Annotated in this window: 51 protein-coding genes, 2 tRNA genes and 1 pseudogene (1 of these 54 running past the window's edge); 24 read left to right on the top strand and 30 right to left on the bottom strand. The window is 52.8% G+C overall.

Translation table 11 applies throughout. The annotated features are described in order from the left end of the window. Positions 1-85: 85 nt before the first annotated feature. Together rsfS and rlmH are read left to right on the top strand one after the other, a co-directional pair. Entirely contained in the window at positions 86-490 is a 405-nt protein-coding gene (gene rsfS / locus NeNHUV3_RS07315) for a ribosome silencing factor (RefSeq protein ID WP_048598465.1), read from the top strand. A 9-nt stretch (positions 491-499) separates the two neighbouring features. Continuing rightward, positions 500-970: a 23S rRNA (pseudouridine(1915)-N(3))-methyltransferase RlmH gene (gene rlmH, locus NeNHUV3_RS07320; RefSeq protein WP_391480644.1), complete on the top strand. Its 471-nt coding sequence runs from the start codon at positions 500-502 to the stop codon at positions 968-970. Between the two features lie 62 nt (positions 971-1,032). On the opposite strand, the gene NeNHUV3_RS07325 is transcribed toward rlmH, so the two are convergent. Continuing rightward, positions 1,033-2,022, bottom strand: coding sequence for an asparaginase (locus tag NeNHUV3_RS07325; protein WP_391483202.1), 990 nt, complete (start codon positions 2,020-2,022; stop codon positions 1,033-1,035). Between the two features lie 177 nt (positions 2,023-2,199). On the opposite strand from NeNHUV3_RS07325, the gene NeNHUV3_RS07330 reads away from it, so the two are divergent. Both NeNHUV3_RS07330 and rlmN read left to right on the top strand, forming a co-directional pair. Further along, a complete protein-coding gene (locus NeNHUV3_RS07330) occupies positions 2,200-2,721 on the top strand; it encodes an invasion associated locus B family protein (RefSeq protein WP_048598782.1) in 522 nt (173 codons plus the stop codon). A gap of 119 nt (positions 2,722-2,840) precedes the next feature. Continuing rightward, positions 2,841-4,025 carry a 23S rRNA (adenine(2503)-C(2))-methyltransferase RlmN gene (rlmN, locus tag NeNHUV3_RS07335; protein ID WP_391480645.1) on the top strand — a complete coding sequence of 395 codons (1,185 nt, stop codon included), beginning with the start codon at positions 2,841-2,843 and terminating at the stop codon, positions 4,023-4,025. A gap of 1 nt (position 4,026) precedes the next feature. Here the strand turns inward: rlmN and NeNHUV3_RS07340 are convergent, their stop codons facing one another. Beyond that, complete coding sequence (locus NeNHUV3_RS07340) at positions 4,027-7,230, bottom strand: 2Fe-2S iron-sulfur cluster-binding protein (protein ID WP_391480647.1); 3,204 nt, start codon at positions 7,228-7,230, stop codon at positions 4,027-4,029. Between the two features lie 127 nt (positions 7,231-7,357). Beyond that, positions 7,358-7,433 (bottom strand) — tRNA-Lys (locus NeNHUV3_RS07345). 97 nt (positions 7,434-7,530) lie between these two features. On the opposite strand from NeNHUV3_RS07345, the gene dapF reads away from it, so the two are divergent. From dapF to aroC, 7 genes are all read left to right on the top strand, one after another. Beyond that, a complete protein-coding gene (gene dapF, locus NeNHUV3_RS07350) occupies positions 7,531-8,352 on the top strand; it encodes a diaminopimelate epimerase (RefSeq protein WP_391480649.1) in 822 nt (273 codons plus the stop codon). After that, the gene (mtaB, locus tag NeNHUV3_RS07355; RefSeq protein ID WP_391480650.1) at positions 8,349-9,602 is read left to right on the top strand and encodes a tRNA (N(6)-L-threonylcarbamoyladenosine(37)-C(2))-methylthiotransferase MtaB; all 1,254 of its coding nucleotides are present in this window, start codon (positions 8,349-8,351) and stop codon (positions 9,600-9,602) included. The genes dapF and mtaB overlap by 4 nt, the downstream gene beginning before the upstream one ends. After that, positions 9,599-10,228 carry a glutathione S-transferase gene (locus NeNHUV3_RS07360; protein WP_391480652.1) on the top strand — a complete coding sequence of 210 codons (630 nt, stop codon included), beginning with the start codon at positions 9,599-9,601 and terminating at the stop codon, positions 10,226-10,228. The genes mtaB and NeNHUV3_RS07360 overlap by 4 nt, the downstream gene beginning before the upstream one ends. A 197-nt stretch (positions 10,229-10,425) precedes the next feature. Further along, on the top strand, positions 10,426-10,989 hold the full coding sequence (gene petA, locus NeNHUV3_RS07365; RefSeq protein ID WP_048598472.1) for a ubiquinol-cytochrome c reductase iron-sulfur subunit: 564 nt from the start codon (positions 10,426-10,428) through the stop codon (positions 10,987-10,989). A 12-nt stretch (positions 10,990-11,001) separates the two neighbouring features. Then, positions 11,002-12,345 (top strand): cytochrome bc complex cytochrome b subunit, encoded by a 1,344-nt coding sequence (locus NeNHUV3_RS07370; protein ID WP_391480654.1) that lies wholly within the window; start codon positions 11,002-11,004, stop codon positions 12,343-12,345. Positions 12,346-12,359: 14 nt separating this feature from the next. Beyond that, complete coding sequence (locus tag NeNHUV3_RS07375; RefSeq protein ID WP_391480656.1) at positions 12,360-13,154, top strand: cytochrome c1; 795 nt, start codon at positions 12,360-12,362, stop codon at positions 13,152-13,154. Positions 13,155-13,278: 124 nt separating this feature from the next. Next, positions 13,279-14,382: a chorismate synthase gene (gene aroC, locus NeNHUV3_RS07380; RefSeq protein WP_391480657.1), complete on the top strand. Its 1,104-nt coding sequence runs from the start codon at positions 13,279-13,281 to the stop codon at positions 14,380-14,382. A gap of 6 nt (positions 14,383-14,388) precedes the next feature. Here the strand turns inward: aroC and NeNHUV3_RS07385 are convergent, their stop codons facing one another. The 4 genes from NeNHUV3_RS07385 to NeNHUV3_RS07400 all read right to left on the bottom strand — a co-directional run bounded on the left by NeNHUV3_RS07385 (position 14,389) and on the right by NeNHUV3_RS07400 (position 17,627). Further along, the gene (locus NeNHUV3_RS07385; protein WP_391480659.1) at positions 14,389-14,781 is read right to left on the bottom strand and encodes a thioredoxin domain-containing protein; all 393 of its coding nucleotides are present in this window, start codon (positions 14,779-14,781) and stop codon (positions 14,389-14,391) included. Between the two features lie 12 nt (positions 14,782-14,793). Beyond that, entirely contained in the window at positions 14,794-15,660 is an 867-nt protein-coding gene (locus NeNHUV3_RS07390; protein ID WP_391480660.1) for a DMT family transporter, read from the bottom strand. An 89-nt stretch (positions 15,661-15,749) separates the two neighbouring features. Then, positions 15,750-16,037 carry an HU family DNA-binding protein gene (locus tag NeNHUV3_RS07395; RefSeq protein WP_048598478.1) on the bottom strand — a complete coding sequence of 96 codons (288 nt, stop codon included), beginning with the start codon at positions 16,035-16,037 and terminating at the stop codon, positions 15,750-15,752. Positions 16,038-16,160: 123 nt separating this feature from the next. Continuing rightward, positions 16,161-17,627: an AMP nucleosidase gene (locus tag NeNHUV3_RS07400; protein ID WP_391483203.1), complete on the bottom strand. Its 1,467-nt coding sequence runs from the start codon at positions 17,625-17,627 to the stop codon at positions 16,161-16,163. Positions 17,628-17,788: 161 nt separating this feature from the next. Here NeNHUV3_RS07400 and NeNHUV3_RS07405 point away from each other — a divergent pair, with 161 nt between their 5' ends. Further along, positions 17,789-18,658, top strand: a complete 870-nt coding sequence (locus tag NeNHUV3_RS07405; protein ID WP_391480663.1) for an SDR family oxidoreductase — start codon at positions 17,789-17,791, stop codon at positions 18,656-18,658. A gap of 46 nt (positions 18,659-18,704) precedes the next feature. Next, positions 18,705-19,466 carry an ion transporter gene (locus tag NeNHUV3_RS07410; protein ID WP_391480664.1) on the top strand — a complete coding sequence of 254 codons (762 nt, stop codon included), beginning with the start codon at positions 18,705-18,707 and terminating at the stop codon, positions 19,464-19,466. On the opposite strand, the gene dxs is transcribed toward NeNHUV3_RS07410, so the two are convergent. The 6 genes from dxs to NeNHUV3_RS07440 are packed head-to-tail and all read right to left on the bottom strand — an operon-like array spanning position 19,463 to position 24,686. Further along, on the bottom strand, positions 19,463-21,391 hold the full coding sequence (gene dxs, locus NeNHUV3_RS07415) for a 1-deoxy-D-xylulose-5-phosphate synthase (protein ID WP_391480666.1): 1,929 nt from the start codon (positions 21,389-21,391) through the stop codon (positions 19,463-19,465). The genes NeNHUV3_RS07410 and dxs overlap by 4 nt on opposite strands. Before the next feature lie 11 nt (positions 21,392-21,402). Continuing rightward, positions 21,403-22,266: a polyprenyl synthetase family protein gene (locus tag NeNHUV3_RS07420; protein ID WP_391480667.1), complete on the bottom strand. Its 864-nt coding sequence runs from the start codon at positions 22,264-22,266 to the stop codon at positions 21,403-21,405. Beyond that, on the bottom strand, positions 22,267-22,509 hold the full coding sequence (locus tag NeNHUV3_RS07425; RefSeq protein ID WP_048598484.1) for an exodeoxyribonuclease VII small subunit: 243 nt from the start codon (positions 22,507-22,509) through the stop codon (positions 22,267-22,269). It lies immediately after the preceding gene. After that, complete coding sequence (locus NeNHUV3_RS07430) at positions 22,506-23,432, bottom strand: histone deacetylase family protein (protein ID WP_391480669.1); 927 nt, start codon at positions 23,430-23,432, stop codon at positions 22,506-22,508. Before NeNHUV3_RS07430 ends, NeNHUV3_RS07425 begins: the two co-directional genes overlap by 4 nt. A gap of 40 nt (positions 23,433-23,472) precedes the next feature. Further along, positions 23,473-24,183, bottom strand: a complete 711-nt coding sequence (locus NeNHUV3_RS07435; protein WP_391480670.1) for a response regulator — start codon at positions 24,181-24,183, stop codon at positions 23,473-23,475. Then, on the bottom strand, positions 24,183-24,686 hold the full coding sequence (locus NeNHUV3_RS07440; protein WP_341247152.1) for a MarR family transcriptional regulator: 504 nt from the start codon (positions 24,684-24,686) through the stop codon (positions 24,183-24,185). The genes NeNHUV3_RS07435 and NeNHUV3_RS07440 overlap by 1 nt, the downstream gene beginning before the upstream one ends. Before the next feature lie 140 nt (positions 24,687-24,826). On the opposite strand from NeNHUV3_RS07440, the gene NeNHUV3_RS07445 reads away from it, so the two are divergent. After that, positions 24,827-25,693: a branched-chain amino acid aminotransferase gene (locus tag NeNHUV3_RS07445; protein ID WP_391480672.1), complete on the top strand. Its 867-nt coding sequence runs from the start codon at positions 24,827-24,829 to the stop codon at positions 25,691-25,693. Positions 25,694-25,768: 75 nt separating this feature from the next. Here NeNHUV3_RS07445 and NeNHUV3_RS07450 read toward each other — a convergent pair whose 3' ends face one another. The 6 genes from NeNHUV3_RS07450 to NeNHUV3_RS07475 form a co-directional block, all read right to left on the bottom strand. After that, positions 25,769-26,680 (bottom strand): DMT family transporter, encoded by a 912-nt coding sequence (locus tag NeNHUV3_RS07450; RefSeq protein WP_391480673.1) that lies wholly within the window; start codon positions 26,678-26,680, stop codon positions 25,769-25,771. Further along, positions 26,677-27,702, bottom strand: coding sequence for a tRNA epoxyqueuosine(34) reductase QueG (queG, locus tag NeNHUV3_RS07455; protein ID WP_391480675.1), 1,026 nt, complete (start codon positions 27,700-27,702; stop codon positions 26,677-26,679). The genes NeNHUV3_RS07450 and queG overlap by 4 nt, the downstream gene beginning before the upstream one ends. Beyond that, complete coding sequence (locus tag NeNHUV3_RS07460; RefSeq protein WP_341247148.1) at positions 27,703-28,368, bottom strand: glutathione S-transferase family protein; 666 nt, start codon at positions 28,366-28,368, stop codon at positions 27,703-27,705. It lies immediately after the preceding gene. Between the two features lie 51 nt (positions 28,369-28,419). Further along, complete coding sequence (mtgA, locus tag NeNHUV3_RS07465; RefSeq protein ID WP_391480676.1) at positions 28,420-29,148, bottom strand: monofunctional biosynthetic peptidoglycan transglycosylase; 729 nt, start codon at positions 29,146-29,148, stop codon at positions 28,420-28,422. A 39-nt stretch (positions 29,149-29,187) separates the two neighbouring features. Beyond that, positions 29,188-33,717, bottom strand: coding sequence for a glutamate synthase large subunit (gene gltB / locus NeNHUV3_RS07470; protein WP_391480678.1), 4,530 nt, complete (start codon positions 33,715-33,717; stop codon positions 29,188-29,190). A 112-nt stretch (positions 33,718-33,829) separates the two neighbouring features. After that, positions 33,830-35,266 (bottom strand): NAD(P)-dependent oxidoreductase, encoded by a 1,437-nt coding sequence (locus NeNHUV3_RS07475; RefSeq protein ID WP_391480680.1) that lies wholly within the window; start codon positions 35,264-35,266, stop codon positions 33,830-33,832. Positions 35,267-35,483: 217 nt separating this feature from the next. Here NeNHUV3_RS07475 and NeNHUV3_RS07480 point away from each other — a divergent pair, with 217 nt between their 5' ends. Continuing rightward, complete coding sequence (locus tag NeNHUV3_RS07480; protein WP_391480681.1) at positions 35,484-36,287, top strand: undecaprenyl-diphosphate phosphatase; 804 nt, start codon at positions 35,484-35,486, stop codon at positions 36,285-36,287. Here the strand turns inward: NeNHUV3_RS07480 and NeNHUV3_RS07485 are convergent. Beyond that, a complete protein-coding gene (locus NeNHUV3_RS07485; RefSeq protein ID WP_391480682.1) occupies positions 36,284-37,264 on the bottom strand; it encodes a complex I NDUFA9 subunit family protein in 981 nt (326 codons plus the stop codon). The two genes, NeNHUV3_RS07480 and NeNHUV3_RS07485, sit on opposite strands and share 4 nt — an antisense overlap. Positions 37,265-37,403: 139 nt before the next feature. Here NeNHUV3_RS07485 and NeNHUV3_RS07490 point away from each other — a divergent pair. The 9 genes and pseudogenes from NeNHUV3_RS07490 to NeNHUV3_RS07530 all read left to right on the top strand — a co-directional run bounded on the left by NeNHUV3_RS07490 (position 37,404) and on the right by NeNHUV3_RS07530 (position 45,186). Further along, positions 37,404-37,489, top strand: a tRNA-Leu gene (locus tag NeNHUV3_RS07490). Positions 37,490-37,666: 177 nt separating this feature from the next. Continuing rightward, on the top strand, positions 37,667-38,959 hold the full coding sequence (locus NeNHUV3_RS07495) for a tyrosine-type recombinase/integrase (RefSeq protein ID WP_391480684.1): 1,293 nt from the start codon (positions 37,667-37,669) through the stop codon (positions 38,957-38,959). Positions 38,960-39,257: 298 nt separating this feature from the next. Then, the gene (locus tag NeNHUV3_RS07500; protein ID WP_391480686.1) at positions 39,258-39,845 is read left to right on the top strand and encodes a hypothetical protein; all 588 of its coding nucleotides are present in this window, start codon (positions 39,258-39,260) and stop codon (positions 39,843-39,845) included. 119 nt (positions 39,846-39,964) lie between these two features. Further along, entirely contained in the window at positions 39,965-41,626 is a 1,662-nt protein-coding gene (locus NeNHUV3_RS07505; protein WP_391480687.1) for a primase-helicase family protein, read from the top strand. 972 nt (positions 41,627-42,598) lie between these two features. Beyond that, positions 42,599-42,793, top strand: coding sequence for a hypothetical protein (locus tag NeNHUV3_RS07510; RefSeq protein WP_391480688.1), 195 nt, complete (start codon positions 42,599-42,601; stop codon positions 42,791-42,793). 112 nt (positions 42,794-42,905) lie between these two features. Continuing rightward, a pseudogene (locus tag NeNHUV3_RS07515) lies at positions 42,906-43,034 on the top strand (DUF6538 domain-containing protein); the annotation flags it as partial. 318 nt (positions 43,035-43,352) lie between these two features. After that, entirely contained in the window at positions 43,353-44,180 is an 828-nt protein-coding gene (locus tag NeNHUV3_RS07520; protein WP_391483205.1) for a tyrosine-type recombinase/integrase, read from the top strand. Further along, entirely contained in the window at positions 44,177-44,377 is a 201-nt protein-coding gene (locus tag NeNHUV3_RS07525) for a hypothetical protein (protein WP_391480689.1), read from the top strand. The genes NeNHUV3_RS07520 and NeNHUV3_RS07525 overlap by 4 nt, the downstream gene beginning before the upstream one ends. 227 nt (positions 44,378-44,604) lie before the next feature. After that, positions 44,605-45,186: a hypothetical protein gene (locus NeNHUV3_RS07530; protein ID WP_391480690.1), complete on the top strand. Its 582-nt coding sequence runs from the start codon at positions 44,605-44,607 to the stop codon at positions 45,184-45,186. Between the two features lie 191 nt (positions 45,187-45,377). Here the strand turns inward: NeNHUV3_RS07530 and NeNHUV3_RS07535 are convergent, their stop codons facing one another. The 10 genes in view from NeNHUV3_RS07535 to NeNHUV3_RS07580 are tightly spaced (at most 21 nt apart) and all read right to left on the bottom strand, a layout consistent with a single transcriptional unit that may run on beyond the window. Further along, positions 45,378-47,309, bottom strand: coding sequence for a vWA domain-containing protein (locus NeNHUV3_RS07535; RefSeq protein WP_391480692.1), 1,932 nt, complete (start codon positions 47,307-47,309; stop codon positions 45,378-45,380). A gap of 1 nt (position 47,310) precedes the next feature. Continuing rightward, the gene (locus tag NeNHUV3_RS07540) at positions 47,311-48,669 is read right to left on the bottom strand and encodes a serine/threonine-protein kinase (protein WP_391480693.1); all 1,359 of its coding nucleotides are present in this window, start codon (positions 48,667-48,669) and stop codon (positions 47,311-47,313) included. A gap of 19 nt (positions 48,670-48,688) precedes the next feature. Continuing rightward, a complete protein-coding gene (locus NeNHUV3_RS07545; protein WP_391480694.1) occupies positions 48,689-50,344 on the bottom strand; it encodes a formylglycine-generating enzyme family protein in 1,656 nt (551 codons plus the stop codon). Next, complete coding sequence (locus NeNHUV3_RS07550) at positions 50,337-51,515, bottom strand: hypothetical protein (protein WP_391480696.1); 1,179 nt, start codon at positions 51,513-51,515, stop codon at positions 50,337-50,339. Before NeNHUV3_RS07550 ends, NeNHUV3_RS07545 begins: the two co-directional genes overlap by 8 nt. After that, on the bottom strand, positions 51,502-52,233 hold the full coding sequence (locus NeNHUV3_RS07555) for an ATP-binding cassette domain-containing protein (protein WP_391480698.1): 732 nt from the start codon (positions 52,231-52,233) through the stop codon (positions 51,502-51,504). Before NeNHUV3_RS07555 ends, NeNHUV3_RS07550 begins: the two co-directional genes overlap by 14 nt. Further along, positions 52,233-53,444 (bottom strand): trypsin-like peptidase domain-containing protein, encoded by a 1,212-nt coding sequence (locus NeNHUV3_RS07560; protein WP_391480700.1) that lies wholly within the window; start codon positions 53,442-53,444, stop codon positions 52,233-52,235. Before NeNHUV3_RS07560 ends, NeNHUV3_RS07555 begins: the two co-directional genes overlap by 1 nt. After that, entirely contained in the window at positions 53,441-54,598 is a 1,158-nt protein-coding gene (locus NeNHUV3_RS07565; RefSeq protein WP_391480702.1) for a serine/threonine protein kinase, read from the bottom strand. The genes NeNHUV3_RS07560 and NeNHUV3_RS07565 overlap by 4 nt, the downstream gene beginning before the upstream one ends. Further along, positions 54,591-55,742, bottom strand: coding sequence for a PP2C family protein-serine/threonine phosphatase (locus NeNHUV3_RS07570; protein WP_391480703.1), 1,152 nt, complete (start codon positions 55,740-55,742; stop codon positions 54,591-54,593). The genes NeNHUV3_RS07565 and NeNHUV3_RS07570 overlap by 8 nt, the downstream gene beginning before the upstream one ends. 12 nt (positions 55,743-55,754) lie before the next feature. Then, positions 55,755-56,279, bottom strand: a complete 525-nt coding sequence (locus NeNHUV3_RS07575) for an FHA domain-containing protein (protein WP_391480704.1) — start codon at positions 56,277-56,279, stop codon at positions 55,755-55,757. 21 nt (positions 56,280-56,300) lie between these two features. Next, on the bottom strand, positions 56,301-57,671 hold the 3' portion of the coding sequence (locus NeNHUV3_RS07580) for an FHA domain-containing protein (protein WP_391480705.1). 186 nt of this gene lie beyond the right edge of the window; 1,371 of the gene's 1,557 nt are visible here — the last part of the coding sequence; its start codon lies beyond the right edge, outside the window; it ends in the stop codon at positions 56,301-56,303.

Raw genomic sequence — 57,671 nt, forward strand, 5'->3', positions numbered from 1 at the left:
TTTGGCGACGCGTATAAAGGAGGACAATGTTCTGTCTCTTTCTACAGATGCGGCCCATACGGGTGCCGCAGGTGCAGGTGCCCCGATGAGCACTAAACCCGATACCGCCAAAAGCGATGCGCTGCTGGTGACTATCCTTAAATCCCTCGATGACATGAAGGCCGAAGACGTTGTGCAAATTGATCTGCGCGGCATGTCTGAGATGGGTGATTACATGATCATCTGCTCGGGTCGTTCAAGCCGTCAGGTTGCTGCGATCGCGCAGAACCTTGTGACCGATGTAAAAGCCGCTCACCGTCGCAACGCCAAGCTGGAAGGCAAAAGCGCAGGCGATTGGGTGTTGGTCGACACCGGTGACATCATTGTGCATGTGTTCCGCCCCGAAGTGCGCGAGTTCTACCAGCTTGAAAAGATGTGGCTTAGCCCAGAAGAGCAAGCAGAACGCGGCATGCCAACAGGTCCGTCCACACACGATCCATCCGCCGAATAGCATCGCCCGATGACGCGCGTGCACCTATGCGTTGTGGGCCGGCTGCGTGCTGGCCCTGAACGCGACATGATCCAAGACTATGTTGACCGCTTTGACAAAACGGGACGCAATATGGGGCTTGGACCGATCACCATCACCGAAGTCGATGCAAAAGGTGCGGGTCAACAGGCCGAGCATGAGTTGCTGTCGCGCGCATTGCCCAAAGGGGCCGTATGCTGTGTTCTGGATGAGCGCGGCAAAGTGATAAGCTCGCCTCAGTTTGCCGAAAAGCTATCGGGCTGGCGCGATCAAGGGGCCCAAGACATTGCCTTTATCATCGGCGGGGCCGATGGGTTGCTGCCCGAAATGCGCGCCAATGCCAATGCAAAGCTTAGCTTTGGCGCGATGGTTTGGCCGCATATGCTGGCGCGGGTGATGCTGTGCGAACAACTTTACCGCGCCGCATCAATTTTAGCAGGCAGCCCCTATCACCGCGTCTAACGTAGCGCGGCTTTCGCGCATCGGTCAGTTTGCAGGCCTTTGATGAATTTTCAGCGCCAATATTAAATGGGGAACCCCTCAACTGTGCGCAGCTCACCTGTTTTAGTGCCACGCCAGTTTGTGATGTCACCCCCGATACGGCGCAGCGCGGCGGGATGTGCGGGATCAAGGTGACCAAGGTGGATAAGCAAGGTCGCGATCATCGCCTCTGCGGCGCGGGTCGTGCCACAGGTTGCTTTCACTGCAATACCCATCTTGGCCTCGGGAATGATGGCGATGAACACGCCTTCTGCACCCGTTTTGATCATCACTTTGCCGCCCATGGCGCGCATCAATTCGGTACAGGCACGCCCCTCACCCGCGACTAATTCGGGATGCAGAGCCATCGCTTCGCGCAGCGAGACCATAGCACGACCACGGCTATTTCCTTCGGTCGCAGAGGCAAATGTCGCCATGCCGCGCGCAAGACCGTGCATCGTGGTGGCAAAGTTAGGCGCAGAGCACCCATCGATCCCAAAAGTAGGTGAGGCAACTTCCGTCACCTCTTCGAACGCCCCTTTGCAGGCCTGCTGTACCGGATGATCAAGCAACTCGTAATCCGCATCCCCACGCAGGTGTTTGTTCAACAGCAAGAACCCCGCGTGTTTGCCAGAGCAGTTGTTGTGCACTTGGCACGGGCTCGCGTCCGTTTTGATCAAGCGCGCGGCCTCTGGTTTGTCGGCGGGGTGTTGTTGGCCGCAACGCAGATCGTCATCGCCCAAATCCATTTCTGACAGCCACGCCTGAACACGCTCCACATGGATGGCCGCACCATTGTGGCTGGCGCATAAAAGTGCGCGTTGTTCAGTGGTCAGATGATCCGCCGCACCGCTTTCCAAAAGCGGAAGTGCTTGGATCATTTTGCACGATGAACGCGGAAAAATCACCGCATCCGGATCGCCCCATGCCTGCACGATATCGCCTTTTTCATCGCAAATCACCGCATGTCCTGTGTGCAGGCTTTCGAGCAAATCGTTGCGCCAAAGCGCGATCATGGGGTGAGGAGCCATCAGTTAAGACCTTTTTGGGGCGGTTTTCCGCGTAAATGCTGAGCACAAGGGGTTTTCCCATTGGCTGGTTTCAGGCTAATGTTGCACTATCGAGTTGAAAACCCGCCAATTGCGATGACCCAAGAAAAATCTGGGCCGCAGCGGTGGATCCACAGGCAAAACAGCTTGGAGGCTGTGAACATGATTTCGAAACTGACGACTGCATGCGCGGTGCTGGCCCTTTCGGTTACGGCGAGTTTTGCGCAGGAATCGAGCAACCAAGTGGCTGCCAAAACGGACTGGAGCGTCTTTGTTGAAAGCAACCCGACGGAATGTTGGGCGGTCTCGGCACCGAAAGAAACAGTAAACACCAAAGATGGCCGCGTTGTTGCGGTACGCCGCGGTGACATTTTGTTGTTCACATTCTTCCGCCCCGGCGCATCTGTGAAAAATCAGCTGACCTTCACGGGCGGTTATCCTTTCGCAAACGGATCGACTGTTTCCATGGAAATCGGTTCCGCGTCGTTTGATCTGTTCACTGATGGCGAGTGGGCGTGGCCCGCAACACCCGAGGATGACGCCAAGATCGTAACAGCCATGAAGCGCGGCGCGACTGCAACGCTTACGGCCCGTTCATCACGCGGCACGATCACCAAAGACACCTTTAGCTTGTCTGGCTACACCGCCGCAGTTGATGACGCCGCAAAGCGCTGCGCAGGCTGATCCCATAATCGCCCATGTGGGCTTTGAAACAAAGGACTGGTGCGCGCACTGGTCCTTTTGCGTTTTGACAGGCAGTGCCGTATGAGATGCGTCATATTCCAATTCGGAGATTCCCCAGCATGGCCAATGCACCCGTTACGCCAGATGTATTGACGATCCCGCGCAAGCAAGTGGACGGGCCGGTTAACCTGATCGGACTGACACGCCCTGCGTTGCGCGAAGCGCTAATCGCGGCCGGTGCGCCCGAAAAGCAGGCCAAGATGCGGGCAGGCCAGATTTGGCAGTGGCTCTATCAATGGGGGGTGCGCGATTTTGATGCGATGACAAACCTGTCCAAAGCATACCGTGCCGAACTTGCAGAGAATTTCGTAATCGAGATCCCCGAAGTTGTATCAAAGCAAGTCAGCAACGACGGCACCCGCAAGTGGTTGGTACGTATCGCAGGCGGCCACGAAGTTGAGGTGGTTTATATCCCCGAAACCGATCGCGGCACCTTGTGCATCAGCTCGCAGGTTGGCTGCACGCTGACGTGTTCATTCTGTCATACGGGCACGCAAAAGCTTGTCCGCAACCTGACCGCGGGTGAAATTATCGGCCAAGTTATGATGGCACGGGACGATCTGGAAGAATGGCCAACACCGGGTGAAAAGCACGTTGAAGGACGGTTGCTGTCGAACATCGTTCTGATGGGTATGGGTGAGCCGCTTTACAACTTTGAGAACGTCCGTGACGCGATGAAGATTGCGATGGACCCAGAGGGCATCCAACTGTCACGCCGCCGCATCACTTTGTCGACCAGCGGCGTGGTGCCAGAGATTGCTCGCACCGCCCAAGAAATTGGCTGTCAGTTGGCAGTGTCCTTTCACGCTACCACCGACCCCATCCGTGACACCCTTGTGCCGATCAACAAGCGGTGGAACATCGAGGCGCTTTTGGATGCGTTGCGCGCTTACCCAAAGGCAAGCAACTCTGAGCGGATTACGTTTGAATATGTGATGCTCAAAGGCGTGAACGACAGTGACGAAGATGCGCACCGCTTGGTGAAATTGATCGAGGGCATCCCCGCCAAGATCAACTTAATCCCATTCAACGAATGGCCAGGCGCACCTTATGAACGCTCGTCGAACAACCGCATTCGTGCGTTCGCCGATATTGTTTACAATGCAGGCTACTCAAGCCCAGTGCGCAAACCGCGCGGCGAGGACATCATGGCCGCATGTGGTCAGCTAAAGTCCGCGACCGAGCGCGAGCGTAAATCACGCAAGCAAATTGAGGCCGAAGCGGGCATGGCGGCGCAGGATTGATCTAAAGATCAATCTCTAGCACCCCATCTTTTTCAGCAGCGCGCGACTGGCACAAAATAATTGCGTCTGCGCGCTGTGCTTTTGACAGCACAAAATCACGGTGCTCCACATCACCGCTTTTCACACCGCATTTACACACGCCACAAATTCCGTCCGAGCATTTCACATCCACGCGGATACCGTTTTCATTAAGGACATCCGCCGCCGTTTTATCTTTGGGCACCGCAAGCGTGCGCCCGTCATTTAGCTTGATGGCAAACGGCTCGTTCACGTAATCGGGCTGCTCTGGCACGCTGAAATACTCTAGATGTCGCGCTTCTTCCAGAAAGCCCCGCGCCGCCGCAGATTGAATGACAGACTTCATATAAGCCTCACCGCCGCAGGTATAAATGTGCATACCTTTTTCATAGGCGGGGATGCTTTCATCCAGTTTAACCCGTGTACCTTCGTCAGTAATGTGTAGATGTACATGGCTGGCCCATGGCGCATTTGCCAGATCATCCAAATACCCCATAGAAGCGCGCGTGCGGCCAGAATAGTGCAGCGCAAACGGGCGGCCTTCGGCGTGTAATTCATGGGCCATTGCGATCATCGGCGTAATGCCAATCCCGCCACCAAACAAAAGCGTCATCTGTTCGGTCTGCTCAAGGGCAAAGTGGTTGATAGGGGGCGATACAAAGACCCTGCGGCCTTCTTCAAAAATGCGGTGCATCAGCTTAGATCCCCCGCGGCCATCATCCTCGCGCAGCACACCAATTTGATAGGTGGTCCTGTCAGCGGGATTACCAGACATGGAATACTGGCGAAGGTATTCCGGTGATACCAACACGTCCAAATGCGCACCAGCCTGCCACGCAGGAAGGGGCGCGCCGTCTGCTGCAGTGAACTCGTATTTCGTAATATCGGCCGTCATCTTTTCGACTTTTGAGATGCGCATCTCAATCACAGGGCTGTCCCCATCGGCGGTGTAGGTATGCGCAACCTCGGCCACTTCGCCAGCCGCCAGCTTGGCCTTGTAGGCATCTGCGGTGATCATATCACGGTAGGCTTTGATCCCCGCCTCTCGGTCCATTTCAAACGGATACGGATAGGGATGGGGCGCAAGGTTGGCCGGATAAACCGCAAGGGTTTGGTCTTCGTATTTCAGATCAAGATCCTTTTGAAGATCGCGCGCATTGACCGGTTTATCCGTAGGGCGGTAACCGCCGTCCTCAGTAATTTCGAGATCCCACCACCACTTTTTGACGCTATTCAAACCGCCATTACCAACTGCATCATCAAGTTTTGCCAATAACGGTGCTGCCTTTGGCACATTCATCGCGGCCCACCGGAATGGCTTTTCCTTGAAGACCCCCTCAAGGTTCCACGGGCAAGTTTTCATACAGCGACCACACATCGCGCCACCCGGTGTTGTTACGCGGTAAGTTGTGCATTTCTGGCTATCAGATTTCCAAATCTCATAGCCATTGAACATCAGTTTTGGTCCTGCGGTGATCGCCCCGCTTGGACACTCACGCGCACATTTGTTGCACGCGTTACAAAAGTTCTGCAGCCCGAAATCAATCGGCTTGTCATGACTAAGCGGCAAGTCCGTGGTTACCACACCAGATTTCAGGCGCGGCCCCAGAAAGGGGTTAAGGATAACTTCACCAATACGACTGACCTCGCCCAACCCTGCCAAAAGCAACAGCGGCGGCTGCAATACCTCACCGTCCATCACCGTGTGGGCCTTGGCGGAATACCCAAGATTACGGATTTGTTTAGCCAACACACCGCCCAACAAAGAGAACCGCAAATATGCGCGCATGGATTGCGCAACCGCGATCCAGTCATCCCCCGACGACCCCTCCATCGACGGATAGCCCTGATCAACAATCATCGATATTGCCTGATCGTGGGTGGGCGTGATCGGTGCACCCGTTGCATCATGTGAATACCACGTCCAATCAGGGCAGCGCGAAATGCCAACAGCGTCGACGCCCAGAAAGTAACTGGTGGCTTTCACCAAATTGGCGGCCTCAGTCGGGCTTAGCTGCGTTTTTTCAGCCGCTGGCACACCGTCTTGCAACAGAACAAACGCCCCAAGCGCACGGCGCTGCGCCGACGACGGAGCCGATTTTCGCACATACAAGCCACCCGTGGAGGCCTTTTGCAGCGGCTTGCCCATATCGCCGAACTGCGCACGCGCAAACATATCTGTGCGCTTTGGAACGCGTGCCACCCGCGCCTCGTCAATGTAAGTTGTAGGATCATCTACACGTTTTAGTGTCTCGAACGGATGTGCCCCATCTACAAAGCGCCGCTTGGCAAAAGGCGCCGCGTTCAATGCATTTTTCGCGGATTTTGTGCCAAGCTTCCAACGGATGCCAAACGCACTTTTGGGTTGCTCCACCAAAGGGACAAGCGGGCGATCAACCGCAAGATCAAGCGAGGTTGTCACAACGGCCAGACCAAATCGCGTACCAACATAAGGATGGGTCAGCGCACCATTTTCGACAGTTGTCAGGCCCGCGCTGACCGAAAGACGGCCAAGGTCCACATCACTTGTGCTGGCCGTATGCGCGCGCGCCGAATGCCCCAAAACGCGCAAGTAATTGGCAATGACAGTCGCAGATTCAGCCGCCAGCAAGGCTGCGCGGTGGGCATAGGCGCCCTCAATCCATTCTGTGCCAATTTCATCCGGCAGAATATCCCGCGGATTTTCGTACAAAAAGACAATGGCGTGGGTGTGATCATCAATTGAGGTTACAGGCGCTTGGACCGAGTCTTTCAGATCCGCCATGATCATATCAATGCCAGATGCCAGCGATTTGGTTTGTCGCGTTTGCAGGTCATGGGCCAGGCGGTCGATGTCAGGGTTGCGGAACGGCGCCACAAGGCGGTCCGTATCCGTGATGCGGCAAATACCGACAGCGGCTGCGTCGTTGAAAAAGCCAAAGGCCTTAAGGTGATCCGCACGCTCTTGAATATCGGACGGGATGTCGCTTTGCCCGCGGTTGATCAGCCCGTCCCGAATGGCATCTAGCATTGCTTGATGTTCGCGCATGGCATTGATGACAGAATGCGGCTTGTCAGACGTGAATGTCAGTTGGGTTTGCTTTGGAGCACCACGCAACATCGGCTGCTCGCCCCGCGCCAAAAGCTCTGAAGGGTATGGCCCCATATGAATGGGACGCGTTTTGTCAGAGAAGAAGCGAACGGTCATAAAGCTGTGGTCCAAAGGTTGTTTGGAACAGTGGTAGCAGCATTATGTGAAAAAGTGGAATGCCTTGCGGAGGCATCCGTTGCCTCGCGTGTTCACTCATCACTCTCATGGTAGAAAAGAGAGAAAATGGTGAGCCCTACAGGGTTCGAACCTGTGACCTACTGATTAAAAGTCAGCCGCTCTACCAGCTGAGCTAAGGGCCCACACAAGGCGCTTATCTAGAAAGACACTCCGATGGGGTCAACCCCGTTTTTTCAGAATCTCTTTCCCTTTTATTATGAAATCCCTATATCCGCTCAAATGACCAAAAATACTGATCATATGCCCGTCAATTTTATGAAAATGCACGGTGCCGGAAACGATTTTGTCGTGATCGACAGCCGTAATGGTGGTCCTGTGGTGTCTGCAAAGCTGGTTGCGGCCATCGCTGACAGGAATCGCGGCGTGGGATTCGACCAACTGGCCGTCATCGAGGACGGGCTGCGTCTGACGTTTTACAACTCGGACGGATCTACATCGGGGGCGTGTGGAAATGCGACCCGCTGTATCGCTGCACGCGAGATGGCAATGACGGGCATGACAGAGCTTCCGCTTCAAACGGACCGCGGCGCACTTCGGGCGGTGATGGTTGAAGGTGAAACATGGATCAACATGAGCCAACCGCAACTTGAGTGGCACGACGTACCGCTTGCCGAGCCACTCGATACCTTGTCGCTTCCGATTGATGGCAGCCCTGCAGCGACTGGCATGGGCAACCCGCATTGCACTTTCTTTGTGGATGACGCCGAGGCAATTGATCTGGCTTCTTTTGGTCATAAGCACGAGCACCATCCGCTTTACCCCGAACGCACCAACGTCCAAGTCGTTCATGTTTTAGGTCCTGACCATCTGCGGATGCGCGTATGGGAACGCGGCGCAGGTATTACGCTGGCCTCTGGTTCGTCTTCTTGCGCCACGGCTGTTGCTGCGCATCGTCGCGGATTGACCGGACGCAAAGTGCGAATTGATCTAGATGGCGGCACGTTAGTAATTGATTGGCGTGATGATGGCGTGTGGATGACCGGCCCGACAGCCCATGTTTTTGACGGTGTTCTGACACCCGATTGGTTGGCGGGCTTATGAGCGCACCTGTTTTCTCAAACCACGGATGCCGCCTGAACGCCTATGAAACAGAGGCGATGAAAGAGCTGGCCCAAGGTGCTGGCCTAAATGATGCAGTCATCATCAACACCTGTGCTGTGACCGCCGAAGCTGTGCGCAAAGCGCGCAAAGATATTCGTAAGCTGCGTCGTGAAAACCCCGACGCCAAGGTTATCGTGACCGGTTGCGCCGCACAGATTGACCCCGACAGTTTCGCCCAAATGGATGAAGTCGACGCAGTTATTGGCAACACCGAGAAGATGGACGCCGGCACATGGTCAGGGCTTGCGGCGGACTTTGTCGGTAAGGTTGAGCCCATTCAGGTTGACGACATTATGTCTGTTACGGAAACCGCAGGGCATTTGATTGACGGCTTCGGCACACGCAGCCGCGCCTATGTGCAGGTCCAGAACGGATGCGATCACCGCTGCACATTTTGCATCATCCCTTACGGTCGCGGCAATTCACGATCCGTTGCCGCAGGCGTGGTGGTTGAGCAGATCAAGCGGCTTGTGGGGCGTGGATATAACGAGGTCGTTCTGACTGGAGTTGACCTGACCTCATGGGGTGCGGATTTACCGATGGCACCCAAACTGGGTGACTTGGTGATGCGCATTTTGAAATTGGTGCCTGACCTGCCCCGCCTACGTATTTCAAGCATCGATAGTATTGAGGTCGACGAGGCCTTGATGGAAGCCATCGCAACACAGCCGCGTCTGATGCCACATCTGCATCTTTCGCTGCAGGCAGGGGATGATCTGATCCTCAAGCGGATGAAGCGCCGGCACCTGCGCGGTGACGCGATCGCATTCTGCCAAGAAGCGCGCAAGCTACGCCCCGATATGACTTTTGGCGCAGACATTATTGCGGGCTTTCCAACCGAGACCGAAGAGATGTTTGAGAATTCTTTGAAGCTGGTTGAGGAATGCGATCTGACGTGGCTGCACGTTTTTCCCTATTCACCACGCCCCGGCACGCCTGCTGCGCGCATGCCTGCGGTGCAAGGTGGCGCCATCAAAGACCGTGCGGCGCGGCTGCGGGCCGCTGGCGATGCGCAAGTCAACGCACATTTGGCCCAGCAAGTGGGCCAGACCCACAACGTGCTGATGGAAAACCCAAGGATGGGACGCACAGAGCAATTCACCGAAGTGCATTTTGAGACAGATCAGCCAGAAAGCCAGATCGTGCAGGCAGTGATCGCGGGGCACACGGCAACACATCTGGTCGCATGACACCTATACTTTATTCATTCAGGCGCTGCCCCTACGCGATGCGCGCACGCTTGGCGATTACGCTATCGCAAACCCGCGTTGAGCTGCGCGAAATCATCTTACGCGATAAGCCAGCGGCAATGCTTGCTGCCTCCCCCAAAGGCACAGTTCCCGTTTTGGTGATTGGCGATGAGGTGATTGAGGAAAGCCTTGATATAATGAAGTGGGCCTTGGCGGATCATCCTCTTGGTGCACTGTCAGGCGAGGATGCTGAGTTAATCGCGCTCAATGACGGGCCATTCAAATCGGCCCTTGATCGCACGAAATACGCAACGCGCTTTCCGGGCACCGACCCAAACGCCGAGCGCGAGAAAGCCTGCACATTTATTGCAACGCTTGAGGCGCGCCTGTCAGGACCCTGGCTTGGCGGTGATACAGCATCGCTGGCGGATTACGCTATTCTGCCGTTCATCCGGCAATTTGCGAACACGGACGCTACCTGGTTCGGCGGGCAGCCCTATCCACGCGTTCAAAAATGGCTCAGTGATTTTTTGGCGTCGTCCTTGTTTCAATCGATCATGAACAAATACGAGCGGTGGGACGAGCTAAGCCCTTCAGAGCCAGTCTATTTCCCTTCAAATCCGTAAACACATGCAAAAAACAGGTATGTTTGTGCGACATACTGGAGCAGTTTGGCGGGCAGACTTCAATGTGTGCTGGACGGATTGCAATCTGCGTTCTAAATAGCGTGTCGATAGCGGCTGCAGGATTCCCTGTGGCCTGTTCATATTTGATCGACCCATTCGGCCGATCCGCCTAACGGAAACAAGGGGAGAACACGATCGTGTCTCACGCAGAAAATACGCAAGGCACCCGCCGCGACTTCATCTACTACGCCACCGCTGGCGCAGGTGCTGTGGTTACCGGCGCTGCCGTTTGGCCATTGGTCAACCAGATGAACCCAAGTGCTGACGTTTTGGCATTGGCATCCATCCGCGTGGATGTGGCCGATGTTGAGCCTGGCACGCAAATCACTGTTCTTTGGCAAGGTAAGCCTGTGTTTATCCGCCGCCGTAACCCAGAAGAAATCGCCGAAGCACGCGCGGTTGATCTTGGTGCTCTGCCGGATGCAAACGCTGACAACGCGAACCTTGCTGCGGATGCGGATGCGTCCGATGAAAACCGCGCTCTTGATGAAAACGGCGAGTGGTTGGTCATGATGGGCGTTTGTACCCACCTTGGTTGTGTGCCTCTTGGCGACGGTGCTGGTGAGTTCAACGGCTGGTTCTGCCCATGCCACGGTTCACACTATGACACCGCAGGCCGTATCCGTAAGGGTCCAGCGCCACGCAACTTGCCTGTTCCAACGGCATCGTTTGTCGACGAAACAACAATCCAACTCGGTTAAGGGAGATACCATATGTCTGGAATTCCACACGACCACTATGAACCAAAGTCAGACGGCCAGAAATGGCTGCACAAGCGCCTTCCCGTTGTAGGCCTGCTTTATGACACGCTGATGCTTCCCACACCAAAGAACCTTAACTGGATGTGGATCTGGGGTATCGTTCTGACGTTTACTCTGGCACTTCAAATCATCACCGGCATCGTGCTGGTTATGCACTATGTACCGCACGTTGATATGGCGTTTGCATCTGTTGAGCACATCATGCGTGACGTGAACGGCGGCCACATGATCCGCTATTTCCACATGAACGGTGCGTCGCTGTTCTTTGTCGCTGTGTATGCCCACATTTTCCGTGGCCTATACTATGGCTCGTACAAAGCGCCACGTGAGGTGACATGGATCATCGGCATGCTGATCTACCTGTTGATGATGGGTACAGCATTCATGGGTTACGTTCTTCCTTGGGGCCAAATGTCGTTCCACGGTACGGCAGTTATCACTGGCCTGTTCGGTGCGATCCCGTTCGTTGGTGAAAGCATTCAAACATGGTTGCTTGGTGCATCCGCTGTTGGTCAGCCTGCGCTGAACCGCTTCTTCAGCTTGCACTACCTCATGCCGTTTATCATTGCTGGTCTGGTGATCGTTCACATTTGGGCATTCCACACAACGGGCAACAACAACCCAACTGGTGTTGAAGTACGTCGCACATCCAAAGAAGAAGCAGAGCGGGACACACTCCCCTTCTGGCCATACTTTGTAATCAAAGACCTGTTCGCACTGGCAATCGTACTGGTTGTGTTCATGGCAGTTGTTGGCTTCATGCCCAACTACCTTGGCCACCCAGACAACTACATTGAAGCGAACGCGCTGGTCACACCTGCGCACATCGTTCCCGAGTGGTACTTCTTGCCATTCTACGCAATCCTACGCGCCTTCACAGCAGAAGTATGGGTTGTGCAGTTGGCTGATTTCGTAACATTCGGCATTGTTGATGCGAAGTTCTTCGGTGTTCTTGCCATGTTTGGTGCGATCGCTGTGATGGCATTGGCACCATGGTTGGACACATCATCAGTCCGCTCTGGCCGCTACCGCCCAATGTTCAAATGGTGGTTTGGCCTTCTGGTCGTCGACTTCTTCGTGCTGATGTGGGTGGGCGCACGCCCTGCTGAGTTCCCATACGATCTCATCTCACTTATCGCGTCGACCTACTGGTTCGCTTACTTCCTCGTCATTCTGCCGTTGCTTGGCATCATCGAGAACCCGATGACACCGCCAACGACAATCGAAGACGACTTCAATGCCCACTACGGCAAAAAAGATGGCGCTGCAGATGCAGTAGCCACACCAGCCGAGTGAGAAAGGACTACCCAATGTTGAAGAAACTCGCCCTTACCACAGCAGTTGCCCTCGGCCTTTCGGCCGGTGGCGCGCTTGCTGCTGGTGGATCAGACGCAAAAATTGAGAACTACGCGTTTTCATTTGAAGGTCTGACAGGCTCGTTTGACCAGAACCAACTTCAGCGTGGCCTTCAGGTTTACACTGAAATCTGCGCAGCTTGTCACGGTTTGAAATACGTCTCTTTCCGTAACTTGTCTGACGACGGTGGTCCTGCGCTTCCTGAAGATCAGGTGTTTGCGTACGCCGAAGAATACGAAGTCTTTGATGCCGCTATCGATGATTTCCGTTCTGCGACGCCTGCCGACAAATTCCCAGCATCCGCACTGGCTAACGCACCTGACTTGTCCTTGATGGCAAAAGCGCGCGCGGGCTTCCACGGCCCTGCGGGTACAGGCATCAGCCAGCTTATCAACGGCATGGGCGGCCCAGAGTACATTGCGTCACTCTTGGCTGGCTACACCGGTGAAGAAAAAGAAGAAGCGGGCACCATCCTTTATGAGAACACTGCCTTCCCAGGTGGCTGGATTTCAATGGCGCCCCCTCTTTACGGTGATGATGTTGAATTCGCAGACGAAGATGCATCAACCGAGTTGGAAGACATCGCTCAGGACGTGTCTGCGTTCTTGATGTGGACAGCTGAGCCTAAAATGATGGCGCGCAAGCAAGCAGGTCTTACCGGCTTGATCTTCTTGTCTGTGCTTTCAGTCCTGCTTTACCTCACAAACAAGCGTTTGTGGGCGGCAGCAAAGGGCAAAAAGTCTGCATAAGCCTATCAATTAGGTTTTACGAATTTAGCGCCCCATCCACTGTGATGGGGCGTTTTTCTTTGGGCGACACTTGAGGCCGAGCCGCCCGCGCTTTATGCAATCTCAAAAGGGGAGTGCACCACCGATGAGCATGAACAGCTTTGGACATTTGTTCCGCGTGACAACTTGGGGCGAAAGCCACGGCCCTGCTTTGGGTGCTACCGTTGACGGCTGCCCACCCCAAGTGCCCGTAACGCCGGAAATGCTTCAACATTGGTTGGACAAGCGCAAACCCGGCCAAAACAAAAACACCACACAACGCCAAGAACTGGACGCAGTGGAAATTCTATCTGGCGTCTTTGAGGGCCAAACAACCGGTACGCCGATCCAACTAATGATCCGCAACACAGATCAACGGTCGCGCGATTATGGCGATATCGTTGAGAAGTTCCGCCCCGGCCATGCAGATATTACCTATTGGCAAAAATACGGCATCCGCGATTACCGTGGGGGTGGCCGATCAAGCGCGCGCGAGACCGCATCACGCGTTGCTGCAGGTGGTGTCGCGCGTGAAGCGATTAAGGCGATAGCCCCTGATATGTCTGTGACGGGCTACATGGTTCAGATGGGAGAGAAGAAAATCGATCGCGCAAAGTTTGACTGGGATGCGATCGGGCAAAACGACTTTTGGTGCCCTGATGCGGATGCCGCGAAAGAGTGGGAAGACTACCTCACATGGTTGCGTAGAGACGATCACAACAGCGTCGGAGCAATCATTGAAGTGGTTGCACGCAATGTTCCCACTGGCCTTGGTGCGCCTGTTTACGGCAAACTTGATACAGATTTAGCCGCTGCAATGATGTCGATCAACGCGGTCAAAGGCGTTGAAATTGGTGAAGGGATGGCTGCCGCCGCACTTACCGGACGCGATAATGCAGACGAAATTTTTATGGGCCCGAACGGGCCAGAGTATTCAAGCAACCACGCCGGTGGTATCCTTGGTGGTATCAGCACGGGTCAAGATGTCGTGGTACGTTTCGCCGTGAAGCCGACTTCCTCTATATTGTCGCCGCGCAAAACAATTACCAAAGCCGGTGAAGAAACCCAGATCATCACCAAGGGCCGTCACGACCCATGTGTTGGCATCCGTGCGGTTCCTGTCGGCGAAGCCATGATGGCCTGTGTAATGCTGGATCATATGTTGCTGCACCGTGGCCAAACTGGCGGCAATCGCGGCACAATCGGTTAAGGCACGCTAATTAAGCGACAGTTCCAGCAGTTCCTTAATGGCGCTGTCGTTCATAACTGCGCCCTCAACGCGGCCAAGCTCGCGGCTTCCACGCAACAGCAAAAGTGTGCCGTTTTGTGTTACCCGCCGTTTCTCGGCCATGCCCGATTCACCGTAAGTATCGTAGTCCACAACGATGTAGGTAATCGCCGCGCGTAAAGCTGGATTTTGCTCTTTGAGCGTATCAATGATGGAGGCATGCCGCGCACAAGCGATGCACCAATCGGTCCGAAAATCGAGTAACACAGTTGCACCTTGCGACAGCTTATCTCGGTCCAGGCGAGGCTGATATTCGAGGCCCCGCGCCTGCACCACGGATGCAGCCAAACACAAACCCAACGCCACCCACAAAACTTTCATACTCGTAACCCTCTACTTAGTTTGCTTTGACACCTGCACAGCAAAAATTCCTGCAGCGATAATGGCAACGCCAAGAACGTCGATCAACCCTATCTGTTCCCCCAGCAAAACTGCTGCCAATGCGACACCAAAAAACGGGTTAAGAAAATGGAAAGTCGCGGCGCGCACAGCACCAATCCGGCTGACCAAGACGAACCAAATTACCGTCGCCGCCAAACCGGGCACAAGGGTCGTGTAAATAAATGCGCTGGCAAGAAGCGGGGTGATCGTGACATTCCACGTTTCAAAAAGCAGCGCAGGCACAGTAAGCGCGGCAGAGCCTACAAGCATCTGAAGCCCCACAATCATCAAAACCTGCCCACTGGAAACCGCGTTACGGACCGATAGTGTTGCAACCGTCAGGGACGCCACGCCCAGCACACATAGCAAAACACCCCACGGATCAAGACCGCCTTGTAGCCGTGGCACCATGATAACCAGAACACCGACGAGGCCCGTGACCAAGCCAAGCAGCGCAACAATAGGCAGACGCTCGCGCAAAAATACCCACCCAACCAAAGCGACCAAAAGAGGCATGGTAGACGCGATGATCGCGGCAATAGACGCTTGAACCGTTTGCATTGCGATAAAATTCAGACCCAAATACAGGGCATTCTGGCACAATCCAAAAACAACAATCGCGCGCCACTGCGCCTTAGTCAGCCGCCAGCTTTGTTTGAGCAGCAATGCAATGCCGACAGCAACCGTTCCGGAAATGAAGAAACGCAACGACAGCGCCATGAGGGGCGGCGCCTCAAGAACAATGATGCGTGCAGATGCAAACGCCGACGACCACATCAGGGCAAACGACAGCCCCAGAAAAACCGAACGTAGATCCACGCTGCTACACTCCTGATGAAATAGGGCCGAAACTAAAAAGGGGCCGCATCATGGCGACCCCTCTATTCACGATAAAGTCTGTGGTCGACTTAGCCGTTAACGCTGTCTTTCAGCGCTTTTGCGATTGTCATTTTGACAACTTTATCCGCATCTTTTTTCAGCATTTCGCCAGTAGCTGGGTTGCGCACCATACGCTCCGGACGCTCGCGGCAATAGATTTTGCCAACGCCTGGAAGTGTCACAGCGCCACCAGCACTTACTTCGCGTGTAATAAGCGAAACAACCGCTTCAAGCGCGCCGCCAGCAGATTTCTTGTCTACGCCCATTTCCTCAGCAAGTGCTGCTACGAGTTGGGTCTTTGTCATTGGTTTCGCCATTTTACAGGTCTCCTCATTCCGCCCGATTTTGGGCCTCATGGGCGTAATCTAACGGTATATAGTGTCCCCACACAACTCTTTGTGATTGGAAAAACCGCAAAAAACCGCCTTTTTTCGCCTATTTTACAAGAATGCGGTCTCTTCAAAGCTCCGGAGCTTGCGTGAATGGATGCGTTCAAGTGGCATATCGCGCAAGTATTCCATCGCGCGAATACCAATCATGAGGTGCCGTGCGACCTGAGTTGTGTAGAAATCAGAGGCCATTCCCGGCAATTTCAACTCCCCGTGCAGCGGTTTATCCGAAACGCACAGCAACGTCCCATACGGCACACGGAAGCGAAAACCGTTGGCAGCAATTGTTGCACTTTCCATATCAAGCGCCACTGCCCGCGACTGCGAAAGGCGCTGAACCGGACCTTCTTGATCGCGCAGTTCCCAATTACGATTATCAAGGCTGGCAACCGTTCCTGTGCGCATGATTTGTTTTAGGTCATAGCCTTCAAGCTTCGTGACCTGCGCTACAGCTTTTTCCAGCGCAATCTGAATTTCGGCCAGCGGTGGAATGGGCACCCAAACAGGCAAATCATCATCCAGCACTTTGTCTTCGCGCAGATACGCATGGGCCAGCACAAAGTCGCCCAAGGCTTGGGAATTTCGCAAACCCGCACAGTGACCAACCATTAGCCACGCATGCGGGCGCAGCACTGCGATATGATCCGTGGCCGTCTTTGCATTGGACGGACCCACCCCGATATTGACCAAAGTAATCCCACCGCCACCGGCGCGCTTAAGATGGTACGTTGGCATCTGCGGCAGCTTCGCAGGCGGTGTGCAGGCCGTATCGGGGTCCGTAATCATGTCATTACCAGGACCAACAAATGCGGTATAGCCACTTGCAGGATCGCGCAGCATTTCGCGGGCGTAGGCTTCAAACTCCTCGACGTAAAACTGATAGTTCGTAAACAGGACATGGTTCTGAAAATGACTGGGGTCCGTAGCCGTGTAATGGGAAAGCCGAGCCAGCGAATAATCCACCCGTTGCGCAGTGAACGGCGCAAGAGGCATTGCCCCATCTTCATAAGTAAACCCAAGGCCATTTACGATGTCATCGTTGGTTGTCGACAAATCTGGAACATCAAAAACATCGCGCAGAGTAAACTTGACCGCCCCGTCTTGGGGGACATTCAGCCCACCTTTGTTAGCGACAGCAAAATGGACGGGCATCGGCGTTTGGGACGTTCCAATTTCAACCTCACCGCCGTGATTGGTCAGCAAAAGATCGATCTGCTGTTCAAGGTAGCTGGCAAACAAGTCAGGCCGCGTCACTGTCGTCGCGTAGATACCTGGACTTGGTACGTGACCAAAAGACAGGCGACTGTCCGCCTGCGCGAAGCTTGTCGAATGCAGTCTGATTTCTGGGTAGAAGGCGCGGAACCGTTGGGTGGGGCTTTCACCAGTCAGACTGGCTTCGAAATGGGCGCACAGAAACTCCACTGCTTCATCATAAAGCTCCCTAAGTCGAACCACCGCCTCAGCCGCGTTTGTAAAGTGCTGCGGCGCACCTTGTTCGGGCGAACATACCGGTAGCATTCTGGTAGGGTCAATCATCACTGGTCCGCCTGTTCTCATTTGTTATACCGTGCAAATCGTTGCACCCGAACTTGGCAACATCAACCAGATTTTCGCGCGTCGCTTAACGTGCCCTGTCCTGCTCACTTTCGGACCGTTGCGGTGGATCAAGGAGTTTTCACATGCCGACCCTACTTTCATTTGGCCATGGATTTTCCGCACGCGCCCTAAGTCGAATTTTGCCCCGTGACTGGACCGTTTACGGCACCACCCGCACCAAAGAAAAAGCAGAAGTTTTGCGGGCTGAGGGGATCAAGCCAATCTTATGGCCCGGCGAGGCACTTGATACCGCTTTGAAAGAGGCGACACATCTGCTGATCAGTGCGGGGCCGTCCGAGCAGGGTGATCCGGTTTTGAACACCCTTAAAGACGAGATTAAGGCGCTTGCACCGCGTCTTGAGTGGGCAGGTTACTTATCGACCACAGGGGTTTATGGCGACCATCAAGGGGACTGGGTGGATGAAGCTACGGCACTGACCCCTGCCACAAAACGCGGGCAACTGCGTGTGAGTGCCGAGGCAGAGTGGCAAAGCATCCCTACCCTACCGCTTCACATCTTTCGGCTGGCTGGCATTTATGGGCCCGGTCGTGGCCCTTTTGCCAAGGTCCGCAACGGAACCGCGCGGCGGATCATCAAACAAGGTCAGGTGTTCAGCAGAATTCACGTAGAGGATATTGCGCAGGTGTTATGGGCATCAATCACACGTCCAAACATTGGTGCGGTGTACAACCTTTGCGACAATGATCCTGCACCCCCCGAAGACGTTATTGAATACGCAGCGCAATTGCTTGGCGCACCAGTTCCACCCGCAATCGACTACGAGACAGCAGAGATGACTCCGATGGCGCGCAGCTTTTACGCAGAGTCCAAGAAAGTCTCAAACGAGCGTATCAAAACGGAGTTGGGCGTTAAACTGAAATACCCAGATTACAAAACCGGCCTGCGGGCGCTGTTGAAGTTAGAGCAGGACAGCGCTGAGCGCCCATTGTAAGCGCTGCATAAGCACACATATCACGTTCAACCAAAGGACCATAATCATGCACCAGTTGACTGTATTTCTTGAGCGCCCACTGACACGCAACATCATAATGGGCGTTATCATTTTCAACGCAATCTTGTTGGGAATGGAAACATCAAACGGGCTGATGCAAAACTATGGGACGCTGATCACAACGCTCGATAGCGCGTGTTTAGCCGTATTCGTACTTGAATTGACGGCGAAGCTGATAGCCTATCGCAGCCGATTTTTTCGGTCGGGCTGGAACTGGTTCGACTTCATTATTGTAGGCATTTCCCTTGTTCCAGCCGCGCAAGGGCTTAGCGTTTTGCGGGCCATGCGGATCCTGCGGGTGCTGCGCGTCATCACAGTGGCGCCATCGTTGCGGCGGGTCGTCGAAGGTTTTGTGAACGCACTACCCGGCATGGGCAGTGTCTTTTTGTTGATGGCGCTGATCTTCTACATCAGCGCAGTTATGGCGACCAAGCTATTCGCCTCTGCGTTTCCGGAATGGTTCGGAAGCTTATGGCTATCGCTATATTCACTGTTCCAAATCATGACGCTGGAAAGCTGGTCCATGGGCATCGTGCGCCCCGTGATGGAGGTCTACCCCTATGCGTGGCTCTTCTTTGTACCTTTCATCATGGTCACCACATTCGCCGTGGTGAACTTAATCGTAGGTCTGGTTGTGAACTCGATGCAAGAAGCGCACGCAGAAGAAACGAACGCTGTCACAGACGCATACCGCGATGAAGTTTTAGAGCGGTTAAAGTCAATCGAAGAGCAATTAAGCAAACGCTAAGCGCGTTTGCTATCAAGCTTCGTAATCCCAAGAACATCGAGAACTTTTGCCTCAATATCTGCTGCATTAAGGCCGGCCATCGCATACATATCTTCGGGGCTGGACTGATCAATAAACGTATCGGGCAACACCATGGAACGGAACTTCAGGCCAGTGTCAAAAACAGCCTCATCCGCTAAAAGCTGCGCAACGTGTGATCCGAAACCACCAACAGCACCTTCTTCGATGGTAATCAAAGCCTCGTGCTGTTCCGCCAAATCCAAGATCAATGTGCGATCAAGGGGCTTGGCAAAACGGGCGTCAGCAACGGTTGGGGTTATGCCGCGCGCCGCAAGCGCTTCACAGGCAGCCTCTACTTCCGCCAACCGGGTCCCGAAAGACAAAATGGCAACGCGTGCGCCATCACGGATCATGCGACCCTTACCAATTTCAAGCGCTTCGCCGCGTTCAGGAAGCTCAACCCCAACACCCTCGCCCCGCGGAAAACGGAAAGCGATAGGGCCATCATCATAAGCCGCAGCTGTGGCAACCATATGCACCAACTCTGCCTCATCAGCGGCCGCCATAACGACAAAGTCAGGCAGATTGCTGAGGTAAGCAACATCAAACGCGCCCGCATGCGTCGCCCCATCCGCGCCTACAAGCCCTGCGCGATCAATCGCAAAACGAACAGGTAGGCGCTGAATGGCCACATCATGAACGACCTGATCATAACCGCGCTGTAGGAACGTTGAATACATCGCGCAAAACGGTTTCATGCCCCCCGCCGCAAGAGCCGCTGAAAACGTAACGCCGTGTTGCTCGGCAATGCCCACATCAAAGCACCGGCTTGGGTAGCGTTCTGCAAATAAGTTCAACCCAGTCCCATCGGGCATCGCAGCAGTTACGGCGCAAACTTTATCGTCACGGCTGGCTTCATCGAGAAGGGTTTGCGCGAAAACCTTGGTGTAACTTGGCGCATTGCTGGGTGCTTTTTTCTGCTCGCCCGTCACAACGTTGAACTTGGAGACACCGTGCCCTTTGTCACGCGCCTGCTCAGCAGGAGCATAGCCTTTACCTTTTTTCGTAATGCAGTGGATCAAGATTGGGCCAGTCGCGCGATCATGGACAGTGCGTAAAACTGGCAAAAGCTGATCAAGGTCGTGACCGTCAATCGGGCCAACATAGGAAAAGCCCAACTGTTCAAACAATGTGCCGCCCACAGTCATGTGTTTCAGCATATCTTTCGCGCGCTTCGCCCCTTCGCGGAAAGGTTCCGGCAGCAAACTTACTGCACCCTTTGCGGCGGACTTAAATTCTTGAAACGGCGCGCCGGCATAAAGCTGGCTTAGGTACGAAGATAGTGCGCCAACAGGCGGCGCAATCGACATCTCGTTGTCGTTCAATACAACGATCATGCGTTTTTTCAGATGGCCCGCGTTGTTCATCGCTTCAAATGCCATGCCCGCTGACATTGAGCCGTCACCAATGACAGCAATTGCATCGCCGTTTCCTTCGGGCGGGGCGCCCCCCAAATCACGAGCGACCGCAAAGCCGAGTGCAGCAGAAATAGATGTGGAACTGTGGGCAGCACCGAATGGGTCAAACGGAGATTCACTGCGCTTTGTGAAACCGCTTAGCCCGTCTTTTTGGCGCAACGTACGGATGCGGTCACGACGTCCAGTCAAAACTTTGTGGGGGTAGCATTGATGGCCAACATCCCAGATGATCTTATCTTTCGGGGTGTCAAAAACAGCGTGAAGTGCCACCGTCAACTCAACAACACCAAGGCCCGCACCAAGGTGACCACCCGTGACCGATACTGCGCTAATCACCTCAGACCGGACATCATCAGCAAGCTGGTGCAGTTCTGCATCGCTAAGGCTTTTCATATCTGCAGGTGTGCTGACGCGGTCCAAAACCGGTGTGTGTGGTCTGTCAGACATGATCGTTATCCTTAATGGCCGCGAGTAATCACAAAACGTGCCGCTTGCTTTAGCGTATCAGCATCATCGCCGAAACCCGCAAGGGCGTCGCAGGCTTCATCAACCAGATTAGATGCGCGGGCTTTTGCCCCCTCAAGGCCCAGCAATGAGACGAATGTCGCTTTACCTGCGCTTTGATCTTTGCCAACAGCCTTACCAACCGTCGCCGCATCACCTGTGACATCCAACACATCATCAGCGATCTGAAACGCGAGGCCAAGTCGATCCCCGTAGGTTTGCAAGGCATCTGTTGAGGCTTCTGACATGACCGCACCAGCCATCGCAGACCATTCAATCAGCGCGCCAGTTTTGCCTTTTTGCAATGCAATGATCTGATCCAACGTCAGCGGAATTTGTGCCGTCTCGGCGGCAATGTCTGCAGCCTGCCCACCGACCATCCCGTTAATTCCACTGGCACGCGCGAGGCTTAGGGACAAATCTAATCGCGCTTGTAGGCTACACTGGGTCTGGGCAATCAACTCAAACGCCAAAGTCTGCAAAGCGTCACCAGTCAAAACAGCTGTCGCTTCATCCCACTTCACATGAACGGTCGGGTTCCCTCGGCGTAAATCATCGTCGTCCATGCAGGGTAAGTCATCATGCACCAAAGAATACGCATGCAGGCATTCAATCGCTGCTGCAGCGTTTCTCGCCTCATTAGGACCAATTCCATGAAGGCGTGCGCTTTCCAAAACCAAGAACGCGCGTAATGCTTTGCCACCACGTGTCGCATAGATCATTGGCTCCGCAATAGCGCTTGCGCAGCCCTTTAACGCATCGGCGATACAGGCCTCGGATACTTTTGCCGCATCACCTAGCGCCGCCTGAAAGCTCATTTATTCAGCGTCCAGAGGAGTTGTGCCAACAGCAGCGCCATCTGCACTTAACGTAAGCTTGGCCACTTTTTCTTCAGCGGCATTCAGCTTCGCTTCGCAATGTTCTTTTAGTTTTGCTCCGCGCTCATACAGCGCGATGGATGCCTCAAGCTCAACCGAGCCACTGTCCAATTGGGTCACCACACGCTCCAATTCGGCAATTGCCTGCTCGAAGCTCATCTCTGCTACTGGTGTCTCGCTCATTGCCCGCGCTCCATTAAGACTTCAACATGTGCCTTCGCCGACGTGGCCAAGGCATCAAGATCATAACCGCCCTCGAGGGTCGAGACCACCCGCCCACCACAATATTCGTCTGCGATATCGCACAGCTGATGCGTCACCCATGCAAAATCACCCTCAGATAGATCCATACCAGCAAGCGGATCAGCACTGTGTGCGTCAAACCCCGCTGAAATTAACAACAACTCAGGCTTAAAACGCTTTAACATCGGCAGGACTTGTTCCGTGATAGCTTGCTTAAAAATAGCAGAGCCGGCGCCGCCCGGCAGCGGGATATTCAAGACGTTATTGTAAGCGCCCGTTTCATGGGCGTGACCCGTACCTGGGTAAAGCGGCATTTGGTGGGTTGAGCAAAAGAGGATGCGCGGATCACTCTCGACCAAGTCCTGTGTGCCGTTGCCGTGATGCACATCAAAATCAACAATTGCCACACGGCTTAGGCCGTGATGGTCCAGCGCATGTTTCGCAGCAATGGCGACCGAACCAAACAGACAAAACCCCATTGGTGTTTCGCGTTCAGCATGGTGACCGGGTGGGCGGACCGCAGCAAATGCATTTTGCACATCGCCCCCCAAGACCATATCAACAGCCTTAACATTTGCACCCGCAGCCCGCAGCGCCGCGCCAAGCGAGCCGACAGACATGTGCGTGTCAGCATCAAGAGAGGTCCAGCCGCTATCAGGTGCAGATTGTCGAATGGCCGTGACATGCGATTTGGGATGTGCCCGCAACAAATCGTCGTCGGCCGCAAACGGAGCAGGTACCCGCACCAAATCAAGACCATCCAGCGCACTCAGCACCGCATCAAGCCGCGCGACTTGTTCGGGGTGGCCCGGAGGCGTGACATGCTCAAGGCATTCGGGGTGGGTGATCAATGCTGTGGCCATGATCGCTCCTCCATTTTTTGGTGTTTCGAATGGGCGTATGTTAGTCTGGTGCTAACATGTAACCGGCACCGCGCACAGTTTGTAGATACCGCGGCTGTTTTGGATCGGCCTCAATCTTGCGACGCAACCGCGTGATTTGCACATCAACCGCGCGCTCTTGGGCCTTGCCGCCGTCTTTGCCACTGTCACGACCAAGATCTTCGACCAGTTTGATACGGCTGATCGGCTCAGAAGGCTGGGCGCTAAAGATTTTCATCAACTGAACCTCGGTCGCTGTTAAGCGAACCACCTCATCGCCGCGGCGCAACTCGGCACGGTCAATGTCATAACGGCATGGTCCAAGGTGCAACACTTTTGGCAAGCTATCCGACATCGTATCCGAAGGAATCCGCCGTAAGATCGCGTTTATCCGCAGCAATAGTTCTTTAGGCTCAAACGGCTTTGCCAAGTAGTCATCCGCGCCAGCTTCAAGACCCGCGATGCGGTCGTCCGTTTCACCTTTGGCTGTCAGCAATAGAATTGGCGTCTGCAGCGTCTCGCGCAAATTCCGTGTGAGACTAATGCCATCTTCCCCCGGCATCATGATGTCCAGCACGATCAGATCAAACTCAAGCCCCGCCAACACACGACGCGCGTGTGCGGCATCACGGGCCGCACTGACCAAAAAGCCGTTCTTCATCAGAAACTTTTGGAGCAGCCCACGAATACGCTCGTCATCATCAACAATCAGCAGGTGGGCTTCGTTTTCCATTACTCAGTCTCTTTCAACTTATCAAAATACCGGCGCATTTCTGTGTCCATCATCGCCTCTAACACCGTTCGAAACCCTTGCACCGCCTCTGGACCGGCCGCGCGGTACGCACTGCGCACCCGCGCCGTTTGCACCTCCGACAGCTCTGTCTCCAAGGCGTGACCAGCAGGCGTCAGATACAAATGACGCTCACGTTTATCTTGGGTTCCGACCTTACTTTCGACAAGACCATCATCGATCAAACTACGCAAGACACGGTTCAGCGATTGTTTTGTTACGCCCAAAATCCCCAACAGGTTGTTAACAGTCGTCCCAGGCGAGCGGTGGATAAAGTGAACTGCGCGGTGATGCGCGCGGCCATATCCTTTTTCAGACAACACACGATCCGGATCTGCGGTAAACCCACGATAGGCAAAGAACATTGCCTCAATGCCTTTGCGAAGCTGTTCATCCGTCAAAAACAGCAGGTTCGGGCCGCGCATTTCGTTCCGGTTATCTCGCATATTTCTGTCCTCCTTAGCTGCGACAATACGTCAGTGTTGTTGACATTCCAAGAATCGATTGCTAGCCAAGCCTATAATTTACGCAACTTTATGACCGTTTCGGTCTTAATTTGAGCAACATTAGCAAATGGAGGCTGAAAATGGCTGGCTATGATGACCGTGATGGAAAAATCTGGATGGACGGCAAATTGGTCGAATGGCGGGACGCAAATGTCCACATTCTGACCCATGCCATGCACTACGCCTCCTCTGTGTTTGAGGGCGAGCGCTGCTACTCGGGCAAAATCTTCAAGTCTAAAGAGCACTCCGAGCGACTGATCCGTTCTGGTCAACTTATCGACTTCGAAATCCCTTATACTGTTGAAGAAATCGAAGCTGCCAAACAAGCCGCACTTGATGCAAACGGCCTGACGGATGCGTATGTGCGTCCTGTTGCGTGGCGCGGATCCGGTGAAGATATGGGCGTCGCAGCTGCGCGCAACCCTGTGCACCTGGCCGTCGCGGTTTGGGAATGGGGCAACTACTACGGCGACGCCAAAAATAAAGGCGCAAAACTGGACATCGCAAAATGGAAGCGCCCAAGCCCTGAAACAGCGCCGTCCCAAGCCAAGGCTGCGGGTCTTTACATGATTGCGACAATGTCCAAGCACGCGGCCGAAGCAAAAGGCTGCTCGGACGCGATGATGTTTGATTACCGCGGGTACGTGGCCGAAGCGACCGGCGCCAACATTTTCTTCGTAAAGGACGGCGAGGTTCATACACCAATCGCTGATGCGTTCCTAAACGGGATCACCCGCCAAACAGTGATCCAGATGCTGAAAGAAAAAGGCATTACCGTGAACGAGCGGATCATTATGCCAGAAGAGCTTGAAGGCTTTGAGCAATGCTGGCTGACCGGCACAGCAGCAGAAGTCACACCAGTCGGCACAATCGGTGACTACAACTTTGAAGTGGGTGCTTTGGTCAAAGACATCGCCAGCGATTATGAAAAGCTGGTACGCGCCTAAACAGTCCCTAAACTGCCCTTTAGATACTAAAACAATAAGGTCATCGCTGAAGCGCGGTGGCCTTTTCTGTATCAGCTATTTGAAGCGAACCTGCCGCTCTGCGGCCAGCTTGATCCCCAAATGACGCTCGCGAAGCACGATAACAACACCAGCGATCACGATTAACGCAGCACCCGAAATAACACCCAAAGTCGGCACTTCGTTGAACCAAACATACCCAATGCCAATGGCAAGCAGCATCGCGGTATAATCAAAGGGCGCCACAACAGACGCTGGCGCGAACCGATAAGACTGCGTCAGGCACAATTGCCCCACCCCACCGATGATACCACCCAAAATGAGCAACAACGTCGTTTCAAGAGGGGGCACAACCCAACCAAAAGGCAGCGTTAACAACGACAGAACCGAGGTGGTCAACATGAAGTAGAACACAATCGCTGTTGAACTTTCTGTAGCTACCATCTTGCGCACAAACATCTGCGCCAATGCCGCCATCGAAGCGCTGACCAGCATCAAACCAACGGCGATGGTCTTCATCCTTTCACTGGTGTCAAAACTAAGCTGGTTCCACAAAATGATCAGCACACCCGCAAAACCAAGGCACACCATCGAGATACGGAACTTGCCTACGGTCTCCCCTAAAAAGAGGGCCGCAAAAACAGTTAGAACAAGAGGTGTGGTAAAGCTAAGCGCGGTGACGTCTGGAAACGCCAGAATACCAAGACAGAAAAACCGTAGCCCCATTGAAGTACTACCGGCCAAACCACGCAGAACATGACCAAGCGGACGCTCTGTTTTCAGCCCCGTAGATAAATTGCCGCTCCACCACAAAAAAGCAAACAGCACAGGAAGGGTGAAAACGGACCGGAAGAAAACAGCCTCACCGGTTGGGACCTCATCCGCAGTCGCTTTGATGATGCTCATCAGCACAGTAAACAGCGACACGGCCAAAATTTTCAGTGAAATGCCTTTGATGGTGTCGGTCATGATAGCCGCTCAACTGCCCATTCTGCAGCGTCCCGAACAACCGGATCATTGTCATTGAGCAAAGCCTGCGCATGAGGCTTCAACTCTGGCTTTCCTGAATTTCCAATCGCGTAAAGCACATTGCGGGTGAACCGATCTCGGCCAATCCGCTTGATTGGTGAGCCCGAAAAATGTGCGCGAAACGACGCATCATCAAAAGACACTAACGCAGCCAGTTTGGGGGCTTTTAACTCCTCGCGGGCGGCGTATTTCATTTCGGTCGCAGCGACAGCAAATTTATTCCATGGGCACGCGGCCAGACAATCATCACAGCCGTAAATATGGTTACCCATCTTCTCACGCAGCTCTGGCGCGACAGGGCCTTTGTGCTCAATTGTAAGGTATGAAATGCAGCGCCGCGCATCCAATTGAAACGGCGCGGGGAACGCATCAGTGGGGCATGCATCAAGGCACGCTGTACACGATCCGCAATTGTCAGTTTGCGCTTCGTCCGGCTCAAGCTCTGCCGTGGTGAAAATCGCTCCCAGAAAAAACCAGTTTCCAAGATCGCGTGCCAACAGATTTGTATGCTTACCCTGCCAACCCAAGCCAGCCGCTTGCGCCAGCGGCTTTTCCATAACCGGTGCCGTATCAACGAAGACTTTAATCTGAATGTCGCCCTGCTCTACCAGCCAGCGACCCACCTTCTTAAGCCGCTTTTTAGCAACATCATGATAGTCTTTATTCTGCGCATAGACACTAATTGCGCCCAGCTCTGGCCTGCTCAAAACTGTGCGTGGATCATGTTCGGGCGTGTACATTTCCGCCAACATAATGACAGATCGGCATTCCGGCCACAGGTCTTGCGGACTGCCGCGCCAGTTCATGCGCTCGGCCATCCAACTCATCTGACCGTGATATCCTGCTTCCACAAAAGCGGATAACCGCTGCGCCGTTTCCGGAGCGGCGTCAGGTTTGCACACCCCCATTTTGGCAAAACCGGCGTCCTGCGCCACGTCCCAAAGGCGGGCTTTCAAGGACATTTAAAAATCCAAATTGGAATAATGCGCAGGCTGCGGAAAACCAGAAACCTGATCGGCCAAAATTGAACGAAACGCAGGGCGAGACTTAATTTTTGCGTACCAGTCTTTCACGTTAGCCGATCGGTTCCAGTCCACATCACTGATGTAATCAAGGGATGACAAGTGCGCTGCAGCGGCAAAATCGGCCAAAGTCATTTGGTCACCAGCGAGCCAGCGACGCTGATCCAAAAGCCATGTCATATAGTCGAGGTGATACTTAATCGCACGCGCACCCGCTTTGATATTGGCGCTGTCTGGGTAGCCGGTCTTCTGCACTTTTTTGTTCACGCGCTCATACAAAAGTTTGGTCGTAACTTCGTGATGAAACTTGTCATCAAACCAAGAAACCAGCCGGCGCACTTCAAAACGCAACTCCGGCGATGCAGGCAAAAGCGGCGGCGTGGGATGCTTTTCTTCGAGGTACTCACAAATCGCTGCGCTTTCGCTCATCAGACGACCATCTAATTTCAGGATTGGAACTTTGGCAGCAGGATTACGGCGCAAAAACTCGGAATCGCCTTCCCAATAGCGCTCTTCAACCAGCTCAACTTCGATCTTTTTTTCAGCAAGGCTCAGGCGAACTTTGCGGCAAAAGGGTGAAAGCGGAACATGATAAAGACGGTTCATAATTTGCTCGATTAGTTGTTTATACTGTCATGCCCTAAGCCGCTGTTGCGTTCAACTCTCGAAGCACGCTGCGCGGCCATCCACCTTAATTGTAGCCTCGCCTGACAAAATAGACCGCGTGCGCGCACGTACAAAATCAGTCGGACGGCTGGCAGACCGGCTTTTGGGGGCTGGCAATATCGCTGCAAGGCGTGAGGCTTGTAGGCGCGTTAACTCCGATGATGAGACTTGAAAATAGTGCAAAGCCGCAGCTTCAACGCCAAACACGCCTTCATCAAATTCAGCAATGTTCATATAAACTTCTAAGATGCGGCGCTTTGACCAGAACAACTCCATCACCGGCGTCATCAGGGCTTCAAGCCCTTTGCGGGGATAAGAACGCCCGTGCCAAAGAAACGCGTTCTTTACGACCTGTTGACTGATGGTTGATCCGCCGCGGTTGCCATCTTCGGCAGCTTCAACAATTGCGTCCAAATCAAGCCCCCAATGCAAACAGAAATCAGCATCCTCAGCTGCCACCACAGCGCGCGCCATTACTGGCGCAATTTCTTCAATAGGCTTCCACTCACGCGTCACGCCGCCCAAGCGTAAGCCTTCGGACATGATATAGGGTGTCGTCGGTGGATTGATCAGAGAATACGCCGCGATCCACAACACAATGAACGCGGCAACTGCCAGAACCATCCGCAGCAACCAGCGCCGAATGAACAACATGGGGCGCATAAAAAACGGCACCCTTTTGTCGGATGCCGTTTTCTTATTCTTGGTTTTTCTCACCATGCCGTAATCATGCCAGCGCACTCATGCCTCTGCAACGGCTTATTCTGCTGGGACGGACGCTTCTTCGATACCAAGCGGAACAGGCAAATGAGCCAACATTTCTGTTGAGCAAACCTGCAAGAAGTTTGACCGCTCCATGTCCCAGTTTTGTAAGATCTCGGCCGCTTTACGGCTGCCTGTTTCTTCCAAGTGGCGCTCGATGAGACCCTTAAGCTGCGCTTCCCAATGCTCCATCGTGACAGGGCATGTGACCAGAGTTTCCATGTTCATCATGCTTTGGGCCGTTTGCTCAGGATCGTAGATGTACGCCATGCCGCCAGTCATACCCGCGCCAAAGTTAGCACCAATATTCCCAAGGATTACAGCAACGCCACCAGTCATGTATTCACAACCGCAGGCACCACACCCCTCAATGACCACTTTCGCGCCAGAGTTACGAACGCCAAAACGCTCACCCGCACGACCTGCAGCAAAGAGATACCCATCAGTCGCACCATACAAAACAGTGTTCCCAATGATTGTATTCTGATCCGCTTTCAACGGGCTTGCCATTGGAGGACGGACCACAATCGTGCCGCCCGACAGACCTTTTCCAACGTAGTCGTTGGCATCGCCGGAAACTTCAATCTTAAGCCCTGGGGCCGCAAACGCCCCCAAAGATTGCCCTGCGGAACCTGTCAATTTGACAGTCAGGTGATCGGGTTGCAGCGAATTGCGCATTCCGAAATTCTTTACAATGTGGCTTGATGTCCGCGTGCCAATTGTACGAAGCGTGTTCTGTACGGCGTATTGAAGCTGCATCTTCTCACCATCATTCAGGAAGCGTGCTGCGTCTTGAACGATTTGCGCATCAAGCGTTTCTGGCACAGCGTTACGTGGCTTGGAGCGATCATAAACAACCTTCTCCGCCCCATCGACCGTGATCAAAAGTGGGTTCAAATCGAGGTCATCAAGATGCGCAGAGCCACGGCTCACCTGAGCGAGAAGATCAGCGCGGCCAATGATGTCATCCATGCTGCGGGCACCAATGCTTGCCAGCAATTCACGCACTTCTGTGGCGTAGAACGTGATAAGGTTTACCACTTTGTCAGCATTACCCGTGAACTTGTCACGCAGTGCTTCGTCTTGGGTACATACGCCAACGGGACAGGTGTTTGACTGACATTGGCGCACCATGATGCAGCCCATCGCGATCAATGCAGCAGTGCCGATACCGTACTCTTCGGCACCCAACATTGCTGCCATCACGATGTCACGACCTGTACGCAAACCACCATCCGTCCGCAACGTAACGCGTTCACGCAAGTTGTTCATAGAGAGAACCTGATGCGCTTCGGTCAGGCCCATCTCCCATGGTAGGCCTGCATATTTGATGGATGTCGCAGGTGACGCGCCGGTGCCGCCATTATGACCCGAGATCAAGATCACGTCCGCTTTTGCCTTCGCAACACCAGCCGCGATTGTACCAACGCCACTGGATGCAACCAGCTTCACGGTCACCTTACAGCGCGGGTTGATTTGTTTCAGATCGTAGATCAACTGCGCCAAGTCCTCGATCGAGTAAATATCGTGGTGTGGCGGAGGTGAAATAAGGGTCACGCCCTTGGTTGAATGCCGCAACCGCGCAATCAAATCCGTAACCTTCATACCCGGAAGCTGGCCACCTTCGCCTGGCTTTGCGCCTTGTGCGACTTTGATCTCAAGCTCTTCACAGTGGTTGAGATACTCAGCTGTCACGCCAAAACGACCAGAAGCGACCTGCTTAATTTTAGCAGATGGGTTGTCGCCATTCGCCTCAGGTACGAAGTGTGCTGGATCTTCGCCGCCTTCGCCGCTGTCAGACTTTGCACCAATGCGGTTCATCGCAACGTTCAGCGTCTTGTGTGCCTCGGGACTAAGCGCGCCCAAAGACATGCCCGGTGTTACGAAGCGTTTGCGGATCGACGTAATGCTTTCAACCTCTTCGATAGGAATTGCTTTACCCATCGGCTTGATATCGAGCAAATCACGAAGGTGAATTGGCGGGTTGCTACGCATCTTTGCGGAATACTGACGCCACAGTTCATAGCTGCTGCGGTTACATGCAGCCTGCATCATATGCATGCTCTGCGCTTCCCACGCATGCGTTTCACCAGAACGGCGCGACTTATAAAAACCACCAATCGGCATCACGTTATCCGCTTGGAACGCCTGACCGTGGACTGCTTCAACTTTGCGTTGAATGCCGATTAGACCGATGCCCGAAATACGGCTCTGCATGCCGGGGAAATACTCGGCGACCATAGCGCGCGACAAGCCAACTGCTTCAAAGTTAAGCCCACCACGGTAGCTAGAAATCACAGAGATCCCCATCTTGGCCATGATCTTCAACAAACCTTGATCAATGGCGCTGCGATAACGCGCTACAGCTTCGGTCAAAGTGCATTCCAGCAGGCCTTTTTGGATACGGTCATTCAGGCTGTCTTCCGCCAGATAGGCGTTGACGGTCGTTGCACCACATCCAATCAAAACAGCGAAGTAATGCGGATCAATGCATTCCGCAGACCGAACGTTGAGCGACGTGAACGTGCGCAGTCCTTTGCGCGTCAACCACGAATGTATGGCACTTGTCGCCAAAATCATTGGCATGGCAACACGGTCGCCAGACACATTCTCATCTGTCAGAACAAGGTGCCCTGCGCCGGACCGCACTGCGTCTTCGGCTTCTGCACGTATGCGGGCCAAACCGTCGGTCAGATTACGGCCACCTTTTTCAAAGGTACAGTCAATCTCAACCAAATTAGCGTTGAAGTTTTGCTTCAACTCTTCCCACTGAGCGTTTCCGACAAACGGGCTATCCAGTACCAAAATCTCGGTTTGGCTACTGTCTTGGTCCAGCACGTTCTTGAGATTACCGAACCGTGTTTTCAGGCTCATCACTCGGTATTCGCGAAGGCTGTCAATCGGCGGGTTGGTAACTTGGCTAAACGCTTGGCGGAAGAAGTGGCTAAGCGGGCGGTATTTCTCACTAAGGACTGCGGATGGGGTGTCATCACCCATCGAAGCAATTGCCTCTTTACCGTCCTCGGCCATTGGCGCCAGAATTTGCTCAAGTTCTTCAACTGTGTAGCCAGCTGCGATCTGACGCTGGCGCAGTTCAGCACCTTCAAACATGGGGGCTTCTGTTACACCCGCAAGCTTTGGTTCAAGATCATTGATCTTTCCAACCCACTCGCCAAACGGCAACTCTGAGGCCAACGCATCTTTCATCTCTTTATCGTGGAAAAGGCGGCCATCTTGCATATCAACAGCAATCATTTGGCCAGGACCAAGCGCGCCTTTTTCAACGACATTTGCTTCGTTCACAGGAACCATGCCCGCTTCAGAGCCCGCAATCAGCAGTCCATCACCCGTTACGACATAGCGCATCGGGCGAAGGCCATTGCGGTCAAGGCCAGCGCAGACCCAACGGCCATCCGTCATCGCGAGCGCTGCGGGACCATCCCATGGCTCCATCACAGAGTTGCAGTATGAATACATATCGCGCCAAGATTGTGGCAGTTCAATCGCCTGCTTGGACCAGCTTTCAGGCACCAACATTGTCTTCGCCATCGGCGCAGAACGGCCCGCGCGCACAAGCACTTCGAAAACCGCGTCCAGTGCCGCAGAGTCAGATGACCCACTTGCGACGATTGGCTTGATGTCTTCTGCCATGTCACCAAACGCGCCAGAGGCCATACGAATTTCGTGGGACTTCATCCAGTTAAGGTTACCCTTCAGCGTGTTGATCTCGCCATTGTGGGCCAACATGCGGAACGGTTGGGCCAGCCACCACTGTGGGAATGTGTTAGTCGAGTACCGCTGGTGATAAATCGCGAAGGCACTTTCAAAACGCTCATCCATCAAATCTGGATAGAACTCAGCGACCTGCTCAGCCAACATCATGCCTTTGTAAATGATCGAACGACACGACAGCGATGCAAGGTACAGATCTTTCACGCCTGCCGCGACGGAAGCCTTTTCGATACGGCGACGGATCACATAAAGCTCACGCTCAAATGTTTCTTCATCCACACCTTTGGAATTTGAGATGATAATCTGCTCAATCTCAGGACGGGTCGCGTTAGCTTTCTCACCCAAGCAGGACACATCCACGGGTACGTGGCGCCAGCCGTAGATATAGTAACCCATACGAAGCACTTCTGCTTCGACAATTGTCCGACAGGTTTCTTGGGCGCCAAAGTCAGTACGCGGTAGAAACACCTGACCAACAGCAACCAACTCATTGCGGCGCGGCTCATGGCCCGTGCGTTCAATCTGATCATAAAAGAAGGGCACTGGAATTTGGACGTGGATACCGGCGCCATCGCCAGTTTTGCCATCCGCATCTACAGCACCGCGGTGCCAGATCGCCTTCAACGCGGTAATACCCGCTTCGACCACTGCCCGCGAGCGTGTGCCATCAACAGAAACCACAAGGCCAACGCCACATGAGGAATGCTCATCCTCAGCGGAATAGAGGCCATTCTGCTCCATCCACGCGCGCTTTTTTTCTTCTGCCTTTACCCAAGCTTGATCAAAATTGGTCATTGCGTTTCTCCTTGAAAGGCACGGGGCCCTAAATCTGAATTCGGGTGCGACCGATTAATTTGGTCCGTCTGCCCGTTTAAATCTGTGATGCCATTTAAGGCAGATGACTGGCTTATTCGGCGGCCACAGTAAGGTTGCTATCGAGATAGCTCAGCATCGCCTCGGCTGCATCGCGACCATCCTTGATTGCCCAAACAACAAGGCTCGCCCCACGAACAATGTCGCCAACGGCAAACACACCATCGAGGCTGGTTTTACCCGTAGTAAAGTCTGCTTTGATTGTTCCCCAGCGGGTCACTTCAAGACCGTCTGTGTTCCACAGCTTGGGCAGTTCTTCAGGCTCAAACCCAAGCGCCTTAATAACAAGGTCCGCTTCCTCAACATAATCTGCCCCCTCAATTTCTTCGGGGCTTTGACGGCCAGACGCATCAGGTGCACCAAGACGCATTTTGCTTACCTTCACGCCTTCAACGTGATCGTCACCCACAAACGCTTTGGGGGCAGACAGCCAGACAAACTCGACACCTTCTTCTTCAGCGTTTTGAACCTCACGCTGTGAGCCCGGCATATTCGCACGGTCACGGCGATACAGCAGCTTCACGCTTTCGGCACCTTGGCGAATGGACGTACGGACGCAGTCCATTGCCGTGTCACCACCACCAATAACCACGATCTTTTTGCCGTCTGCATTCAACGTACCATCGTCAAATTCTGGAACGTCATCGCCGAACGACTTACGGTTAGACGCGGTAAGGAAATCAATCGCATTCACAATACCATCAACCCCAACGCCTGGCGCTTTAAGGTCACGGGTCTTGTAAACACCAGTAGCGATCAAAACTGCATCATGCTTGCCACGGATTGCATCAAAGGTGATGTCCTCACCAACGTTACAGTTAAGTACAAACTCAACACCTGCGGCCTCAAGCTGCTCGTTGCGGCGCATTACAATGTCTTTTTCAAGCTTAAAGCCGGGGATACCGTAGGTCAGCAGACCACCTGCACGGTCATAGCGATCATAGATCGTTACCTGAATGCCCTGACGGCGGAGCACGTCTGCCGCGGCCAAGCCACCCGGGCCAGCACCGATAATACCAACTGATTCTGTGCGTTCTTGGCGGGGCTGGATAGGTTTGACCCATCCATTTTCCCAAGCAGTGTCCGTGATGTATTTTTCGACCGCGCCAATGGTCACAGTACCGTGGCCAGACTGTTCAATGACGCAGTTGCCTTCGCACAAGCGGTCCTGGGGGCAAATGCGGCCACAGATTTCTGGGAATGTATTCGTAGCTTGGCTGACTTCATACGCTTCTTGCAGACGGCCTTCAGCAGTTAGGCGCAACCAGTCGGGAATGTTGTTGTGCAAAGGGCAATGCGATTGGCAATACGGAACACCACACTGTGAGCATCGTGAGGCCTGCTCTTCAGCTTTGCGCGTTGCGAATTCTGCGTAGATCTCGTTGAAATCTTCACGGCGCTCAGACGCGCCGCGTTTCTCTGGCATATCACGCTCGACCTTCGTGAACTTTAGCATCTTTTGATCAGCCATGAGAACTCTCCCTAAATCAATCCAGAATGTCGCTTTACGCTAGGGCGTACGAATATAAAAGGCAGTAATACTTACCTACTTATCATTATTTGAGTGTTTTGGAGTATTTTTCACTAATTTATCGACATATTTTATTCCGAATCGGACCTAAATAAGCATGTTGCCCAGTAATTACAATGAGTTAAGCTTTAGCATCGCTAAGTCAGAGAGGGCATCAATGCCGCTATATTATCTCGTCATTATTGCACTCATACAGGGCATCACAGAATTTCTACCTGTATCATCAAGCGGCCATCTTATCTTATTGCCAAGCTTAACGGGTGCAGAGGATCAGGGGCAAGTTATTGATGTTGCAGCGCATTTTGGCACTCTCTTTGCCGTAATCGCATTTTTCTGGGCAGATGTTCGCAGTGCAGCAATTGGGCTACCCAAAGCGATGATCGGCCATAACACGACTCAAGGTGAGCGACTCGCCCAGTTACTGATCATTGCGACCATCCCTGTAGTTATTGCGGGATTTGCCCTGAAAATGTCAGGCTACAATGATGCACTACGCAATATTACCGTCATCGGCTGGACGATGATTATTTTTGGAATCGTGCTTTGGTATTTTGACACTAAAAGTCCAAGCATCAAAAATACACCAGATTGGACAAGAAAAGACGCTGCTATCATGGGTCTGTGGCAAGCAATCGCGTTGATCCCCGGTGTGTCACGGTCTGGTGCAACAATCAGCGGCGCACGCGCCCTTGGCTATACACGCTCAGACGGGGCAAAACTTGCAATGCTCATGTCGATCCCAACCATCATTGCGTCTGCAACGCTCTTAACCTTGAGTTTGGATGCAAAGTCGAGCGCAACCCTTTGGCGCGACATATTGATAGTCGCAGCTCTGTCGTTTGGCGCAGCATTGGTTGCGCTAAGTTTAATGATGAAGCTGCTGAAATCTGTCAGCTTCACCCCTTATGTTATCTACAGAATCGCACTTGGCGCAGTACTTCTAGTGATTGCGTACACCTAAGCCTTGAGGTTCTTTGCGCTTTCCTTGATTGCGTCATACTGCCCGGACGGACGGAAACGCCACAGGTATTCTGGCAGAACTGACTCCAAAGCCGTGGGCGCAATACCCAGATCCGCAAACGTCTTTGCATCATCTGATACAACGTTATCCCGACGCAAGTTACGCACCTGATCCGCAGTAATTGCCGGAGCAACAAGACCCAAGGACAGCACCTTCGCGACAGAAAAACCAAATGCCATTACATTTGCAACGGGGAACGGAATGTTCACGACAAGCTTGCGACGGCGGATCACACTAAGCATCTCACTCATCAAGTCTTTGAATGTATGTACCTCTGGTCCACCCAATTCATACACGCCACCACTCGCCTTACCCAAAACACCCAGAACAACAGCCTGAGCAACATCATCGACGTAAACTGGTTGGAACTTTGTGGCCGCACCGACGACTGGAAGAATGGGGCCCATGCGCGACATCGCCGCGAACCGATTAAAGAACTCATCTTCAGGACCAAAGACAATTGATGGACGCACGATCATCGCATTTGGCATATGCGCCAAAACGCCCTGCTCACCCAGTGCTTTGCTCACTGCATACTGGCTATCGCTTTTCTCATCCGCACCGATTGCAGAAACCAAAACCATGCGCTCAATACCAGCTTTAGCTGCCAGACGCGCAATACGCTCGGCGCCTTCGTGCTGCACCGCGTCAAACTTGTTCTTGCCGCTCTCGGCCAAAATGCCCACGCAATTCACAACAGCATCAGCGCCCTGCATCACCGATGCAACAGACGCATCATCACGGACGTTGCACAACACAGGCTCAACCTGACCAACCACACCATACGGCTTTACAAAAATCGCCTCGTTCGGGTTACGCACAGCGACCCGCACGCGCCATCCCTCTTTGGCCATCCGCCGAGCAACATAGCGCCCAACAAAACCAGAGCCGCCGTAGATTGTGACCAGCTTAGACATAATAATAATCCTGTGTTCTTTGGCTGCCTAGCGATGTAACGCCCAACGCCAATTCAGACAAGTCGCATTTCGCCGCGCCCAAGCGGTTGTGTTATTGACAGCGCCCCCCCCACCGCCTAAACGCCACTCCACGACACCTGCCCAGGTGGCGGAATGGTAGACGCGCTAGCTTCAGGTGCTAGTGTCCGTATGGACGTGGAGGTTCGAGTCCTCTCCTGGGCACCAGTCTTACCCCTATATCTCCAAGAATTCATTCATAATAACTGATTATGTCAGAGTTTGGGACCATTTGCGGGACCGCTTTTCGGACCACTTGGTCGAGATTGGCGCGCAAAGCGTCACAGATAAGCGGTCCAATTGTGCTTGCGCTCTGCAGCATGGAATCCAATACTGTTGAACAGAATGGATGATGCAATTCCCAAGCTGCCAAAATACGTGTTCCGACGGGCAAATGGCTCGTATCGGTACAAGCGCAACGTGCCAAAGGCGCTGCGACAGGTAATCCCCAAGGCAACCATCTACCGACAACTGGGCAATAGCTACGATGAGGCGATCAGGCGGCTACCTGTTGTCCATGCTGAGGTGGAGGCGCTGTTCGATGAGGAACGCAGTACACCCAACAGTGTGCGCGCAAAATCAATAATCCGAGAACGCCTAGGCGAGTGGCATGCTGACGTGTTCGCAGACGGGGTGGTTCAGCCAGAGTGGGATGTCACAGATGACTTCCGGGAGCTGGCCAAGGAGCTTCAGGGCAGTACAGCACCCGAGGTGATACGCCAGGTGGGAAGTGCCCGCATAACGCCCGAACCCATGACGCTCCTGCGGGTCCTGAACGAGTACTACGCCTACAAGTGTGACAACAGTGTGGAAGACAAAGCCCTCAAGACCCGCATTGAGCGGATCCGCAAAGATCTTGTGATTGCATTGGGAAAGAACCGCGTTGAGTGGACACCACTGGCTGACATAACCCGTGCAGACGCCAATACCTTCAGAGATTACTTGCTCACTCGTATGGCCCCAAACTCAGTTCTGCGCACCGTTGGCGTCATCAAGGCGGCCATGAACCATGTGATCATCGAGAATGACCTGGAGCAGCGCAATGTCTTCCAGGGCATCAAGATCAAGGGAGCCGGTGCCAGCAAAGATGACCGCCTGCCCATGAGTGACGCACAGGTTGAGCACCTGCTACCGGAGTATGTGGGCAATCCCACAGCCTATGGGTTGTTCCTGATGCTGACAGACACGGGAGCACGGCTCTCTGAGATCGTGGGGCTCGAGCAGCAGGATGTCGACCTAGACCTAGGAAAGCTCCACATTCGTCCAAATACACTCCGGGGCCTCAAGACCAAGACATCAGAGCGCACACTTCCCCTCTCCCCCAGGGCCATAGAGTGCCTGAGAGGTCATACGGTTGGGCTCTCGGATAGCGATCCCCTCTTCCCACAGTATGCCCGTCCAAGAGGCAGTGATGCAGCCTCGGCCATGCTGATGAAGCGGCTGAGGAGACAGATCAGCGACAAGAAGATCACGATGCATAGCCTACGCCACCGCATGAAAGACAAGCTGAGGAACACTGGCTGCCCTGAGGCCATCTCCCTGGCCATCCTGGGCCACAGCACCAATACAGTCGCTGCCAACTACGGCTCGGGCTATGCGCTGGAGGTCATGCGAGAGCACATGGAGAGGGTGTGGTGATAAGGAGTGCTACTATAAACAAACATCGTAAAAACCAGACCTTAAAGCAGAGTGTCAGCACACTCCTAAGCCTAAGGGATTGAAGGCTAAAAGAAAGCCGACATTAAAGAACAATTGATGTTGTTTGTCCTTCCCCTCACTTGGGTGTTGGGGCTCCCCCAAACCCTTATGTATTACGTATTACATATTAAACATTACGTCTTACGCGTTACGTCTTACCCCTTACACCTTATCCATTAATCCCCGCCCTAGGAGCCACTCCTGGGGTGTTTTTGTATTGAGAACTTTTCCTATGACAATGAAATACTACGACCAGAATCTCTCCCCAGAGGCCCTTGAGGGCTACCAAGGCTACAGCCTTCAGGTGTTCACCTCAGGGCGCATCAAGCTTGCCTTCCACCACAGCCATACCGACCGCGTGGAGTACTATGCAGACTGCCCCAAGCGGCACAGAGAAGCCTATGCCAGACAGCTGAAGCGCAGTGCCACAGCTATGCCTGAGCACTATGCAGTGACAGAGCAAGTGCTAGGGTCATCCCCCGCAACCCTCACCTACCGGGTGCACCTCAAGCGGGACAACAATGCCACAGCGGACAACGCCCATGTGATCCTAGAGACAGAGGCAGACACCTGTCATGTGATCTTAAGCAGCCTCCACCACGCATGGGTCCTCCCGGGTGCTGTCTGTCAGGCACTTCTTGCACGCTCAGGCCCCCGCAAAGGTGCCGCTGCCTGCTTCAATGAATACCTCCAGGCCTATGACCATGACTGGCAGGACGCCACCTTCGCCCCCGCAGACTACCGCGAGGGGTACAGAGCCCCCAGCAAAGCCCGGGCAAACAGGGCTGCACAAGCCACACTCCACGACGATGATCATCTGTTCTAGATACCAAAGCCTTCACCAAAACCACGGTGAGGGCTTTTTTTACGCAATGCGGCGGGTAAGAGATTGTGGTGCAATTGGTCTTTGTTCACCGTATGCTTGCTCGAGAGGACAGATCAAATATGCCCAAGAAAGAGAAAGATAACTTCAGCCTTGTTGATCTCGACGACGGCTTCGTCAGGGCTGCGATCGAAGAGACTGTTGGTCGCTCCTATACTGATGAGGAAATTGAAAACATTGCCCTCGACCAAGCAAGCGAAAGCTCTGAGTTCCGAGAAATAGAGCAGCTTCACGCCCAAGGGTTAGAGAACTACCCCTTTAAGGGTCAGGACGTCTTTATCCCCGTTGACGATCAGGGAAATGAAATCATCCCTTCAGATATTGATGTCCTGAAACATTTATCAGCGCAATTTGTACGCAGAGAAATGGTATTCTTTGAGCTTGATAAGTTAGACAAACCGATCACGCGTGCCGATCTAGCTATCGTCGTATACACCCGAGTTAGAGCTAAATATCCAAACTTTGAGATTGGGACGGAGAAGCTCAAATCCTTAATGGACGCGCTCACTAATAACCCCACTGCTGATCCCGGGCTTACGATCCCCGTTTGGAACGGCAGAGTTGCAGCCATGCCTGGTAATACCGCCCGATTAAAGTTCGACGGGGGGATGTATGCCGTCAACGCATGGACGCAGCCCGCATTCCGGAGCCTTCACAACGTAGAACCCGATCTCGAGGTTTTTGACCGCTTCTTGAGCTTCATTTTTAAAAATTCCTCAGAAAAAGAAGTTTTTCTTGATTGGCTTTCGTGGTGCCTACAGAACGAAGCGGACAAGCCATCATGGGCAATCTTTTTGTTCTCGGAACGTCACGGGACAGGTAAATCTACGCTCGCTTCGATTGTGAAAAAGCTGTTTGGCGAAGATAACTCCTCAGAACAACAAGGCATCAAACCGATCATCAGCCGGTTCAATAAGCCTGTGCTGCTGAAAAAATTGATTTACGCGGAAGAAGTTAAGGTCGCGCAGAACTCAGATGATGGAAATAGGCTAAAGACGCTAATCTCAGAGCGCCAGACAATGGCTGAGAGCAAAGGCAAAGACATTGAGCCTATCGATCATCGTTGTTGCTTCATTCTGACCACAAACCACAAGCCAATCTGGTTGGAAGCGGGCGATCGTCGGTTTTACATTATTCATGTCGACCATCAGGGATATGCCGCGGGTGGCAGCGAATACGATACCTTTATCAAACTGGTGACAGAGGTGCAGGAGACCTACGCATCTGAGTTGGGCATCGCAAAACTGTACCGGGCTCTTATGCAAAGGCAACAAGCTGCAGTGTTCAACCCGTACTCACTGAACGTGAACGAACTGGCCACGGAAGTGATGCAAGAAATAAACGTATTGGCACCTGATGTTGTGGAAGAGCTACTCGCCGAGTTTTTGCAGGAACACCAAATTCGTTTTGTACCTGTTAGATATGCAAATAAACTTCTGTCGTACTTCGCACATCGCAACCCTAATGCCGCCAAGTATAGCTTTGATCGTCTCGGCTGGAAAAAGAAAAAGTTCGCTTGGGGTGGGCAGGGTTCAGCACATGCCTTTTATCATCCCGAAGCTAATCCAGCACGCGGAATACTCATGACGCCTCATGGCGAGCAATCTATTGAAACGCACTTGAACAGGAATCTTGCGCCTGCACTCAACGAAATCGGCTTTGGCATTAAATATGAGTACCTAGACCGTGACGCAAAGAAGCCTGCTGATGACCCGTCACCTTGATAGCGACTTAAGTGAGTGGCTAGCAGACCTGTCAGCTTGCATGAGTGGCTTTGCTCGAGATGAACTTTTCGTACTGACACAAACTCCAGAAAAAGAGTGGTGGGCTCAGCTACTGGATGACGCTGCAAGTACCGCCTTGGTAATTGAGGATCTGCTAGCAAAGACAAAGCGCGCAGAGGGTGGCTGCCTGGAAGCTTCTCAGGGCAGATCAAAGCGCGTCACTCTCAAACAGAAACAAGTCTATGCCTACCAACTTATATACTGGGCGGGAAATGCCCTCATCCCCAGCAGTGATGATGTCGTACGTCACAAGTGTCACAACAGGCGGTGTATCAATCCCCTGCACCTCACGCATGGGACGCAGCGTGACAACTTAAACGACACCCGCGATCGGTAAAGGCACATCTATTTGGAGTTGAAGTAGGCTGGCGAGTTGGAGAGTTGGCCTTTAGGTCACTGATATTGCTGTGCATTTTACTCTCCAATACCATGGTTTTGCTTGGAGAGCCCCTGGCGAGTACAGGAGCAGCCTTGGAGAGTTGAGCATGCTAGCTCCTCTGATATCCCCGGTGAGTTTGACTGATACCCGCACCGCCTAAAATACTCCGAAGGCCTGTTTTTGCCGTTGGATACTTGTCTACTTGGATGGTTTGTTGGGGCACTGATGCGAGACTGCCCCCAAGAAACTGAGGAAGCTAACGCATCTATGATGATCACAATCATCATGGAGACCGATCATGCTTTTGACCTTCACGACCCTTGCTCTGGCAGGGGGCGCCCTTCGGCTTGCCTTGCAGTGGCAGCTACACCGACGCTGGGGCATGACCCTAGCAGTACCCCAGGCCCTCGCAGGCGCAATTGTGGTACTGGCAGGATTGCCCAGCATACTGCAGCCCTTCCCCTTCCCTGTCCCCCTGAGCCTCGCAATCGGCTTGCTGCTGCCTGACCTGATCATGGCGCGAAGGGGCTAGTATGACAGATCACCCCCTCACCCCTGGCTGCACTGTCCTCATCGCAGCCTTTGACGACGTCCCCGAACACCGCTTCCTCGTCGAGGAGGTCTTCGAGGACTGCATCACAGGGGCGGCCCAGACGGGCCCCCTTGCCGGCGAGTACGGAGAACCTGACCTCAGCTTGGTCATCAGGGTTCTGCAAGCTCCTAGCTGACCGCCAGAGAGACCGTATCAGGGATGGGCTTAATCCCTGAGCGGCGTTGCTGCGCAACACAAAACTTCCAATCAACATCACAAGCGGGGCGGTTGCCCCAATAGGAGACATCATGTCGACACAGATAAAGTACGCCTACAAACGGCATAATACCTGGGTTTACCGCAGGACCTACCCCAAGGCCCTCCAGCCCTTCCTGGGATCTGCCCTTAAGCAGTCCCTCAAGACAGCAGATGCCACCAAGGCCAAAGCACGGGTCGCAGAGCTGAACACAACCTTCCACACCATCATCCAAGAGGCTCAAACCCATGCCACTGCTACCCCTCCCACTGGGTCTTCCAGTGATACTTCCACTGCTACCCAAGGTCCTCGACTGGCTGTGGCTCGTCCTCGATATCAGCGTGCTCGTCTTCTGGGTGAGCGGTTGGTAGCGCAGCTAGCTCAGGACTACCTGGCAGAGGCCTCTGCGCGGTTGCGCCCTGGCAGCTACAAGTCCGTACGCTTTGCTCTGGAGCTGCTGACCTCCCACCTGGGTGGGCGTCCTATCGGTGACGTATCCTTGAGCCACGGAAAGGAGGTACTGGGATATGTCACCCAGCTCTCACCCAACGTGCGCAAGTACAGGGACGGCAAAGAAGCTGGCTTGGCTGAGCTGGCAAAGCTGTCATCGGAGCAGGAGGGCACTGTTCTCGCACCCCAGACCCAGGCGCGCATCTTCAAGCAGATGACCCAGTTCCTTGACTGGTGTGTGGGGCAAGGAGAGCTGGAGACAAACCCCTGGGACAGGCTCAAGGTCAGGGACAGACCAGAGGCTCATCCTCACAAGGTGGTCAGTGACGCTCAGGTCACGATCCTCCTCAATGCTAAAGACAGGGTGCTTCACAGCGCCCTTCTTTTTGCCTTGCTGACAGGCATGCGCTCTGGAGAGCTCTGCGGTCTCATGGCAGATGACATCACAGCCAAGGGTAACCTTGGTCGCTTCATCTGCATCAGGCCCAACGAGGTTCGTCTGCTGAAGTCCAGGGCTGCAGAGCGGGAGGTGCCCTTGCATGGCATCCTTGAGGGGCTGTTGGATACAGTGTTGCCAACCTCAGGCAGGCTGTTCCCAGGTCTTACCGTGGACAGGATCGTAAAGCGCTACGACAAGCTGCGCTCTGTGCACCCAGAGCTCAAAGGCACGGTGTTCCACAGCACCCGCAAGTGGTTCATCACCCAGTGTGAGCGCACAGGGGTTCCAGAGCACTACACAGCTACGTTGGTGGGGCATCACTCAGCAAGGTCCGCCAACAAGCTCACCTATGGGCTCTACTCAGCAGGCATCAGTGATGCCCAGAAAAGGGAGATTATGGATGGGGTGAGGCTGCCTGTCTCGGAGGGCATATCATGAGCCGCACTCCGCCAGCAGATCCTCGCCTGATCCCTGACATCGAAGCCTTCGAGGAACGGGCCGCCATCGCCGAGTACGATGGTGGGCTCACACGCCTACAAGCCGAGAACTTAGCAGCACGGCAGCAGGGCTTCAGGTCTGCTGGGCGGTATTGGCGGTGGCTTCAGGCTTACGCAAGCAACCGTAGGCTTGGTTAGCGCACACACAAAGCACCCCCCGTCCGGTTCCTCTCAAAGAGGGGTCGGGCGGGGGAAGTAAGGTAAATTTTTTTGCAAAAGCTACTAATGAAGTGCGCCCAATAGCGCATCAGAACGCCTTTAAGGACATAAGTTTTACCGCAATTAGACTACAACAAAGGCCAAATAGTTGTGCTCTGCCGACGTAATGGTAGTGTCTTAATGAAACTTCAGGAAGACCTCACACAATGACTGATAGCAAAGATACAAAAAAACAACTTGTGCTGAAGGATATCTCGGACACTTCGGCATTACCCGTGCTAACTGAAGGTGCCTTAGCTGGATGCTTCCTGGTCAACGCGGTTGACATAACTGTTCCTTCGCCAAGATTACCCAAAATTGTAGAGAATAACTGGTATTGGCAGGGGACTGAGCAAGAACTCAGCCTCAATAATCTTTGGGTAGCAGTGGATGCAGCCTGGGCTGGTGATAGAAAACTAGCTCAGGACATTACCCTATCTGAAGCGATTTATGATATCTTCACGCTCTGCGGATTGTGTGTTGTAGGTGTACGCGGCGGGCTGAAAAAATCTCTGGTTCGCGCTGTAAAAAAGAAAGCATTTATTAAGGCAGACATGCTGTATCATGATGGGCGTGGATTTGAGAATGGCACCCATCCCGCAGTTTTGCTTATCCGTAGAGATCGAAAAACTGATAAGGCAATTTTGTCAGTAATTGGCGATGTCGAGGAAAGTATTTCTTTCGATTTAGAGAACGACAAGACGCCGTCACCACTAGACAACATTGTCGCGTTTCCAGCTAAGAAATAACCCGGCGCAAAATACTGCTACTGCGTGTTGAGGTGGGCTATCTGCGGAATGTTAGAGGCATGTACCAAACTCAATTCGTACATTCTACCCACTTTTCTTTCCGCCCTGTGCCTGAGCCAGAAACACTCTCTTAGCAAATAAAGCCATATAAAAACCCATAGGCGCTGAAGTTAGACACTAAGGGTGAAACCTTACGGCAAGTCGTCTAGTGGCATTGGGAATAGCAACTCACCGTCTTGGCCTGTTGCCAAGTATCGCGACCAAAGGTGCGTGCTTTTGTTATAACGACGATAGCGTTCAATGCGGTCACGCATTCCATTCACAATCGTGATCTGTTCTGCTGCAGACATGCGAATCCAATCATTTTGGGTGATCTTCATAATTGTAGATTCATATGGCAACCCATTGAGCATTTCCCCAATTACCGTCAAATCACCCAAAGTGGCATCTTGGCCTTGCGATACATCCTGTGGGTCCCGGCCCATACGCACAGCGGCGGCCAACACTTTGGGAAAGAAATCTTCAGGCTTTGTGATATTAGCCTCAGCCTCATCCACCACAGTTTCCAGGGATTGAAACAGATCGCTCAATTGATCTTTGGTCACAAGCACACGGATCGACAGCGGCTTGCGCGCCGTTTCTTTAAAATCACGATCCGCAACGAAAGCCCTAAAAATTGAGGGCACTTGTTCGCTGCCATTGCGCCCAAGATAGGCCAGTTGCATCGCAAGACCTGCATTTTCCACAGCTCGCAACATAGGGTCCTCTTCGACGGCCTCACCCACGACACCACCTTGGTTAAAGGCTTCAATCTGACGTGCAATCACATCCGAGATACTTAAAATCGCACGCTGATAATCAGAGGCAAGCGCCGCTTGATCGCGCCCGTCAATCCTATGAAGAGCCGGCTGACTGTTCGCCTGTGCACTTGCAATACCGTAAAGCCGTGCTGCGCGGCCAGCATCATCGAAATTGTCACCCACAATCAACAAGGTAACTAAAGCGCCTTTTAAACGCTGTTGGATTGAAGTGCGCACACCATCCGCGCTCAGCCCTGTTTGTGATAGGGGGTCCTCTTCGGTACGTGGGCTCGCATCGGTAACAAGGATGATATAGCGCCCACTGAATTGTGACCAATCCATGCGGGTGATCGCATGCTCAATACCGTGAAAACTATCTTCACGTACATTACGGGTCGAGCTATTGGCCTCTTCCATAATAGAAACGCCACGAAAGAAATTATTGCGATTAAACCCTTGATTTAGATCAACGAAGACCTGCGCATCATAGCCTGCTTCGGGGCTACCGCGCAGATTGTCACGAAACCCAACAAGACCAAAGGACACTTTTTCACTCAGGCCGCGCTGTGCCAAGGTATCATATAAGGCATTCACCGCTTGGCGCGTTGCATCAATATAAGGCCCCATTGAGGTCGTCGTATCCACAACAAATACAATCCCCGTATTAAAAAAATCTGCCTCTTGCGCCAGTGCGGCACCAGAGCCTGCAGCGGGCGCAGTGTTTGAACTGGCCACGGCCACCTCGAGCAAATTCACAAATGTGCCATTTTCAAAAATTTCTTCTTCTGCTGATAAGATTGGCAACACATACGGGTTCTCGACCAAATCAACCGTATTTCTTGGACCAAGGGCCGCGATTCCATCAACCTGACCACCCGATGCTTCGGCAGCTAACGCGGCACTGCGGAGGGATGCCGCATCTTGAGCCGGATCTTCACTGACAACCACGTCAATCATGGTGGCATAGTCATCAAACAGCAAAGGCCGCTCAATATTGGCAGTCGACTCAAAAACCCCGACGATATTTTGCCGCCACTCAATCGTATTTTCTTCGTCTATCCAATAAAGACGCTTAGCCGATTTCGTGGCGCCCACTTCCAACTGCCCATTCTGGCGATCAAACACATAGAGCTGAGTGAGCGGTAACAACTGGCGCGTATTGCCACCGCCGTTTTGTTCGCTACTGGCGTCGGTCAGCGCACGCAAAAGCACACGTTGATAGAGGCTTGATTTTCCCTCCATCAAAAGCGGCTCTTTAGCCCAACCCGCTTGAGAATAACCCAGCGCAACACAGAGCATAACGATCAGGCGTAATTGGGTCATATCACTGAGCTTCCTTTAAACGAATGAGATCAGCGGTTACGTTCGCCCCTTGGGCTTGCGCTGCTTCATAAGCACGGATTGCTGCGCTGATATTGGACTGCGGAAATGGCGACGTGGTTGTTGAATGAAACTTTGGATCATACATATGCGCCAACATAACATGAATTATTTGTTTCGTAGAGGCATCCATATCAGATGAGCGGGAAAGCGTAACCAATGCGCTGAGCGCATCGTTCAAATTCGCTTCGCCACCTGCTTCAATCTTTGCCCGAATTTCCGCAATTTCACGTGAATCTTGCAACGCTAGAGTGGGCGTGGGTGCCGGCTCAGGACCTAGCTCGGGTGATGCGGCTTGGACCGATGGCTGTATTTGATTTTGGGGGGCTTGCCCTTGAAGTCCTGGGGCAACATCAAACTGTGGGGCTTCGGCCCCTTTTGGCATCAACAGAAAAAACCCAGCCGCAGCAGCTGCAATCGCTACCCCACCAATAGCAACAAGTATCGGAAATTTTGACCCCGAAGATGTGGACGACGTCGCCTCGCCCTTTAACGCCGCTTGAAATAAGCTCTCGGCCTCTTCAGGGCGGTCTTGAGGGTCAGCTTTTAGAAGTTGATGCAACACTCGAGCGACCACAGGATCCACATGAGACGGCAGCTTGACATCCCCACGGCGGTACTCAATCACTCCTGCACCTTGGTCTTGACCCGGCACATCAATGCCCATCGCCCTCATCAGCACGAGTGCTAAGGCATACAGATCAGATTTACCCGAAATTTTACCGCCAAACAGCCCAAGCTGTTCTGGGGCCGAATAGTTAAACTTGCCGACAAAAGAATCTCCAATAATCGATTTCTCTTGGCCAATCGTGTTGGACGCGACACCGAAATCAATCAGCTTGGCCTTTTCGATATTATCATCGACAACCATAATATTATCGGGCGCAATATCGCGGTGAACTATGCCTTGATCATGAACAGCCTTCAACGCACTTGCCATGCGCAGCCCAAGTTTGAGCACGTCATCAGGGGCCAAGCGCGCACCACTGGCAAGGAAATATGACAATGGCTTGCCTGTCAGATACTCCATCACGATATAGAATCTCTTATTTTGACCCATCAGCGCAGTTTCGAGCCGCACAACACCAGGGTGAGAAATGCCACGGAGCAACTGCGCCTCGCGCAAAAAGAGCTGTTTGCCCTTTTCGCCATACGAAGGGTTGCTAAGCACTTTGATCGCCACATCATGGCCCAGCGGAATATTCACTGCGCGAAAAGTTTGCCCCATACCGCCTTCACCCAGTTCGGAATGGAGCCGATAGGTATCTTGGATCACATATCCAGGTTCGAGTGTGTTTGTCATAATCAACGCCCTTTGTCGTTTATTGTGCCAATGACAGCGCGATTTTTTGATAATCTTTTAGCAAAAGTGCTTTTTCAACAAAGCCTTTTGCATTACGTCCCTCGATATGCCCCCATAGCGTATCAAAACAGCTGCTACGTAGCTCAGTGGTATCGGCTGACGCATCGCGGGCGACCATGAGTTGTTCCCGCAAAAGATCGTCGGAATAATCCGAGGCCATCACTTCGATCAAATTGGAGTAATCCCCCAATTCCCTGTCAATTGTCGCCTGCAAAATTTCCAGCTTTAGCTTTGTATCAGCCAAGGCAGCTTCGGCTTCCTGCACGGTTCTCGTGTCACCAATAGCTGCGCCTTCATCGCGAATATCGATGATGTTTTCCAGCAGAGACCGGATCGCAAGCGCATTCCGATATCGCTGAACTAGCTGATCACACATCAAACTGCCCGACAGAAAGAGTTGTCGCAAAGTTCGGTTACGCTGCACATTTTGATCTGATTGAGCTGCCAAAAGCGTGGTTTTGATCACTTCGATCTGCATGCGGGCGCCTTGGTCTGGGGCCGCTTCGCTCATACGCGTCAGCAGATCGAGCACCTCTTCGGTTGAACGGGCCGAGGCCGCCTTAGGATCCGCCCGTGCAAGATCTTTAAGATCAGACAGGATTTGCTCCATTTGCTCGCGCGTAGCCAGAGCCACAGACGACAACATCACCCGTGTCCCCATATACTTTTCTCTCACGGGCGCGCCAGAATAGACATCAATTGGGGCAATTTCATAGCGCGAGGCCGATGAAATTTGCTCGATCGAAGTGCGCGCATCGCCGCCACGTTTGATCAACCCGCCCGGTTGACCTTGCAAACGGCCCAAACGCACAATAGAAAATCGCGATTCAACCAATTCCGATACGTTCCCCAGCATGTCATGCAGCCCAACAGCGTTAGGGCGCAATGTGCCGATAGTTTGAACACGGCCATTGGCGCTATCGGACCCACCATGCGCAATGTAATCATTCAGAGAGCTGCCCGCCTCGAGGGGTGGGTACGGGGCGCGAAAATTCGCTTCATCTACGGCGGTCCCACCGCGCGCGGCAAACTCCCACTCTTCTTCGGTTGGCAGTCGTACAAAGGGTTTTGCAGGTGTCACAAATGGCAAATCTGATGGCATATTTTTCAAAAGCCACAGGCTATAGGCCTCACTGAACATATCGTATTCAAGCTTTGACTTGCCAACCGCAGGCGTGAAACCACGCCGCCGTGGTGCGCGGTCAGGGCACCCCTCCTCTCCCTTAGTCGCAACATCCATCATGGTTTGATACTGCGCATCAGCCAATTCATATTTTGCCATGTAGAAATGAGGATGGCCTTTTTTGGGCCCAGATATCTGACGAAATGGCCCTGATACGTAAGATCTGCGCAAGCCATTTAGAAACGGCTGCTCATCACCTTCTTGACCCAAAATCACAGGCACATCGCCAACAGTTCCACCGGTATTTGGGGTATATATGGGACGAAATACCATTGCCCCCCCGCATGGCATGCGGAGAATAAGGTCATCATCAAGCGGATTAGGATTATAGTAACTCTGTTCCCATCTGATGTCTTGAGCCATAGCAAGGCCAACTCCCATCAGCCACGCTATGGTTGCGCCCAATAGTTTGCCGCTTGGAGCGTTAACCATTGGTCAACACCTCACCCAACTCCACATCAATGATTGTTTTAACCGCCCATAGTGACGACAGCCCGACAACAACCAAAAGCGCCATCGCAAATGAAACAACATCCCACAGAGTCAAAATCGCGATACGCATCTCAACCGTGGCCCCAAAAGTTACATTGACCAGGAGATTGAGCATCAAAGTCAAAAGTATCGAAATCACAAACCCACCAAAGGTCATCATCACATTTTGCAAAACAGGAATGACGGCAATCTTTGCAGTGTTATGCCGCATCAATTTAAACAGACTATAATCTGTACGCCTACGCTGCGTCCAAGCCCGCAAGTTCGCGGCCATCGCAACCGCATACCCCGACAGCCCCATCACCGCGAGAAGCCCGTAGATAAGATCAACACCGCGCTGAAGCCGTAACATCAACGGCACATTACTATTCAAAGGCTGCACCCTAAGGTCTCGCGCCTTTAGCTCCACGACAACATCTTCAACTTGGCTCAGCTCGCTTGCATAAATGCGCATCGACGGGAAAGAGGATGGTAAAGTAAAGCGACTATACCAGTCTTGGGAACTGATGGATGGATCATCACGATAGGCTTCGACTTTAATCATATCATCAATATGCACGAACACTGCCGCACGTGGGTAAATTTCATGCCGGACAATACCCTCGACGACAGCATCAAAGCTCGCGGGCTCTTCTTGTGCCCCATTTATACGCCTAAAACGAAGCTCTAAGTTTCCCTCAGAGGCCGCCAATGCATCAGACAAAGATTGCGTTATAAACACACGCCCAATCCGCAAATCCGCACCCTCAAGCAGGGGGTCGCCCACCATTGAGGGCACAATCTCAACCCCAAAGGCGCGGCTACCATTCTTATGAGAAATTTCGTCGACCTGTGAATTGATGGGCCGCGTGGTTGGCATAACAAAACCAAGGCCATCAATCGACTTGTATGCACGGATATCTTCAATTGTTATTTGATGTGACCCCTGCAAAACAATCTCTCGATTTTGCGGCGCTGTCACAAGCGCTTCAATCGTCTGATCGAGCGCCCCATGTTTTAATGATATGGCGACCATCAAAGGCACCAATACCCCGCAAAGCGCAAAGGCATAACAAAGTGCTGAAATAGGCTCGAATTTGAGCTCTTTGAATGCAAGGCTAAAGGGCGACATGGCTTAAATCACGTTGTGAAAACGTGGAATATAGTCGTCCTTCAGTCTTAAAGGCACGATAATACAAAGGCTTGGTTGCGGGCACATCCATTTTACCCAAATCATGGGATGCGATAATAAAGCTCGCTTCGGTCATCGTACGCAGGGACAAAATCGCGTCAATAACACGACGCGAGGTTTGTGGATCAAGGGCGGAAAATGGCTCGTCCATCAAAACAAGCTTAGGCTTTTTGATCAAGGCACGCGCAATCGCGGCACGTTGGCGTTGACCCACAGACACTTCTGATGGCAACCGATCCATCAGATGTTGAATTTCAAGCGTTTGGGCCAATCTTGCAAGCCATGATGGGTCAAGCTCATGCTGCGCACCGAGGCCCAATATGATATTTTCGCGCAGGCTCAGAAACTGAATCAATTGATGCACCTGTGGGACGAAGGCAATCTCAGCCTGGCCCGCAGCGCCATCAGATGACAGCATATTGCGCCCTTCAAACTCATATTTCTGATCTTGTAGGGATGCCGGCACAATTGCCCCAAGCAAAAGCGCAAGTAATGTGCTTTTGCCTGTTCCAGATCGGCTATCTAAAACAACAAGGCTTTGCGGCTCAAGCGTCAGATGATCTAAAACAATGCTAAGTTCATTGGATAAATCAACACCAAGGTTGCACACTTCGACATGCGCAAGCTTTTGTTTCACTTCCCGAGCCATCACGGACATTAAGACGCCTTTTTAAATCGCAGCTGTACCGATTGACCAAGCTGCACCTCTGTGTTCAGCCCGATATGCTGATCTTGATGCGGAATAACTTCACGCCCGTCGATATAGCTTTTGTTACTGGATCCGTTATCCGTAAACATAAGTTTGCCATCGCGGTGACACAACTTGGCGTGCACACGGCTAATATCCCCTGCACCAAAGCGGATCGCACAGCTTGCTTCGCGACCCAATTCAATGCCTCGGCTGAGGTCATCCTCTGAGACACCAAACTTGTTGATCTGACCATTTTCAGAGGCATAGATATAGATCGCCGCGAAATCTTCATTCGTATCAGCCGCCCCCGAACGGCCCGTCATTTGCCAGAAAATAATACCGCCTAAACCCACAACTACGACTGAGGCTAGAAAAATTTGTACAAGAGGCGATGATAGAAAACCAATCGCACCCTTGGATCCACAGCTGGAGCGATAGATTTTCATGGGCAGATCAGTCTCTCTCAAAAAAGCCAAGACCTCAAGCGAGGATGACGCCCAAAAGGCACCCGATGGGATATCACCATCAATCGCAGCCGACTTATTTGTATTCACGCCCACAACTTGCCCGCATGCGTCAAACAGCGGTCCACCCGAATCCCCGCTATTGAGCGGTGCCGTATGCAAAATAATCCTCAACGGCAAATCACGTTCATACCAAGAGCCAGTCATAAGGCGGCTTACAATTCCTTCTGAAAACGTCGCATCAACGAGGTCATTGCTGCTTGTGATCGTACTTAGACCTCTATCGGCCAAGCCGGGATATCCAAGTTTTGCAACCTTTTCGGACTTGGCAGTTTCACGATTTGCCAACTCTAATATTGAAATATCGTGACGGGTGTTTTTCTTGCGATTAATTTTAATCACCGCCAGATCGCGGCGCTGGTCAACGTTCAAAACCTCGCCCCTATAACTCAGCATACCAAGCGGTGTTTTAAAGGCAACTTGAACGCTGCGCGAGCCCTTCACCACGTGCTCGTTGGTAACGACAATTAGTGCCTCCTCTTCGTCATTGCTGATCTCAGTCACGACAAAGCCTGATCCAACCCCCTCATCCGTGATGATCCGCGCTACTCCACTTTCAATCGAATTTACCACATCGCTAAATGCGTGGACTGTGGACAACGAGACCACCGACAAAACCAACCCAAGAACAAAACTGCAAACACGGCGTGTCATGAGAGGACCCCTTTGTAATCTAAGACATAATAAGCGATGAGCGTTACGAGCGCCGCCAACGCGATTAAAAACAAACTAAAAAGTAATGGATTTGGCTTGCGCCCAGCCCTACCCATTGGAAGCGTTTTGACTTTGGATAAACCAAAAAAGCCTTGCATGACCTTATCCATCATCTGATCTGAGGGCAGAGAAATTTTCGACATGGCTGCTGTCATAGGCTCAGGCGCCGGCATAACCGAAGCTGATGTAAGCGATAACTTAAGCTCACGCGCGATCTCCGATGCCGAGGACGGGCGATCTGAAATATGCAGTGCACAACAGCGATCCACCATTTTAAGCAATCGTGTGGAGTATTTCATAGAAAGCTCTGGCTGAGCGGCCAATGCCACATACGGATCGGACTGACCATCATCGACTAACGCCTTGCGTTCTCTCGCAGTGGCCGGTGACGTTTGCGCAATCAAAATATAAAGTGTCACACCAAGAGAGAAAAAATCAGTCTGTGGCCCCTCTTCCAGCTTTGCATTGGGAAATTGTTCGATCGGCGCATATGTTTCGGTAAAGCTACTATGGGCTTTGCGCGGCAATGCTAAATTACGCGCGGCCCCAAAATCAATCAGCCATGCCACACCATCACGGTCGATCATAAGATTCGAAAGCTTGATATCCCGATGGATCAGATCCTGTGCATGTACGATACTGAGCGCCGATAAAATATTTTCGAGCGCACTTAAAATGCGATCTTCTGGGAAATGACCATATGATCGCACCATAAGAGGCATGATGTGATCCATAGTTTCGCCATCGATAAACTCCATTACGCAATAGGCCGTGCCAAATTTTTTCAACGCAGCAACCACACGCACTAATCCTGGAAAGGTCGGCAAAGTAGTCATCAACATAGCTTCGTCAAAGAAATCCTTAAGTCCGACATCAAAAAAGCGCTTTTTTGACCCCAAATGGGTCACCGTGTTTGCACCTGAACGTTGTGCAGCCCCGGATGGGAAATACTCTTTGACGGCAAAGGTGCCAGCTTTTTCCTCATGGGTCGCCAAATAGGTGAGGCCAAACCCGCCCTGACCAAGCACCTTCTCGATGCGGTAGCCCCCCAGGGTCATGCCTTGGCTCAGAGGAAGTGTACTACCATCACTCATTGGGGCCTCCGCTGGCAGGTGCATTGAGCTTGTCCTCAACGCCTCCCTGAAACACTTGCGGATCAGCAGCGCTCTCATTTGGGTCTTTCGCAAGCACATCTTCTTGGCTGGGCGTTTGTTCAAGAGCCTCTTGGCTGGTATCTGATTCTGGCGATGTACTCAGGGCTTCACCAGGTTTGGGGGTCTGTGCCATAGGTTCCGAGGTAGGAACAGAAGCAGTCTCTGTAATCACAGGATCATGTACCCGCCCAATTTTGAACCACCCCATGACCGCAATCGTTACGATCAAAAGCGCCGTAATGGTAGACAGAGCTATGATCTGCCAACTTGACTGCACGCGACCTGCAAGGCTCATTTGCGTCCAATTTGATCGTGTCGACAGCGTACGATCCTCAGCGCCATGCACATAGGTGATCAGAGAAATATTATCTTGTTTTGGATTGCCTACATCCAACGTCGCATCGATGAGCTTTTTACAAAGAGCCTGCGGCCCCGCGCGATGATAGGCTTCAATGGTGCGGACAAGAGCGGGCTCTTCTAACGTATCGAGACCGTCTGTGGCCACGATCAACGTGTCATGCACACTCAGCCGCTCATGATTTACATCCACCAACTGGACAGCATTGCCAGTCAATGCAGAGCGCAGGGCATTCCTTTTGGGATGGTTTTGGGCTTCAGCCAAAGTGAGGCGACCTTGCGCCACCTTGCCCATCAACTCGCCAAAAAACGAATGGTCTGCATTCAATCGGCGCAGTTGCCCTCCCCTATAGATATACATCGGGCTATCGCCAACTGACAGCCATAACAGCATGTCCTCATGCTTCCACGCAGCAATCAAAGTCGTTCCCATGCCCTTAAGCGCAGGGTTCGCTTGCGTTTCGCGCAACAACGCCGCATTCGCAGCCTGCATCGCCTTATGTAGCCGCTCTTTAGGGGCTTGTTTTGTAGATTGTGACAAGAACTCAGCGCGGAATGTTTTTATCACAAAAGACGAAGCGCGCGCGCCGCCAGCATGGCCCCCCATACCATCTGCAACCAGCATCAACAAATCACCAGAGCTATCACCGTCGCGCTCGAACAACGTAGCAACAGAGTCTTCTTGCCCTTCTCGCGCGCCAATATGTTGAAGCTGAGCAACTGCCATAGTGACTGCCTCTTAGGTTTGCGGCGGTTTCACGTCCGACCAATCGAAATCTGGACCACAAAACGCAATGAACCGAACACAAGTTTCCTTGGTAAGCGCGAGCACTGAACCCGATGTTAGCTCTTGGGTCTGAGCGACGATTTTACCATTGATACGCGTGGGATTAGTCCCAGCACCAGGAGCGACGAGAAAGGAACGCCCCTCTTCGTCATAAATGATCCGTAGATGATCCGAACCAGAGATCGTGTTATCACCAAAATCTAAACACACCCGTTGTTCGTAATCTCGGCCCACCGAGTTCATGCCCACACCAACTGGACGCGACAAGCCCAAACCTGGCCCTTTGACCACGACAAGCCATCCGACAACAGGCCCAATATCATCAGCATCACTAAAATGATCGCCCAATCCCAGTTGTGTTTTTTCGTTCAAATCCAGCGAGGTTTTGGCATCGTCCACACTGCCGCCGATTTGTTGGGTTTTATCCGCTTCAAAGCCTTGCTGATCGTTAAAGATCCACTGTGTTTTATCGCTCATCTGAATTATTCCTATAAGATCTTACGCGCGCGAGAAAATGACATCGCATTTCCCGAGCGAAATGACAGTTCCTAATTTTATTTCCACTTCCCGACTGATCCGCTTGCCATCAACTTTGGTGCCATTCGTGCTATTGAGATCAGAGATAAAGGCCCCGTCTGAACTGAGCCGCAGTGCTAAATGCTGTCGCGAGACACTGGGGTGATCAATACATAGATCACTTGGGGCAGAGCGTCCGACCGTCACACTAACCGATGTGATATGTAATTTTTGCTGTGTACCATTTACGTGCAAATACGCCAAAGCTGGCTGGGAGGACGCCATCGCGCCTCCAGATGGATCGGAAAATTCAATCGATGTGGCTGCAGCGGAATCGCTGACTGGGGCTTCGAGCTCTTTGGCTTTTTTCTTTTTATTGCCAGATAGGACCAAGATCAAAATCACAATCAACAATAGTAGCGCCACTGCCAAACCAATGATCAAATAGCCATACTCATCAAATAGCGCTTGAAGATCAAACCCATTCGCAGCTTCACCACCTGTGGTTAAGGATCGGTCATCCGGTACTCGGGGCGGAACAGGGGATGGGACCTTGTGATTGGCGTTCTCCACAGTAGCCTTATATTTAATCGGATTGGTCTTACCTTCGTATCCAGCCAAAGGAATGTTTAATGTCACGGTGACATCGGTGGATTTAAAATCGTCCTCTGACGTCAAAACGCCCGAACGCAACATGCTACGTGCAAGCAAAGTACCCGCATTTCCAACCTCGGCTAACTCTTCGGTTGCTATCGCACTGCTTGACGCCTGAACAGCTGCAAACACCCCAAAACCATCTTGTGTGAATTGCTTGAGATAGCTGCGATCGCGGCCTGTTTCGATAGAGCCAGAGCTCGTCAATGTCAGCGCCAACGCCGAAACGGCGACCTTGCTTTCATTTGCAAAGTCTTTGACAGCGTCAATTGTGTTTACGCCTTCGTCTTGACCATCACTAAAAATGACAAGGTTTTTAATAAAGCTATCTTCTTGCGCGCTAAGCACTTGGATACCGTCGCGCACAGCATCAGAAATGTGCGTCGAAGTTCCCTCAAGCTCAACACCATCTAGAGCGACTTCGATACGTGATGGCAACAAAGTGAAATCTTGAATAATTTTGAAGCTATCTTGCTCGTGGAACGTGGCAAGTGCAACGCTTGCGCCATCAGGAAGAGCGCCCAGCAACGTTTTGATCGCTTCCTTTTCTTTGTCGAAATGGCGAGCTCGCGCCAAAGCACGCGCCCCTTGCGACGTATCAAGGATAAATAAAGTATGGCCTAACGATAGGCCATTAGGATACCCTGAATTTCCATGTTTGACCAACTCCAGTCTGACGTCACCTGTTGTCGTGATCTC

Source organism: Nereida sp. NH-UV-3 (assembly GCF_042939535.1).
In the GTDB taxonomy this organism is placed as follows: domain Bacteria; phylum Pseudomonadota; class Alphaproteobacteria; order Rhodobacterales; family Rhodobacteraceae; genus Nereida; species Nereida ignava.

What these genes read in the sequence shown, in the direction of transcription:
- rsfS (WP_048598465.1), top strand. Translation starts at nt 86, where the DNA reads ATGAGCACTAAACCCGATACCGCCAAAAGCGATGCGCTGCTGGTGACT.
- rlmH (WP_391480644.1), top strand. Translation starts at nt 500, where the DNA reads ATGACGCGCGTGCACCTATGCGTTGTGGGCCGGCTGCGTGCTGGCCCT.
- NeNHUV3_RS07330 (WP_048598782.1), top strand. Translation starts at nt 2,200, where the DNA reads ATGATTTCGAAACTGACGACTGCATGCGCGGTGCTGGCCCTTTCGGTT.
- rlmN (WP_391480645.1), top strand. Translation starts at nt 2,841, where the DNA reads ATGGCCAATGCACCCGTTACGCCAGATGTATTGACGATCCCGCGCAAG.
- NeNHUV3_RS07340 (WP_391480647.1), bottom strand. Translation starts at nt 7,230, where the DNA reads ATGACCGTTCGCTTCTTCTCTGACAAAACGCGTCCCATTCATATGGGG.
- dapF (WP_391480649.1), top strand. Translation starts at nt 7,531, where the DNA reads ATGACCAAAAATACTGATCATATGCCCGTCAATTTTATGAAAATGCAC.
- mtaB (WP_391480650.1), top strand. Translation starts at nt 8,349, where the DNA reads ATGAGCGCACCTGTTTTCTCAAACCACGGATGCCGCCTGAACGCCTAT.
- NeNHUV3_RS07360 (WP_391480652.1), top strand. Translation starts at nt 9,599, where the DNA reads ATGACACCTATACTTTATTCATTCAGGCGCTGCCCCTACGCGATGCGC.
- NeNHUV3_RS07370 (WP_391480654.1), top strand. Translation starts at nt 11,002, where the DNA reads ATGTCTGGAATTCCACACGACCACTATGAACCAAAGTCAGACGGCCAG.
- NeNHUV3_RS07375 (WP_391480656.1), top strand. Translation starts at nt 12,360, where the DNA reads ATGTTGAAGAAACTCGCCCTTACCACAGCAGTTGCCCTCGGCCTTTCG.
- aroC (WP_391480657.1), top strand. Translation starts at nt 13,279, where the DNA reads ATGAGCATGAACAGCTTTGGACATTTGTTCCGCGTGACAACTTGGGGC.
- NeNHUV3_RS07385 (WP_391480659.1), bottom strand. Translation starts at nt 14,781, where the DNA reads ATGAAAGTTTTGTGGGTGGCGTTGGGTTTGTGTTTGGCTGCATCCGTG.
- NeNHUV3_RS07395 (WP_048598478.1), bottom strand. Translation starts at nt 16,037, where the DNA reads ATGGCGAAACCAATGACAAAGACCCAACTCGTAGCAGCACTTGCTGAG.
- NeNHUV3_RS07400 (WP_391483203.1), bottom strand. Translation starts at nt 17,627, where the DNA reads ATGCTACCGGTATGTTCGCCCGAACAAGGTGCGCCGCAGCACTTTACA.
- NeNHUV3_RS07405 (WP_391480663.1), top strand. Translation starts at nt 17,789, where the DNA reads ATGCCGACCCTACTTTCATTTGGCCATGGATTTTCCGCACGCGCCCTA.
- NeNHUV3_RS07410 (WP_391480664.1), top strand. Translation starts at nt 18,705, where the DNA reads ATGCACCAGTTGACTGTATTTCTTGAGCGCCCACTGACACGCAACATC.
- dxs (WP_391480666.1), bottom strand. Translation starts at nt 21,391, where the DNA reads ATGTCTGACAGACCACACACACCGGTTTTGGACCGCGTCAGCACACCT.
- NeNHUV3_RS07420 (WP_391480667.1), bottom strand. Translation starts at nt 22,266, where the DNA reads ATGAGCTTTCAGGCGGCGCTAGGTGATGCGGCAAAAGTATCCGAGGCC.
- NeNHUV3_RS07425 (WP_048598484.1), bottom strand. Translation starts at nt 22,509, where the DNA reads ATGAGCGAGACACCAGTAGCAGAGATGAGCTTCGAGCAGGCAATTGCC.
- NeNHUV3_RS07430 (WP_391480669.1), bottom strand. Translation starts at nt 23,432, where the DNA reads ATGGCCACAGCATTGATCACCCACCCCGAATGCCTTGAGCATGTCACG.
- NeNHUV3_RS07435 (WP_391480670.1), bottom strand. Translation starts at nt 24,183, where the DNA reads ATGGAAAACGAAGCCCACCTGCTGATTGTTGATGATGACGAGCGTATT.
- NeNHUV3_RS07440 (WP_341247152.1), bottom strand. Translation starts at nt 24,686, where the DNA reads ATGCGAGATAACCGGAACGAAATGCGCGGCCCGAACCTGCTGTTTTTG.
- NeNHUV3_RS07445 (WP_391480672.1), top strand. Translation starts at nt 24,827, where the DNA reads ATGGCTGGCTATGATGACCGTGATGGAAAAATCTGGATGGACGGCAAA.
- NeNHUV3_RS07450 (WP_391480673.1), bottom strand. Translation starts at nt 26,680, where the DNA reads ATGACCGACACCATCAAAGGCATTTCACTGAAAATTTTGGCCGTGTCG.
- queG (WP_391480675.1), bottom strand. Translation starts at nt 27,702, where the DNA reads ATGTCCTTGAAAGCCCGCCTTTGGGACGTGGCGCAGGACGCCGGTTTT.
- NeNHUV3_RS07460 (WP_341247148.1), bottom strand. Translation starts at nt 28,368, where the DNA reads ATGAACCGTCTTTATCATGTTCCGCTTTCACCCTTTTGCCGCAAAGTT.
- mtgA (WP_391480676.1), bottom strand. Translation starts at nt 29,148, where the DNA reads ATGGTGAGAAAAACCAAGAATAAGAAAACGGCATCCGACAAAAGGGTG.
- gltB (WP_391480678.1), bottom strand. Translation starts at nt 33,717, where the DNA reads ATGACCAATTTTGATCAAGCTTGGGTAAAGGCAGAAGAAAAAAAGCGC.
- NeNHUV3_RS07475 (WP_391480680.1), bottom strand. Translation starts at nt 35,266, where the DNA reads ATGGCTGATCAAAAGATGCTAAAGTTCACGAAGGTCGAGCGTGATATG.
- NeNHUV3_RS07480 (WP_391480681.1), top strand. Translation starts at nt 35,484, where the DNA reads ATGCCGCTATATTATCTCGTCATTATTGCACTCATACAGGGCATCACA.
- NeNHUV3_RS07485 (WP_391480682.1), bottom strand. Translation starts at nt 37,264, where the DNA reads ATGTCTAAGCTGGTCACAATCTACGGCGGCTCTGGTTTTGTTGGGCGC.
- NeNHUV3_RS07495 (WP_391480684.1), top strand. Translation starts at nt 37,667, where the DNA reads ATGGATGATGCAATTCCCAAGCTGCCAAAATACGTGTTCCGACGGGCA.
- NeNHUV3_RS07500 (WP_391480686.1), top strand. Translation starts at nt 39,258, where the DNA reads ATGAAATACTACGACCAGAATCTCTCCCCAGAGGCCCTTGAGGGCTAC.
- NeNHUV3_RS07505 (WP_391480687.1), top strand. Translation starts at nt 39,965, where the DNA reads ATGCCCAAGAAAGAGAAAGATAACTTCAGCCTTGTTGATCTCGACGAC.
- NeNHUV3_RS07510 (WP_391480688.1), top strand. Translation starts at nt 42,599, where the DNA reads ATGACAGATCACCCCCTCACCCCTGGCTGCACTGTCCTCATCGCAGCC.
- NeNHUV3_RS07525 (WP_391480689.1), top strand. Translation starts at nt 44,177, where the DNA reads ATGAGCCGCACTCCGCCAGCAGATCCTCGCCTGATCCCTGACATCGAA.
- NeNHUV3_RS07530 (WP_391480690.1), top strand. Translation starts at nt 44,605, where the DNA reads ATGACTGATAGCAAAGATACAAAAAAACAACTTGTGCTGAAGGATATC.
- NeNHUV3_RS07535 (WP_391480692.1), bottom strand. Translation starts at nt 47,309, where the DNA reads ATGACCCAATTACGCCTGATCGTTATGCTCTGTGTTGCGCTGGGTTAT.
- NeNHUV3_RS07540 (WP_391480693.1), bottom strand. Translation starts at nt 48,669, where the DNA reads ATGACAAACACACTCGAACCTGGATATGTGATCCAAGATACCTATCGG.
- NeNHUV3_RS07545 (WP_391480694.1), bottom strand. Translation starts at nt 50,344, where the DNA reads ATGGTTAACGCTCCAAGCGGCAAACTATTGGGCGCAACCATAGCGTGG.
- NeNHUV3_RS07550 (WP_391480696.1), bottom strand. Translation starts at nt 51,515, where the DNA reads ATGTCGCCCTTTAGCCTTGCATTCAAAGAGCTCAAATTCGAGCCTATT.
- NeNHUV3_RS07555 (WP_391480698.1), bottom strand. Translation starts at nt 52,233, where the DNA reads ATGTCCGTGATGGCTCGGGAAGTGAAACAAAAGCTTGCGCATGTCGAA.
- NeNHUV3_RS07560 (WP_391480700.1), bottom strand. Translation starts at nt 53,444, where the DNA reads ATGACACGCCGTGTTTGCAGTTTTGTTCTTGGGTTGGTTTTGTCGGTG.
- NeNHUV3_RS07565 (WP_391480702.1), bottom strand. Translation starts at nt 54,598, where the DNA reads ATGAGTGATGGTAGTACACTTCCTCTGAGCCAAGGCATGACCCTGGGG.
- NeNHUV3_RS07570 (WP_391480703.1), bottom strand. Translation starts at nt 55,742, where the DNA reads ATGGCAGTTGCTCAGCTTCAACATATTGGCGCGCGAGAAGGGCAAGAA.
- NeNHUV3_RS07575 (WP_391480704.1), bottom strand. Translation starts at nt 56,279, where the DNA reads ATGAGCGATAAAACACAGTGGATCTTTAACGATCAGCAAGGCTTTGAA.